Source organism: Streptomyces changchenzhani (assembly GCF_039766235.1).
GTDB lineage: Bacteria > Actinomycetota > Actinomycetes > Streptomycetales > Streptomycetaceae > Streptomyces.
In genome coordinates this window covers 1-57005 of record NZ_JBDHNH010000019.1, presented here as the reverse complement: position 1 = coordinate 57005, position 57005 = coordinate 1, and the positions used below count along the sequence as shown (strand labels likewise).

Genomic DNA, 57005 nt, shown 5'->3' with positions numbered 1-57005 from the left:
ACACCGCGCTGCTCACCGGCGACGGTCCCGACACCACCACCGCGCTGCTGCGGGCGGGCCGCGGCCTGCTGCTCGACCTGAGCGGTGACCAGGACAGCGGGGCGCCGGCGCGCGCGACCGCCGCACCGTGGGCGGACCGTGTCACCACGGTGACGGCGACCGCCCCGGCCGACAGCCCCTTCCGGGCCGGCGACCGCGTCCTGGTGCGCCCGGACGGCCACATCGTGCGGGCCGGGCCCGGCACCCGGGGCCTCGACACCGCACTTCGACGCTGGTTCGGCCCGCCGACGGCGGCCGGCGCAGCCGATACATCCATCGACAAGTGGAGGAACGACATGGGCAGGCTCATCGGCAGGACGGCACTCATCACGGGTTCCAGCCGTGGCATGGGCCGGGCGGCCGCGATACGGCTCGCACGGGAGGGCGCACTGGTCGCCGTCCACTACACGAGCAGCAAGGAAGCCGCCGACGAAGTCGTGGCCACGATCGAGAAGGACGGCGGCCGCGCCTTCGCCGTCCGCGCGGAGCTGGGTGTCCCCGGCGACGTACACGAACTCTTCCTCGGGCTGGAGGAGGGGCTGCGGGAGCGCACCGGCTCGACCGACCTGAACATCCTGGTCAACAATGCCGGTGTGATGGGCAATGTCACCCCCGAGGAGACCACGCCCGACAAGTTTGACCGGCTCTTCGCGGTCAACGCCAAGGCGCCGTTCTTCCTCATCCAGCGCGCCGAGAAGAACATGCCCAACGGCGGACGCATCATCAACATCTCCTCCGGGCTGACGCACTGCGCCAACCCGAACGAGATCGCGTACGCCATGACCAAGGGCGCCGTCGAGCAGCTCGCCCGGCACTTCGCCAAGCACCTCGGGCCGCGCAACATCACCGTCAACAGCGTGGCCCCCGGCATCACCCGCAACGGCAACCCGGTCTTCGACATCCCCGAGGCCGTCGAGCAGATGGCACAGCTGTCGGCCTTCGGCCGGGTCGGCGAACCGGAGGACGTCGCCGACGTGGTGGCCTTCCTCGCCTCCGACGACGCCCGCTGGATCACCGGCTCGTTCGTCGACGCCACCGGCGGCACGCTGCTGGGCTGAAGCTCCCGGCGGGCACCGTCCCCCCGACGCACAGGCTGGGCCGGCCGCACATCCCGCGGCCGGCCCTCCTGCCTGCCCCGGACCCTCCCCGGCGCGCCGCGCCCTTCCCCCTGTCGTGCCCCCGGACCCGGAATCAGGATCATGACGCCACTGAAGTCACCGCGCCCACCGAACCCACCGAACCCGCCGCAGTCACGGCAGTCACCGAACCCACCGCAGTCGCCGGGCCGGGCTGCGGCGCCCACGGCCTGGAGCCCGCGGCTGTGGGGCCTGCTGACCGTGCTGGCCGGCAATATGCTCATCGACGCGCTGGAGGTGTCGGCCCTGGTCGTGGCCATGCCCTCGATCGGCGCCGACTTGGACCTTCCGCTGACCGTCCTGCAATGGACCATGAGCGGGTTCGCCATCGGCTTCGGCGGTCTGCTGCTCTTCGGCGGCCGTGTCGTGACACTCCTGGGCCGGCGCCGGGTCTATCTGGCCGCGCTGGTCGCGTTCGCCGCCGCCTCCGTGGTGGCGGGCCTGACCAGCGACCCCGCGCTGCTGACGGCCACCCGGATCGTCAAGGGCTTCTGCGCGGCGCTCACCGCGCCCACCGGTCTTGCCATCATCAGCACCGCCTTCAAGGAGGGCCCCGACCGGACCCGCGCCATGTCCGTCTACACCCTCTTCGGCGCCAGCGGCTTCACCGCGGGGCTGCTGGTGTCCGGCCTGCTCACCGACGTGAGCTGGCGCTGGGCACTGGCGTTCCCGGCCCCCGTGGTCCTGGTCCTCTTTGTCCTCGGGCTGCGACTCGTGCCTGCCGACGAGCCGCCCTCGTACACCCCACGCAGATACGGCGCAGTCAGCGCACTCGCCCTGACGGGCTCCCTGTCGGCGCTCGTGTACGGGATCGTCTCGGTGTCCCAGTACGGCTGGTCGGACGCCAGGAGCATCGGTTCCCTCGTGCTCTGCGGCGCGTTGGCCGGTGCCTTAGTGAAGGCCGAACGAAGCTCGCCCGATCCGCTGCTGCGGGCCGGGCTGCTGAAGAACGGCCCGCTGATCCGGTCCGCACTCGGAGCGGCGGCGCTCAACGGTTCGTACCTGGGACTGCTCATCATCCTGACGTTCCAGCTCCAGGAGCTGTGGGGGTGGAGCCCTCTGCTGACCGCGGTGGCCCTGCTGCCCGCGAGCGCGCCCCTGGCCGTGACGGCGCTGATGTCCGGCCGGATGGTGAACCGGTTCGGCGCGCCCCGGCTCATCGCGCTCGGCGCGCTGACCCCGCTCGCCGGCTATGTCCTTTACCTGTGGCAGCGCGACCCGGTGTCGTACGCCGCCGATGTGCTGCCCGTACTGCTGCTGGTGGGGGCGGGTTTTGTCCTCGCCTTCGCCGCGCTGAACATGCAGGCGGTCTCCGGGGTACCCGCCGCCGAGCGGGGCCCGACCGGAGCGGTGTACCAGAGCGCCGTGCAACTCGGCGCCGTCCTGATGATCGCGCTGGTCGCCGCCCTGCTGTTCGCCCACCGGGCGCCGCCCGAAGCTTCCCCCGCCGCCGTACTGGAGGGCTACCGCCCCGCCGCCGCACTGGTGGCGGGGGTCGGCCTGCTCGGATTCCTCGCAGGCCTGGCCGGGGTGCTCCCACGCGCGGGAGCACCCCGGCGCCCTTCCGCGGAGCCGCGCAGCCCCGAGCCGTGCAGCCCCGAGCCGGAAACCGCTAACCGAAAGGAATGACGTGACCATCCAACAGGAGGCCCCGATATGGGACTTCGGCGACTGGGAGGAGGACGAGGCCGATGAGAGCCTGCTCGGCGCCGAGATACACATACCCGAGCGCGAGACGCTCGCCGGGCTCCCTGAGCGCGAACGCACCCGGATCGTCGAAGCGTTCGTCCGCCGGGAACTCGCCCGGGTGCTGGGCATGGCTCCCTACGAGGTCGAGACGTTCGGACTGACGATGAGCGCGCTGGGGGTCGGTTCCGTCGCCGGGCTGCAGATACAGAGCCGGCTCCAGTCGGCCCTGGACGTCGAGGTGAATCTGCAGATGCTGCTCCTCGCCAACAGCGCGGGCGAGCTCATCGACTGCCTGGCCGGACAGCTCGGGCCCGGCGACTCCCCCCACGCACGGCGAAGCCGACGACCGGCATGAGGGCCGCGAACGGGTTGGACGTGTGGCTGCTCCGGCTTCCCAAGCACGACCAGATCGCGCATCTGCTCGACCGGTCCGAGCTGGACGACCGGGAGCTGGAACGCGGGGCCGGTTTCCTGCGCCCCCGCGACTCGGTGCTCTACCTCTCGGCCCACATCGTGCTGCGCCGCATTCTCGGGGATTACCTGGGGCTGCGCCCGCGAGACGTGCGCTTCGTCCGGGAACCGTGCCCGGGTTGCGGAGAGCCGCACGGCCGGCCAGCGGTCGCCGACCCCGCAAGGCCGCTGCACTTCTCCCTGTCCCACGGCAGCGGCGTGGCGCTGGTGGCAGTGGCCCCGGCCACGGTCGGCGTCGACGTGGAGCGGACCCCGCACTCCGACACCGTGGAGATGTGCAGTCCGGCGCTGCACCCCGGCGAGCGGGCCGAGCTCGCGGCCGTCGCGCCCGATGCGCGCTGTGAGGCGTTCGGCCGGGTCTGGACCCGCAAGGAGGCCTACCTGAAAGGGCTCGGCACCGGGCTCAGCCGCGAACCCTCCCTGGACTACCTCGGCGTGGAGACCGAGCACTGGCCGCCGGGCTGGACGGTCCTCGACATCCCCGTCGGCCCCCGCCACCACGGTGCGGTCGCGCTGCGGGGCAACGTCAGCGAACCGGTCGCCGTCCATCGGCTGCCGGTCGACGTCCTCTTCGACGGCGCAGCCGTACCCCCCGGCAACCGCGGGGGCACGGTATCCGACGCCGCGCAGATCGTGAAGGAGACAGGTCTTGCAGCAGCAGCTCGATGAACTGAGCGACATCAAAACAGCGGTGCACCGGGGGCCGAGCGACAAGGCGACCGAGGCACAGCACGCCAAGGGCAAACTGACCGCGCGGGAAAGGATCGCGCTCCTGCTGGACGAAGGCTCCTTCAACGAGATCGAGCCGCTGCGCCGGCACCGCGCGACGGGCTTCGGACTGGAGGAGAAGAAGCCCTACACCGACGGTGTGGTGACCGGATGGGGCACGATCGGCGGCCGTACGGTCTTCGTCTACGCCCACGACTTCCGCATCTTCGGCGGCGCGCTCGGCGAAGCACACGCCGAGAAGATCCATAAGGTCATGGACCTCGCGGAAGCGGCCGGCGCGCCGCTGGTCTCCCTCAACGACGGGGCGGGTGCCCGCATCCAGGAGGGCGTCACCGCCCTGGCCGGCTACGGCGGCATCTTCCGGCGCAACACCCGGGCGTCCGGGGTCATCCCGCAGATCTCCGTGATGCTGGGGCCGTGCGCCGGGGGAGCGGCCTACTCGCCCGCGCTGACCGACTTCGTGTTCATGGTGCGCGGGACCTCGCAGATGTTCATCACGGGGCCGGACGTGGTCCGCGCCGTGACCGGCGAGGAAATCACCCAGAACGGCCTCGGTGGCGCCGATGTGCACGCCGGCACCTCGGGGGTGGCCCATTTCGCGTACGACGACGAGGAGAGCTGCCTGCAGGATGTCCGGTACCTGCTGTCGCTGCTGCCGTCGAACAACCGCGAACTGCCGCCGGTGGAGCGCGGATCGGACCCCGCGGATCGTTCCAATGACGCGTTGCTGGACATCGTTCCCACCGAGCCCGGCCGCACGTACGACATGCGCGCGGTGATCGAGGAGGTCGTCGACGACGGCGAGTACTTCGAGATTCATCCGTGCTGGGCGCCGAATATCGTGTGCGCGCTGGCCCGGCTGGACGGCAATGTCGTCGGCGTCGTGGCCAACAATCCGAGCGCCATGGCCGGCGTCCTCGATATCGAGGCGTCCGAGAAAGGCGCTCGGTTCGTACAGTTCTGTGATGCGTTCAATATTCCACTGGTCACGCTGGTGGACGTCCCGGGATTCCTTCCCGGCGTCGACCAGGAGCACAACGGAATTATTCGCAGAGGTGCCAAACTGCTTTATGCGTACTGCAATGCGACGGTGCCGCGGGTATCCGTGGTGGTGCGCAAGGCATATGGCGGTGCCTACATCGTGATGGATTCCAGATCGATCGGCGCCGACCTCTCGTTGGCCTGGCCGGGAAACGAGATCGCGGTGATGGGCGCGGAGGGCGCGGCCAATGTGATCTTCCGGCGTGAGATCGCGGCCTCCGACGACCCCGAGTCCGTACGGCAGCAGAAGATCAAGGAGTACAAGTCGGAGCTGATGCATCCGTACTACGCGGCCGAACGGGGACTGGTTGACGACATCATCGACCCGCGCCAGACCCGCACGAAGCTGATCAGCGCGCTGTCGATGCTGCGCACCAAGCACGCCGAACTGCCGTCAAGGAAGCACGGAAATCCCCCGCAATGACAGGGAGTCAGCGATGAGCGCGACCGATTCCGAGCGCTTCCTCCGCGTGGAGAAGGGCGCACCCGACGCCGAGGAACTGGCCGCGCTCACCGCGGTGCTGCTCGCCCGCGCGGCCGGGGTGTCGAGGGACGCATCCGCACCCGGGCGACGGGCCACAGCGGGCTGGCGACGACTTGAGCGGCGGGCCCGTTTCGCCGGGCCGCGGACCTGGCAATAGCACGGGAGTTCCCGCACTACAGGTCTTCGTCAAGTCGCTTGTTGTCTGTCCCGGCGTGAAGGAAGCTGACCGCGGGATTAACTTTCGTTCCCCGTTTGCTCAAAGCACATCGAGCTCAATCACATTGGAAGGTGCGGAATGCCTGAGACTCCCCTGAAGCTTGCCGTCATCATCGGCAGCGTACGTGGCGGGCGCTTTGGTACGACGGTCGCCAACTGGTTCGTCGGCCAGGCCGAGAAGCACGGAGACGTACAGGTCGACGTCATCGATCTGCTCGACTACCCCCTGCCGCTCCAGATGCCCGCGTTCGGTGAGGACCCCGACGCGGCGACCGCCGACGTACGGGCGCGGCTGTCCGCCAGACTGTTGGATGCCGAAGCGTTTGCCGTGGTGACGCCGGAGTACAACCACACTCTCCCGGCTTCGCTCAAGAACACGATCGACTGGTTCATGGAGGAGTGGACGGCGAAGCCCGTCGGTCTGATCTCCTACGGCGGTATGGGTGGCGGCCTGCGTGCCTCCGAGCACCTGCGTCAGGTGTTCGCCGAGGTCCACGCCACGACCGTGCGCGACATGATCAGCTTCCACAACGCGTGGGGCAGCTTCGAGAAGGACGGCGAGCCGATCAGCCCCGAGGGCAGTGAGGGCGCCGCCAAGAGCCTGCTCGACCAGCTTGTGTGGTGGGGCGACGCGCTGCGCGAGGCCCGCGCGAAGCACCCTTACGGACAGTAGGGACCGTTGCGCTGACGGCAGTTGACCCTGGCCAGGGGTGTGTGAAGTTCACCCACTCCTGGCCTTTTCCATGGGACGAAACAGATGGTGATCTTATGAAGGTGCTCTTCCTGACGGGTGGAAGCCCGTCCACCGTCTTCGGCCTGACGCCGTTGGCGACGGCCGTGCGCAACGCCGGCCACGAAGTGTTCATGGGGACGACGGGCGAGCTGACGCCCTACGTCACCGGCGTCGGACTGCCCGCCGTGACACTGAGTGAGCTCACCCGACAGGACTTCATGAGCAAGGGCCCGGCGGGCCTCCCCGAGGAGATGCCGGAGGACCCGGCGCAGCAGATGCGTCTGGTGGGCACGTGGTACGGCCGACTGGCCACCGCCTGCCTCGACGCGCTGGACGAGCTGGTGAAGGTGTGGCGGCCGGACGTCGTGGTGGGCGGCACCCTCGCCTACGCCGCGCCGGTCATCGCCGCGCGGATCGGGGTCCCCTACGTCCGTCATCTCTGGGACACGCTGGAGTGGTCCGGGTACGACGTGGGCGCGACCGGACAACTCGCCCCGGAACTAGCCGGACTGGGCATCGCCGGGCTGCCCGACCCTGATCTGTGGATCGACGTGTGCCCCCCTAGCCTGCAGTCCGGCGACACCCCGCAGGCCCAGCTGATGCGCTGGACGCCGGCCAATCTCCAGCGGCCGCTGGAGCCGTGGATGTATACACGCCCCCGGGGCGGCCGGGTGTGCGTCACCGGCGGCAGCCGGGTGACGAACGACGAGGCCTTCGACTTCCTCGGCGTGAACGGCTCCCGTCTGCACGGACTCGCGCAGACGGTGCAGGGCCTTGGCAAGGAACTGGTGATCGCGGCCCCCGAAGAGGTCGCCGCGAAGCTGCGCCAGGACCTCGGGGTGCGGGCGGGCTGGATCCCGCTGGACGTCCTCACGCCCACGTGTGACCTCCTCGTCCACAACGACGGCGGGCTGAGCAGCCTGACGGGCATGCACGCCGGCGTTCCCCAGCTGTGTGTCCCCAAGCTGGCCAGTGCGGTGGCTCCGGCCCTGCGTCTCGCGGAGTACGGCGCGGCCATCACGCTGCTGCCCGAGGACGACACCCCGGAGAACGTCGTCGAGGCTTGCCGCGCGCTGCTGTCCGACCCCTCCTATCGCCGTCGCGCCCAGGACCTGGTCCAGGAGATCGGCAGGTCGCCGCTGCCGCACGACATCGTTCCGATGCTCGAGAAGCTCGCGGCCCGATGAGCGCCGACACTGGCCGGGAAACACATCAGGACCACGCCGCACATCAAGGCGAGGCACCACGTCAACAGGAAGGCGGGCAAAAGGTGTTCGGGAAACTCGCGGTGACGCTGATCGAATGCCGGGACCTGGAGGCGATGACCGTCTTCTACCGGGATCGGATCGGCCTGGAGATACTCAACCAGGGTGACGACTGGATCTCGTTCCACACGGGCAGCGGCGGTGAGCTCATCATCGGCGGGAAGAACGGCGACTCCGGCGTACACCTCGGTTTTGTCGGGGCGGATCTGCCCCGGGCGCACGCGGCCCTGAGCGACCTGAGCCCGACCGACCTGCGGGAGCACGACACCGGCAGGAACTTCACGATCGCCGACCCGGAGGGCAACAGCCTGTCCTTCGTCGATCACGCGACGCGCCCGAGAGCCGAGGAACGGCGCCCATGAGCGAGACCACAGGCGGCACGGGCGCACCCAGGCCCCCCGGCAGTTCCCTTCCGTCACTCACCGGCATGCGGATGGTCGCCGCGCTGGCCGTGTTCTTCTATCACGCGGGCGAGCTCTCGCCGCTGCCGTCCGTGGCCGCGGCCGGCGCCTTCAAGTCGGTCTTCGGGCAGGGTGGTTGGTTCGGAGTCTCGTTCTTCTTCGTGCTCAGCGGCTTCGTTCTGACCTGGGCGGCGCGGCCCACCGACACAATGCCCCGCTTCTGGCGGCGACGTCTCGTCAAGGTCTTCCCGAACCACCTCGTGACCCTGGTGGCGGCCACGGTGTCCTCGGTGGTGCTCGGCCAAACGCTGGGTGTCTGGAAGACCGTGGCCAACATGTTCCTGCTGCAGTCGTGGGACTGGCACGTGGACATCTGGGGCGGCATCAACCCGGTGTCCTGGTCGCTGTCGTGCGAGCTCCTCTTCTACGCGTCCTTCCCGCTGGTGTTGCGCCTGGTGAACCGCATCAAGGCGTCCCGGCTGTGGCTGTGGACGCTCGGCACGACCGCGGTCATCGCGCTCGCCCCGACCGTCGCCACCCTCGTCGTCCCCTCGGGACCGCTGACCTTCGCGCCGATATCCGAGGGCGAACTGTGGTTCCTGTACGCCTTCCCGCCGATCCGCATGCTCGAATTCCTGCTCGGCATCCTGCTGGCCCGCACCGTCCAGCAAGGGCGCTGGATCCCGCTGGGCCTGCTGCCCGCCACCGCACTGCTGCTCGCGACGTACATCCTGTCCTCCCACGTCGGCTTCAGCCACGGCCTGGTCGCGGTCACCGCGCTGCCGATCGGCCTGCTGATCGCCGCCGCCGCGCACGCCGACATCAACGACGGCTGGTCGCCGGTGCGCGGCCCGGTGGCGGTGTGGATCGGCAAGATCTCCTTCGCCTTCTACCTCTGGCACTTCCTGGTGCTGCAGACGATGGACCACCTCTGGGGCGGTGCGGCGGCGGTACGTTCCGTCCTCGCCACCACCGCGTTCACCGCCCTCGCACTCGTCGTGTCGCTCCTGCTCTCGTGGGCGACGTTCAACCTGGTGGAAGAGCCCGTGATGCGGCGGTGGGGCTCACCGCGCACCCGCGGCGGCAGCACACCGGGCACTCCCACCCCCGGCGGTCCGACGGACCCCGCACGCGTCGGGACGCCGATCGCCCTGAAGGGATAGTTCCCATGCGAGTCCTGTTCACGATCATGCCGGCCCCGGCGCACCTGTATCCGATCCTGCCGGTCGCCCGTGCGTTGCAGAGCGCGGGTCACGAGGTGGCCGTGGCCAGCTACCCGGAGGCGGTCGGCGCCATCACCGGCGCCGGCCTCACGGCAATACCGGCGGGCGGTGAGCTGGACATCGCCGAACTGGTCAGGACCTACGGGGCCGACACCGATCTGCGTGACGTCATCGGTCCGTTGATGACCGACGCCTCCGAAGAGGTCCTGCAGGACCTCCTCCAGGCGTACGTGATGGGCCCCTACGGGCTGCACTACCCGCACCCCGCGGCGGGCCCCGCGGAGAAGGCGGACCGTTCGGCGATGGACCGGCTCACCGAGGTCGCCCGCGCCTGGCGGCCGGACCTGATGCTCTGGGACCCGCTGTGCTTCCACGCCCCCGTCGCCGCCCGCGCCTGCGGCGCGGCGCACGCCCGGCTGCTCTTCGGCATCGACTACTTCGGCTGGATCAGGGCGCGTTACCGGGAGCAGCTCGGCCCGGGGGAAGCGGGAACCGGGGCGGACCTGATGGCCGAGCGGATGCGGCCGACGCTGGAGCGGTACGGACTGGACTTCACCGAGGAGACCCTGACCGGCCACTGGACCATCGACCCCATGCCGGACCAGATGCGGCTGCCCACCGGACTGCGCCGGGTGCCGGTCCGCAGAGTGCCCGCCGCCCAGGCGTCCGTACTCCCCGACTGGCTGCTTGAGGAGCCCCGGCGCCCGAGGGTCTGCCTGACGCTGGGTGTGAGCACCCGGAGGTTCTTCGCGGGGGCGGCCGGAGTGATTCCCATCGACGACCTGCTGGACGCGATGGCGGACCTCGATGTGGAGGTCATCGCCACCCTGACGGCCAATCAGCTCGGCGAGGGCCGGCAAGTCCCCGACAACGTCCGGCTGTTCGACTTCGTACCACTGGACCAGCTGCTGCCCAGCTGCGCCGCGGTGGTCCATCACGGTGGTGGCGGCACCTTCGCGGCCGCCGTGGCATCCCGGGTCCCTCAGCTCATCGCCCCGAGGGCGCTGGGCGATTCGACGGAGCTGGCGGCGCATGTCGAGGCACGCGGCGCGGGGCTGACCATCGGCCTCGACGACTTCTCCGCCGACGCGTTCCGGGCGCAGCTCGTACGGCTGCTGACCGAATCCTCCTTCCAGCAGGGAGCCATGAGCCTGCACGAGGACATGCTGGCCGCCCCGAGCCCCCACGCCATCGTTTCGACCCTGGAACAACTGACCGCGCTCCACCGCGGATGAAGGAAGCAGCAACATGACAGAGAGCCGGCAGGCCGCCCTGCCCACACCGTCCGCGCCGTCGCGGCGCAGCATGTACCCCGTACTGATCGCCGTGCTCATCCCCCTGGTGCTCGGCGGGATCGACAGCATGATCGTCAACACCGCGCTGCCGACCATCGTCAGTGAGCTGGGCGGCCTCGACCTGATGACATGGGTGGTCGTCGCGTACACCCTGGCCATGGCCGCCACGACGCCCGTCTGGGGAAAGCTCGGCGACATGTACGGCCGCAAGGGCATCTTCATGGCCGCGGTTGTGATCTTCCTGCTCGGCTCGGCCCTCTCGGGCATGTCCCAGACCATGGAGCAGCTGATCGGCTTCCGCGCGGTCCAGGGCATCGGCGCGGGCGGCCTCATGGTCGGCGTGTTCTCGATCATCGCCGAACTGATCCCGGCCCGGGAGCGCGGCACCTACCAGGGCCTGATCAGCGCCGTGTTCTCGTCCGCGACGCTCGGCGGCCCGCTGGTCGGCGGCGCGGTGACCGAATACCTCGGCTGGCGCTGGGGCTTCTACATCAACCTGCCGCTCGGTGCGATCTCCCTCCTGATGATCGCGACCATGGTGAAGCTGCCCAAGAGGCGCTCCGAGGCCCGGATCGACTACGCGGGCTCGGTCCTGCTCGCGACCGGCATCGTGTCGCTGGTCCTGGTCACGAGCTGGGGCGGAACCCGCTACAGCTGGGGGTCCGCGCCCGTCCTTGGCCTCATCGCGCTGGGCGTCGTGGCCTTTGTGGTCTTCGTCTTCGTGGAGCGCCGGGCAGCCGAGCCGGTGCTGCCGCCGGCCGTCTTCCGCGACGCCAACTTCGCCCTCATCAGCGTGATCGGTCTGCTGATGGGCGTCGTCATGCTCGGCGCCCCCACCTTCCTGCCGATGTTCATGCAGGCGGTGCAGGGCGCCTCCGTCACCAACTCCGGTTTCCTGCTGGCGCCGTTGCTGCTGGCCATGATGGCGACCTCGGCCATCGCGGGCCGGATGACTTCGAAGAGCGGCAAATACAAGGGGCTGATCATCGCCGGCGCGGCGCTGGTGGCCCTGGCCAACTTGCTGTTCTCCCGGATGACCACGGACACCGGCTCGTTCCTCACTGCCGCGATCATGGTGATCCAGGGCGCGGGCATCGGCATCCTCACCCAGACCACCATGCTCGTGGCACAGAACAGTGTGCGCACGAAGGACCTCGGGGTCGCCTCGGCCACCACCACGCTCGCCCGGCTGGGCGGCGGCTCCGTCGGCGTCGCCCTCATGGGGGCGCTCTTCGCGAGCCGCATGAGCGAGAGCCTGGCCGCGAGCGGCGTCTCCGGCCAGTCGGGGATCAAGGGCGAAGTGAGCCATGAGGGGGCGCAGTTGGACGTGTCGGGACTCGCCGGGTTGCCCGAAGGAACGCGTGAGGCGTACGAGGGGGCCGTGGCGTCCGGCATCCAGCAGGTCTTCCTGCTCACCGCGGTCGTCAGCATCGCCACCCTGGCGCTGACCTGGTTCGTCAAGGAGGTTCCGCTTGCGGAGGAGAACGACCCCGCCCCCGCCGAGAGCGAAGCCCAGGTCGAGCGGTCCGCAGGGTGAGCGGGGGAGCGGCGCGGGCCGGGCGACCGCCCCCGGCCCGCGCCGCGGCCCCGGCCCGCGCCGCGGCCCCGGCCCGGGGCCCGGACCTGTCCGGCTCCACGATGGTGGTCCTGGGCGCCACCGGCTTCCTCGGGCAGCACATACGGGCCGCGTTCGAGGCGGCGGGAGCACGGGTGCTCGCCGTGTCCCGCAGGCCGCCCGCGAACCGGGAAACGCCGTACGCGGTGCTTGACCTCGACACCGCCTCCGTGGGCCAACTGCACGATCTGCTGGCCGAGTCGGCGCCGCACACGGTGGTGAACGCCGCCGGCCGGGTGTGGGGCGCGGACGAGGGGGAGATGGAGGCAGCGAATCTGCACTGGGTCGACCGCCTGGTGCGCTCCACCGCCGGGCTGGCGCGCCGGCCCCGGCTGATCCAGCTCGGCAGCGTGCACGAGTACGGCCCCGGTGACGCCGGAGCCGCCATCACCGAGGCCCGGCAGCCCGCGCCGGACACCGTGTACGGGCGTACGAAACTCCGCGGCGCGAACCTCGTCCTGGACGCCGCCCGCGAACAGCGAGTGGACGGAGTGGTGCTCCGTATCGCCAACGCACTGGGCCCCGGAGCGCCGCGGGCGAGCCTGTTCGGCAGCGTGGCCCACCAGTTGGCCGAGGCGGCGCGGAGCGAAACCCGCGGGACCCGGCCGGTCGTGCTGCGGTTGGCCCCGCTGCTTGACCACCGGGACTTCGTCGACGTGCGGGACGTGGCCGACGCCGTGGTCGCCGCGGCGCTGGCGCCCTCCTCGGCCCTGTCGGGCCGGGTCGTCAACATCGGCAGCGGGCTGGCGGTGCCGGTGCGCCGGCTCGTCGAGCGGCTGATCGACCTCAGCGGTCTGCCGGTCCGTATCACCCAGACCGACGACGCGGCCAAGGGCGCCGTGAGCACCGCCGCGCAGTGGCAGCAGCTGGACATTTCCCTCGCCCGCGAGCTGCTGGGCTGGCACCCCGGGCGCGGCCCGGACGAGTCGCTCGCCGCGCTGCTCGCCGCCTGAGCCGCCCCCGCACAGCCCCCGCACCGCTTCCCCGCGCCGATCGTCATCGTCGCTCACCTCACCATGGGAGAAAGTAAATGATCAACGTGTTTCAGCCCAGCCTGGGCGATGAGGAGCTTGAGGCGATAGCGAAGGTCTTCGCCGACAACTGGCTGGGTCACGGCCCGCGCACCAAGGAATTCGAGGCACAGTTCGCCGAGCACATCGGCGCCGAGCCGGAACAGGTGCTGTTCATCAACTCCGCCACCGCCGGGCTCTTCCTGGCCGGTGAACTCCTTGAACTGGGGCCGGGCGACGACGTGGTGATGCCGTCCGCCAGCTTCGTCGCCGCGGGCAACGCCATCGCGTCCACCGGCGCCCGGCTGGTCTTCTGCGACGTCGACGCCCGGACGCTCAACCCGACCGCCGACGACGTCGAGCGCGCCCTCACCCCCCGCACGAAGGCCGTGCTGGTGCTGCACTACGGCGGGATGCCGGGCGAGATAGCGGCCATCGCCGAGCTGTGCCGCGAACGCGGGGTGCCGTTGATCGAGGACGCCGCCTGCGCGGTCGCCTCCTCGGTGGACGGCACCGCCTGCGGCGCCTTCGGCGACGTCGCCATGTGGAGCTTCGACTCGATGAAGGTCCTGGTCACCGGCGACGGCGGCATGCTCTATGTGCGTGACCTCGAACTGGCCCGCAAGGCAAGGCAGTTGGCGTACCACGGGCTGGAGCAGTCGAGCGGCTACTCGGCCGCCAAGGTCTCCCACCGCTGGTGGGAGCTGAATGTGCAGAGCTTCGGCCGCCGGGTGATCGGCAACGACATCACCGCGGCTGTCGGAACGGTCCAGCTGCGCCGGCTCCCCGCGTTCATCGAGCGGCGCCGCGAGATCACCGAGACGTACGACCGCCTGCTCGCCGACGTCGACGGTGTCCGCGTGCCACCGCCGCTGCCCGCGGGGCACAAGTCGTCGTACTACTTCTACTGGGTGCAGATGGATCCGGCCATCCGCGACCAGGTGGCATCGGCCCTGCTGGACCGCGGTGTCTACACGACCTTCCGCTACCCGCCGCTGCACAAGGTGCCCGCGTACGGCTACGAAGGCGGTTCGCTGCCGGGGACCGAGGAGTCCGCGGAGAACACCCTGCTGCTGCCCCTGCACCAGGGCCTCGACGACGAGGACCTGAAGACGGTCGTCACCGCGCTGCGCGAGGCCGTCGAGCACTGGTCCGCGCAGATCAGGGACTGACCGGTGCGCTTCGTCGAATCGGCGGTGCCCGGCGCCTTCGTGGTCACCCCGGAGAAAATCACCGACGCACGCGGAAACTTCTACGAGGCCATGCGGGCCGATGAGTTCGAACAGGAGATCGGCCGGCCCTTCGTCCCGCGTCAGACCAACTACTCCGTATCGAAGCGCAATTCGCTGCGCGGCATCCACAGCGTGTCCATTCCGCCGGGCCAAGCGAAATATGTGACCTGTGTACGGGGCGTGTTGCGCGACATCGTCGTCGATCTGCGCGTGGGTTCCCCGACGTTCGGAGCATACGAAACGAATCTGCTGGACGCCGAATCCGGGCGTTCCGTCTACGTCCCGGAAGGCGTCGGCCACGGCTTTCTCGCCCTCACCGACGACGCGTGCATCTGCTATGTGCTGTCCAGCATGCATGTGCCGGGCACGCAGATCGATATCAACCCGCTCGACCCCGACCTCGCCCTTCCCTGGGGATTCACCGATCCGCCCCTGCTGTCCGAGAAGGACGCACGGGCACCGACTGCGGCCGAAGCGGCGGCAGCCGGAATTCTCGCCACCTGGCAGGAGGCACAGGCGCACGGCCGGGTTCCACATCGTACGGATACGAGGAGAGAATCAGCATGAAGGCTCTGGTGTTGTCGGGCGGGTCCGGTACCCGCTTGCGTCCGTTCAGTTATTCCATGCCGAAGCAGCTCATCCCGATCGCCAACAAGCCCGTTCTCGAGCATGTTCTCGAAGACATCAGGAACCTCGGCGTCACCGAGATCGGTGTCATCGTCGGCGGCTGGGCCGCGCAGATCGCCGAGGTGATCGGGGACGGTTCGCGCCTCGGCGTGAAGGTCACCTACATCCCGCAGGACAAGCCACTTGGCCTCGCCCACTGCGTCACACTGGCCCGCCCCTTCCTCGGCGACGACGACTTCGTGATGTACCTCGGTGACAACATGCTCCCCGAGGGCACCGCGCACATCGCGGACGAGTTCCGCGCCGGGCGGCCCGCCGCCCAGGTTGTTGTCCACAAGGTGTCCGACCCCCGGGCGTTCGGCGTCGCCGAGCTGGACGAGAACGGCCGCGTCGAGCGGCTGGTCGAGAAGCCCCGCGAGCCCAAGAGCGATCTCGCCCTGATCGGCGTGTACTTCTTCACCCCGGCCATTCACACCGCGGTCGCGGCCATCGAGCCCAGCGCCCGCGGCGAACTGGAGATCACCGACGCGATCCAGTGGCTGCTCACCAGCGGCGCCGAGGTCAAGGCCAGTGAGTACCACGGCTACTGGAAGGACACCGGCCGCGCCGAGGACGTCCTGGACTGCAACAGGCAGCTGCTGATGAGCCTGCGCCCCGAGATCGCGGGCGAGGTCGACGAAGCCAGCGAGCTGAACGGCCTGGTCCGCATCGAGCCCGGCGCGCGCGTGATCCGTACGCGCATCGAGGGCCCCGTCATCATCGGCGCCGGCACCGTCGTGGAGGACTGCCACATCGGCCCCGACACCTCCATCGGCGACGGCTGCACCCTGCGGGGCAGCCGGATCCGCGACTCCATCGTGCTGGCCGGCGCGACGATCTCGCACGTACCGGGCATCCACGGCTCGCTCATCGGCCGGGGCGCCACGGTCGACGCGGGCGTCGAGACGGACCCCTACCACCGTCTGGTGGTGGGCGACCACACCCGAATCGAGGTAGCAGCATGAGGTTCCTGGTCACTGGCGGCGCGGGATTCATCGGCTCGCACTACGTCCGCACCCTCCTGGAGGGGGGCTACGAGGGCTACGAAACGGCCCGGGTCACAGTCCTCGACAAGCTCACCTACGCCGGCAATCGGGACAACCTTCCCCGCTCCCACCCGCGCCTGGAGTTCGTCCAGGGCGACATCTGCGACCCGCAGCTGGTGCGCGAGCTGGCACCCGGCCACGACGCGATGGTCCACTTCGCCGCCGAGTCGCATGTCGACCGGTCGCTGGAGTCGGCCTCGGAGTTCGTGCGGACGAATGTCGGCGGCACCCAGAACCTGCTGGACGCCTGCCTGAGTTCGGGCATCGAGCGGGTCGTCCATGTCTCCACGGACGAGGTCTACGGCTCCATCGACGAGGGCTCCTGGACCGAGGAGTGGCCGCTGGCCCCCAATTCGCCGTACGCCGCGTCCAAGGCCGCGTCCGACCTGATCGCCCGCTCCTACTGGCGCACCCACGGCCTGGATCTGACGATCACCCGCTGCTCCAACAACTACGGCCCCTACCAGCACCCCGAGAAGCTGATCCCGCTCTTCGTCACCAACCTGCTGGAGGGCGTGCCGCTGCCGCTGTACGGCGACGGCCTCAACATCCGCGAATGGCTGCACGTCGACGACCACTGCAGGGCCATCCAACTGGCCCTCACCAAGGGCCGGGCGGGCGAGATCTACAATATCGGCGGCGGGAACGAACAGACCAACCTCGGTATCACCGAGCTGCTGCTCGATCTGGTCGGCGCCGACAGCTCCATGATCCGCAGGGTCGCCGACCGCAAGGGCCATGACCAGCGCTACGCCCTGGACGAGACCAAGATCCGCGAAGAGCTCGGCTATGCGCCGCGCGTCCCGTTCGCCCTGGGCCTGGCCGACACCGTCGCCTGGTACCAGAACAACCCGGACTGGTGGAAAGCCGTCAAGCACGGTCACGCCGACACAGCAGCCCAGAGCGCAGCCGAGAAAGTGGGAGTCTGAGATGAGTGAGTACAAGGCGCAGGTTCTGGACGCCACCCGCAAGTACCACCAGGACATCCAGCCGACCGGCGCCTTCGTGCCGGGCGTCACCGAGATCTGGCCGTCCGGCGCGGTCCTCGACGAGGAGGACCGGACGGCACTGGTGGAGGCCGCGCTGGACATGCGCATAGCCGCCGGCGTCAGCTCGCAGAAGTTCGAGTCGGCCTTCGCCCGCAAGCTGAAACGCCGCAAGGGCCACCTGGTCAACTCAGGTTCCTCCGCCAATCTGCTGGCGCTCACGGCGCTGACCTCACACACCCTGGGGGACCGGCGGCTGCGCCGCGGCGACGAGGTGATCACCGTCGCGGCCGGCTTCCCGACCACGGTCAACCCCATTGTGCAGAACGGCATGGTGCCCGTCTTCATCGACGTGGAGCTGGGCACGTACAACACCACCGCGGAGCGGGTGGCTCAGGCGATCGGCCCCAAGACCCGGGCCATCATGATCGCGCACGCTCTCGGCAACCCCTTCGAGGTCGCCGAGATCAAGCAGCTCGCCGACGACCACGACCTCTACTTCGTCGAGGACAACTGCGACGCGGTCGGCTCCACCTATCAGGGGCAACTCACCGGCACCTTCGGTGACTTCTCCACGGTGAGCTTCTACCCCGCGCACCATCTCACGATGGGTGAGGGCGGCATCGTCCTCACCAATGATCTCAAGCTGGCCCGCGTCGTGGAGTCACTGCGCGACTGGGGCCGGGACTGCTGGTGCGACCCCGGCAAGAACAACACCTGCTTCAAGCGGTTCGAGTACCAGATGGGCACCCTGCCCGAGGGATACGACCACAAGTACATTTTCTCGCACGTCGGTTACAACCTGAAGGCCACCGACCTCCAGGCGGCGCTCGGCCTGACCCAGCTCAACAAGGTCGACAGTTTCATCGCGGCCCGCAAGCGCAACTGGCGCCGACTGCGGGAGGGGCTCGACGGCGTACCGCACCTGATGCTCCCGGAGCCGACCCCCGGCAGCGACCCCAGCTGGTTCGGCTTCGTCATCACCGTCGACGCCGAGGCCCCGTTCCACCGCTCGGAGCTGGTCGCGTTCCTGGAGGACCGCAAGATCGGCACCCGCAGGATGTTCGCCGGCAACCTCACCCGCCACCCCGCCTACATCGATCAGCCGCACCGGGTCATCGGCGATCTCGCCAACAGTGACGTCATCACCGAGCACACCTTCTGGGTGGGCGTATATCCCGGACTGACCGACGAGATGCTCGACTACATCATCTCCTCCGTCAAGGACTTCGTCGGAGGACGTCGATGACCATGGCCACCGAGCGCACACCGCTGCGCCCGCGCGAGGACAGTGCCCTGCCCGGCCGCATCGCCGTATCGGCCGCCACGACGGCGGGCGCATGGCTGCCCACCGCAGACTTCGCCGGCTGGCTTGACGGACGTCGCCGGGCCCACCGCTTCCGGGTGAACCGCATCCCGTTCGCCGAGCTGGACGGCTGGTCCTTCGACGGGACCACCGGCAATCTGGGCCACCGCAGCGGCCGGTTCTTCACCGTCGAGGGGCTGCGCGTCACCACGGAGGACGGGCCGGTCCGCGAGTGGCACCAGCCCATCATCAAGCAGCCCGAAGTCGGCATCCTGGGCATCCTGGTGAAGGAGTTCGACGGCGTCCTGCACTTCCTCATGCAGGCCAAGATGGAGCCGGGCAACCCCAATCTGCTCCAGCTCTCGCCGACCGTCCAGGCGACCCGCAGCAACTACACGAAGGTGCACAAGGGCGCGGACGTCAAGTACATCGGCTACTTCATGCGGCCCGACCGGGGCTCGGTCATCGCCGACGTGCTCCAGTCCGAGCACGGCTCGTGGTTCTACCACAAGTCCAACCGCAACATGATCGTGGAGGCGGTCGGCGACGTCACCGTCGACGACGACTTCTGCTGGCTGACGCTGGGTCAGATCGGTGAGCTGCTGCACCGCGACAATGTCGTCAACATGGACTCCCGGACCGTACTGGCCTGCGCGCCCTTCCCGGGCGACGAGCCGGGCGCGCTGCACTCGGACACCGACCTGCTCTCGTGGTTCACCGCCGAGCGGGCCAGTCACGATGTGGTCGCCGAGCGGATACCGCTGGACGAGGTGCCCGGCTGGAAGCGCGGCGAGTCGACCATCGAGCACGAGGAGGGACGCTACTTCGACGTCGTGGCGGTCTCGGTGCAGGCGGACAGCCGGGAAGTGACCGGCTGGACCCAGCCGCTGTTCGAGCCGAAGGGGCTCGGCGTGACGGCCTTCCTGACCCGGCGGATCGGCGGCGTACCGCACGTCCTGGCGCACGCCCGGGTCGAGGGCGGCTTCCTCGACACCGTCGAGTTCGGCCCCACCGTCCAGTACACACCGGAGAATTACGCCCACCGGTCCGGCGCGGACCGGCCGCTCTTCCTCGACCTGGTGATGGCCGCCGACCCGACCCGGATCCGCTACGAGGCCGTGCACTCGGAGGAGGGCGGCCGGTTCCTGAACGCGGAAAGCCGCTACCTCCTCGTCGAGGCCGACGAGGAGCAGGCACCCCTCGACCCGCCCGCCGGCTACTGCTGGGTCACCCCCGGTCAGCTCACCTCGCTGGTCAGGCACGGCCACTACGTCAATGTGCAGGCCCGCACCCTGCTCGCCTGCCTCAACGCGACGACGGTGCGCACCTGATGGGGCCCGTGCGCATCGGCGTCCTGGGATGCGCCGACATCGCACGGCGCCGCATGCTCCCCGCCATGGCCGCCGCGGACGGCATCGAGATCACCGCGGTCGCGGCCCGTGACCTGGCGCGGGCCGAAGAGACCGCGCGGCCGTACGGCTGCCGCGCGGTCCAGGGGTACGAAGCGCTGCTCGCCCTGCCCGACGTCGACGCGGTGTACGTGCCACTGCCCGCCTCGCTGCACGCCCAGTGGGCCGGGGCCGCGCTGCGGGCGGGAAAGCACGTACTCGCGGAGAAGCCGCTCAGCTGCCACCGGGCGCAGACAGCCGGCCTCGTCGAGCTGGCCCGAGCCGGCGGCCTCGCGCTGATGGAGAACGTCATGTTCGTCCACCACCCCCAGCACGCGGCGGTCCGCGAGCTGGTCGCCGACGGGGCCATCGGTGAACTCCGGTCGTTCAGAGCCGAGTTCACTGTGCCGCGCATGCCCGACGGCGACATCCGCTACCGTCCGGAGCTGGGCGGCGGCGCCCTGTGGGACACCGGTGTCTACCCGGTCCGGGCCGCCGTGCACTTCCTCGGCGCCGGGCTGCGGGTCGTCGGCGCGCGTCTCACCGCGGCCGACGGCATCGAGGTGGACACCGCGGGCGCCGCCCTGCTGGAAACCCCGGAAGGTGTCACCGCGCAGCTCACCTTCGGGCTCGACCACGGCTACCGCTCCGCCTACGAACTGGTCGGCAGCAAGGGCCGGATCAGCGTGGACCGCGCCTTCACGCCGCCCGCGGACCACCGGCCCGTGCTCCGCGTCGAAGGCCCCACCGGGGCCCGGGAGGTCTCCCTGGACGCGCACGACCAGGTCCGGGCGACGGTGCTGGCATTCGCGAGCGCCGTACGCGCCCGCGAAGTGCACGCCGGGCAGGAGTCCTTGCTCACGGCCGAACTGCTGGACCGGATCCGTATCTGATCACCACCACCGCCATGGAGGAGCCAGATGAACGACGACGCCCACGACACATGCGACCAGAGCAGCTGCGCGCCACCCATTCTGCTGCTTGCGGGGGAGGTCGAGGACGAGGCCATCGGACCGCACATATTCCGTGGCACCGACTGACCGGCCGGCCAGTCGACCGGCCACGACCGACCGAATGAACGGGGAGCCCACCGCATGACAGGCCCGATCCAGACCTCATCCCCAGGAGTGCGCCCGATCACCCTGGACGCCGGCGGTATACCGCTGTCCGCCCTGCTGGCCGAGCCGACGGACGGCGGTACGCCCCCGCGGGCGGTCGTGGTCGCCGTGCACGGCGGGGGGATGCGCGCCGGCTACTTCGACGGCCAGGCCCATCCCAGCCTCTCGCTGATGGCCCTCGGCGCCCGACTCGGCTATACGGTCCTGGCGTTGGACCGCCCCGGCTACGGGGAGTCCGCAGTCGCACTGCCCGAGGGGCAGACCCCGGCCGAGCAGTCCATGACCGTGCACGCGGCGCTGAAGGACTTCACCTCCCGGTACGCGACGGGGGAGGGGATCCTCCTCCTCGCGCATTCCTACGGCGGCAAACTGGCGCTGACCGTCGCCGCCGACTGCGCCCCGTCCGAGCTGATCGGGCTGGACATCTCTGGCTGCGGTCTGCGCTACGCCGTCGAACCCGAGCAACTGCCCGGCTCCCGCAGCCGGGGCCAGTGGGCCAGGAACTGGGGCCCCCTGTGCCTCTACCCACCGAATACGTTCCGGGCGAGCGCCCAGCTGATCGCGCCCATGCCCGCCCGGGAGCGCAGCCAGGCCGCCCACTGGCCGGAGCACTTCCCGGACGTCGCCTCCCGCGTCCGGGTACCGGTCCGGCTGACGTTCGCCGAGCACGAGTGCTGGTGGCAGGACGACGACACCGCCGTCCAGGAGATCACCTCCCACTTCGGCGCCCCGCGCGTCACCGTGGACCGCCAGTGGGGCGCCGGACACAACATCAGCCTCGGCTGGGCGGCACGCTCGTACCACCTGAGGGCTCTGGCGTTCCTGGAGGAGTGCCTGGCGCAGCGCGACGCGAGGCGTGATCCGGTCCGGTGAACAAGACTCTCTCCCGTACGTTCCGGTCCCTGGCCGTCCGCAATTTCCGGCTGTTCGCGGTCGGCCAGGTGATGTCCGTCGGGGGCACCTGGATGATGGTGGTGGCCCAGGACTGGCTCGTACTGTCCATGACCGGCGATTCCGCCACCGCGCTGGGCCTGGTGACGGCGCTTCAGTTCACCCCGCTGTTGCTGCTGACCCTGTACGGCGGACGGCTGGCCGACCGCTACGACAAGCGGCGGCTGCTGACCATCGCCAATCTGGTCTCGGGAGCGCTCGCCGCGGTACTCGCCGTGGTGGTGCTCACCGGGGCGGTGCAGCTGTGGCACGTCTATCTGTTCGCGCTCGGCCTCGGCACCGTCAACGCCGTCGAGGTGCCGACCCGGATGGCGTTCGTGAGCGAGCTCGTCGGCGCAGACCTGCTGCCCAACGCGTCCGCGCTCAGCGCCGCGTACTTCAACACCTCCCGCGTCGTCGGCCCGGCCCTCGCAGGCGTCCTCATCAGCCAGTTCGGCAGCGGACCCGTGATGCTGCTGAACGCGGTGAGCTATCTGGCGACGGTGCTGGCCCTGCGCATGATGCGGCCCGCCGAACTCCACCGGATCGCCGCCGGGAGCAGGGCGGGCGCCGGGGTCGCGGACGGCCTGCGCTACATGCGGTCCCGTCCCGATCTGATGCTTCCGATGGTGCTTGTCGGTGTCGTCGGCCTGTTCGGCTTCAACTTCCAGCTCACCCTGCCTCTCATCGCGAAGACCGTCTACCACGCCGACGCCTCCGCCTTCGGGCTGCTCGCCACCGCCCTGGGCATCGGATCACTCGTCGCGGCCTTCGTCACCACCGCCCGCCGCGGCCGCCCGTCGGCCCTCACGGTGATCGGCGCCGCGCTCGCGTTCGGCCTGCTGGAGACGCTGACGGGATTCGCGCCCGACCTCGCCTCGGCGGTGGTGATGCTCGTCCTCACCGGCTTCGCCACGATGTACTTCGCGCAGGCGGCGAACCACCGCATTCAGCTCGGTACGGACCCGCAGTACCGCGGCCGGGTCATGGCCCTCTACACCCTGATTTTCCAGGGCTCCACCCCACTCGGCGCCCTCTTCGTCAGCCTGCTCAGCGAACGCCTCGGCGCCCGATCGGGCCTTTACGTCGGCGGCCTGATCTCGCTCGCCGCTGCGGCCGTCGCGCTTGCCGTCGTTCGCACCAGGCGGGAAGAGCCGGGGGAGGGGAGTCCCTGTGCGCGGTCGCCCAGGGCACGGTCCTCACGGCCGGGGCGCCGTAGGGATGTTCATGGCCGCCGCGGCGAATCCGTCCGGGTCCTCGGCCCACGGCAGATGGCCCGCCCCGGCGAGCGTCACCCGTGACACCCGGGGGAGCACCCGCTCCAGGGAGTCCACCGGGGTACGGGGACGCATATCGTCGGCGCCGTCCACGAGGGTCACGGGCACGTCCAGACCGGCGCACAGCAGGTGCAGGCGGGGGACGTCCTGGGCCCTGGCCCCGTCCTGCGCACGCACCGTCATGAGGAGGGGATCTCCGCCATCCGTACCGGGCGTCGCTCACGGCGGGACAGCTCGCAGGCCTCCGCGATGCGCAGCGCGTGCAGCGCCTCCGTGCCGTCGCAGGGGTTCGGGATCTCGCCGAGTACGAGCTGCACGAAGGCGTCGAGCTCCGCCTCGTAGGCCGGCGCGAACCGCTCCAGGAAGCCCGGCCAGGGCCGCTCGGCGGCCGGCGGCCCCTTGGGCTCCGTCGAGGTGATCGGCGTGCGGTCGTCGAGGCCCACCGAGACCTGGTCGAGCTCGCCGGCCAGCTCCATCCGTACGTCGTAGCCCGCCGCGTTGCAGCGGGTGGCGGTGGCCGTGGCGAGGGTGCCGTCGTCGAGGGTGAGGACCGCGGCGGCGGTGTCGACGTCGCCCGCCTCGCGGAACATCGCCGGCCCGGCGTCGGACCCGACGGCGTACACCTCGACGACCTCACGGCCGGTGACCCAGCGCATCATGTCGAAGTCGTGGACCAGACAGTCCCGGTAGAGGCCGCCGGACAGCGGCAGATATGCGGCGGGCGGCGGCGCCGGGTCGGATGTCATCGCCCGTACGGTGTGCAGCCGCCCGAGGCCGCCGGAGCGTACGAGCTCGCGCGCGGCGGTGTATCCCGCGTCGAAGCGACGCATGAAACCGAGCTGCAGCGCGTTGCCCGCGGCCTCCACCTCGCGCAGTGCGCCCAGCGTCCCCGCCAGGTTCAGGGCGATCGGCTTCTCGCAGAAGGTGGGCAGACCCGCCCGTGCGGCCCGGCCGATCAGCTCGGCGTGGGCGGCGGTGGCGGAGGCGATCACCACGGCGTCCACGCCCCAGGCGAAGATCTCGTCGACCGACGGCGCGGCTGTGACGCCGAGCTGGTCGGCGACCGCCACCGCCCGCGCCGCGTCGGCGTCCGCGACGAGCAGGGCGCCCACCTCGCGGTGGCGGCTGAGCACTCCAGCGTGGAAGGAGCCGATACGTCCCGTGCCGATGAGTCCGATGCGCATGCCCCAAAGTGACCCGCTGATCACCACCCTGTCAAGCCTTTGTCCTGACAATCGGACTTCAGGACTACCAGTGGTCATTACCGGGGGATACGCTCACTGGCGTGTCGAAACACGCGGCGAATCCCACCGTCTCCCTGCAACTCGGCGTGGACCGCAACAGCCCGGTCCCGCTCTATTTCCAGCTGTCCCAGCAGCTGGAGGCGGCCATCGAGAAGGGCCGGATCGCCCCGGGGAGCCTCCTCGGCAACGAGATAGAGCTGGCCGGGCGCCTGGGCCTGTCCCGCCCCACCGTCCGCCAGGCCATCCAGTCGCTCGTCGACAAGGGCCTCCTGGTCCGCCGTCGCGGCGTCGGCACCCAGGTCGTACACAGCCAGGTCAAGCGACCCCTCGAACTGAGCAGCCTGTACGACGACCTGGAGGCCGCCGGCCAGCGCCCCGCCACCCGGGTCCTGCGCAACACCGTCGAACCCGCCACCGCCGAGGTCGCCGCCGCGCTCGGCGTGGCCGAGGGCAGCGACGTCCATCTCGTCGAGCGGCTGCGCCTGGCGCACAACGAACCGATGGCGCGGCTGCGCAACCACCTGCCCATGGGGCTGCTCCCGCTCGACACCGAGCACCTCGAAGCCACCGGCCTGTACCGGATGATGCGCTCCGCCGGCATCACGCTGCACAGCGCCCGCCAGTCGGTCGGCGCGTGCGCCGCCGGGCCGCAGGAGGCGCGGCAGCTGGCCGAGGCGGAAGGGGCGCCGCTGCTCACGATGCAGCGGACGACTTTCGACGACACCGGCCGGACGGTCGAGTTCGGCTCGCACCTCTACCGGGCCTCGCGCTACGCCTTCGAGTTCCAGCTGCTCGTCAGGCCGTAACGAGCCGAATCCAGGCAGGCCCGCGTAAGAATGTTCGGACAAAGTCTTGACGTGGCCGCGGGTACGCCGCTAGAACTCCCACCAGCCGCAACGGGGCGGCCGGGAGACAAGGCGGAACCCATGATGCGTACCCACCGCAAGGCAGCAGCCCTCCTCGCCGTGTGCGCGCTCGCACTCGCCGGGTGCAGCGGCTCGGGCGGCAAGGACTCGGACGACACCGGCAAGAACGACGACGGGGGCGGCGGCAAGACCGTCACCACCAAGCGCCTGAAGATCGCCATGGTGACGCACTCCGGGGAGGGCGACACGTTCTGGGACATCGTCCAGAGCGGCGCCAAGCAGGCCGCGTCCAAGGACAACGTCGACTTCCTGTACGCCTCCAACAAGGAGGGCAAGGAACAGGCCCAGCACATCGAGTCCTACATCGACAAGAAGGTCGACGGGATCGTCGTGACCCTGGCCAAGCCCGAGGCGGTCGCCGCCGCGGTCAAGAAGGCCGTCGCGGCCGGCATACCCGTCGTCACCATCAACTCGGGCGGCGAGCACTCCAAGGCCACCGGCGCGCTCAGCCACATCGGCCAGGAGGAGTCCGTGGCCGGTGAGGCGGTCGGCGAGGAACTCAACAAGCGCGGCAAGAAGAAGGCGCTCTGCGTCATCCACGAGCAGGGCAACGTCTCACTCGAAGCGCGCTGCGCCGGAGTGAAGAAGACCTTCGAAGGCACCGTCGAGAACCTCAACATCGAGGGTACGAACATGCCCGCATCGACGTCCTCCATCGAGGCGAAGCTGGAGAGCGGCAAGGACATCGACACCGTCGTGACCCTCGGAGCGCCCTTCGCGGCGGCCACCGTCAAGGCGAAGACCGGCGCCAGCAGCAAGGCCGAGGTCAACACGTTCGACCTCAACGCCGAAGTGGTCAAGCAGCTCAAGGCCAAGGAGATCGGCTTCGCCGTCGACCAGCAGCCCTACCTCCAGGGCTACCTCGCCGTCGACGAGCTGTGGCTCTACAAGACCAACGGCAACGTTCTCGGCGGCGGCCGGCCCGTCCTGACCGGACCGGCCGTGGTCACCGGCAAGGACGTACCTGCGCTGGAGAAGTACACGGCCCGTGGTACCCGATGAGCGCGCGCCGCGCGCAGCCGGGACCTGCTGGGCGAGGTCGGCGCAAGCTCGTAGATACTTGGGCGGCCGGGGACGGTCTGAATGATCCCCGGACGCACCGAGGAGTACGAGAAGGGCACGGCGTCGTGGCAAGGGTTCGGACAGGGGTACGCGCAATGGGCGCGGTGCTGGCGGCGGTGCTCGGAGCTTCGCTGGCGGGCTGCAGCAGCACGGGCGGCAAGCGCGCCGAAGAGCGGGCCTCGCAGCAGGCCGCCCAGGGCAAGGCCGCGGTGGACACACCCCGCTGGACCATCGGCATGGTCACCCACTCGGGCGATGGCGACAGCTTCTGGGACATCGTCCAGAAGGGCGCCGAGCAGGCGGCGGCCAAGGACAACGTCAAGTTCCTGTACGCGCACAACGACGAGGGCCAGCAGCAGGCCCAGCTGATCGACTCCTACGTCGACAAGAAGGTCGACGGGCTGATCGTCTCGCTCGCCAAGCCCGAGGCCGTGCGGGCCGCGGTTGCCAGGGCCACCAGGGCCGGCATCCCGGTGATCACGGTCAACTCGGGCACGGCGGAGTCCAAGGAATTCGGCGCGCTCACCCACATCGGGCAGGACGAGACCATCGCGGGCGAGGCCGTCGGCGATGAACTCGGCAAGCGCGGCCGCAAGAAGGCGCTGTGTGTCCTGCACGAGCAGGGCAACGTCGGCCACGAGCAGCGCTGCGCCGGCGCCAAGAAGACCTTCGACGGCGACCTGCAGAACATCTACGTCGACGGCACGAACATGCCCGACGTACAGGCGTCCATCGAGGCGAAGCTCCAGTCGACGAAGGGCATCGACGCCGTCGTGACCCTCGGCGCACCCTTCGCGGGCGCCGCCGTCCAGGCCAAGAAGCAGGCGGAGAGCGAGGCCGAGATCGACACCTTCGACCTCAACGCGAAGGTCGTCACCGCGCTCAAGGACAACACGCTCGGCTTCGCCGTCGACCAGCAGCCGTACCTCCAGGGCTACCAGGCCGTGGACCTGCTGTGGCTCTACAAGTACAACGACAACGTCCTCGGCGGCGGCAAGCCGGTCCTCACCGGCCCCCAGATCATCACCAAGAAGGACGCCCCCGCGCTGGAGGCCTACACGAAGCGGGGGACGCGATGACCGCGATCGCACCGGCGCCCGTGCCCGACAGCGGCACGACCGCCGACGAGCGGCTGATCAAGGCCTCACCGCTGCGCAAGCTGCTCGGCCGCCCCGAACTCGGCTCGGTGGTCGGCGCCGTGGCCGTCTTCCTGTTCTTCTCGGTCGCCGCGGACAGCTTCCTGCGGATGTCCAGCTTCGGTACGGTCCTGTACGCGGCATCGGTGATCGGCATCATGGCCGTCCCGGTGGCGCTGCTGATGATCGGCGGCGAGTTCGACCTGTCGGCCGGCGTCATGGTGACCAGCTCCGCACTGGTCTCCTCGATGTTCAGCTACCAGATGACGGCCAACGTCTGGGTCGGCATTTTCGTCTCGCTCCTAGTGACGCTCGCCATCGGCGTCTTCAACGGCTTCATGCTGACCCGCACCAACCTGCCGAGCTTCATCATCACGCTCGGTACGTTCCTGATGCTGACCGGCCTGAACCTGGGCCTCACCAAGCTGATCAGCGGCACGGTCTCCACCAAGAGCATCAGCGACATGGAGGGCTTCGAGTCCGCCAAGCAGGTCTTCGCCTCGCAGACCACCGTCGGCGGCGTCAACCTCAAGGTCACCGTCCTGTGGTGGGCCGTACTGATCGCCGTCGCCACCTGGATCCTGCTGCGCACCCGCTCCGGCAACTGGATCTTCGCGGTGGGCGGCGAGAAGGGCGCGGCGCGCGCGGTCGGCGTCCCGGTCAACAAGACGAAGATCGGGCTCTACATGGGCGTGGCGGTCGGCGCCTGGATCTCGGGCCAGCACCTGCTGTTCTCCTTCGACGTCGTCCAGTCGGGCGAAGGCGTCGGAAACGAGCTGACGTACATCATCGCGGCCGTCATCGGCGGCTGTCTGATCACCGGCGGTTACGGCTCGGCGATCGGCGCCGCGGTCGGCGCCTTCATCTTCGGCATGACCAGCAAGGGCATCGTGTACGCCGAGTGGAACCCCGACTGGTTCAAGTTCTTCCTCGGAGCGATGCTCCTTCTGGCCACCCTGCTCAACGCATGGGTACGCAAGCGCGCGGAGGCGACGAAATGACGGTGGCCCTCGTCGAGCTCGACGACGTCAGCAAGTTCTACGGAAACATCAAGGCCCTGGAGGGCGTCTCACTCGAAGTGCACGCGGGCGAGATCACCTGCGTCCTCGGCGACAACGGCGCGGGCAAGTCCACCCTCATCAAGATCATCGCGGGGCTGCACCAGCACGACGCGGGCACCTTCTCGCTGGAGGGCCACGAGACGCACCTGAGCTCCCCGCGCGAGGCACTGGACCAGGGCATCGCCACCGTCTACCAGGACCTCGCCGTCGTCCCCCTGATGCCCGTCTGGCGGAACTTCTTCCTCGGCTCGGAGCCCACCAAGGGCGTGGGCCCCTTCAAGCGCCTCGACACCGCCTTCATGCGGGAGACCACCCGCACCGAGATGCTGCGCATGGGCATCGACCTGCGCGACGTCGACCAGCCCATCGGCACCCTCTCGGGCGGCGAGCGCCAGTGCGTGGCCATCGCCCGCGCCGTCTACTTCGGCGCGAAGGTCCTGGTCCTCGACGAGCCGACCGCCGCCCTCGGCGTCAAGCAGTCGGGCGTCGTCCTGAAGTACATCGCCGCCGCGCGCGACGCGGGCCTTGGCGTCGTCCTGATCACCCACAACCCGCACCACGCCTACCTGGTCGGCGACCGCTTCGTACTCCTCAAGCGCGGCATCATGGCCGGCAGCCACACGCGTGAGCAGATCACTCTGGACGAGCTCACCCGCCAGATGGCGGGCGGCAGCGAGCTGGAGGAGCTCAGCCACGAGCTGGAGCGCGCCCCCGCCCCGACCCACCTCGGCGGCCACCCGAGGGACACCGTCCCCAAGGACGCCCCCGCGAAGGACGTCCCCGCGAAGGACGACTGAGCCCGTTCCCGGCCCCGGCCGGGGCGGCGAAAGCCCCCCCGAGGGGGCAGAGGGTGGGGTGCCTCACCCCCTCGCGCAAGGTCGCCAAGCACAAGGGGTGGCAGAATCGGCCCTGGCGGGCGCCGTTCGCCGCCGGCGACGGCCGGCCCCCGAGACCACCCAGGGACGAACCGAGCCGTGCGAGTACACGCCCCCACCCGCGCCCCCGTCGGCAGGACGGTGACCTCCCGATGAGCACCTACCGGGACATCACACACCGCGGCTCCGCCCGCGCCACCGTCCTGCGCACGGTCGGGACCCGTGAGCGGCGTTCCCACCTCACCGCGCCCCGGGTGCCCACCGTCGGGATCGACATCGGCGGCACGAAGGTGATGGCTGGCGTCGTTGACGCCGACGGCGTCATCCTGGAGAAGATCCGCACCGAGACGCCGGACAAGTCCAAGAGCCCCAAGGTCGTCGAGGACACCATCGTCGAGCTGGTCCTCGACCTCTCCGACCGCCACGATGTGCACGCGGTGGGCATCGGCGCGGCCGGCTGGGTCGACGCCGACCGCTCCAAGGTGCTCTTCGCCCCGCACCTCGCCTGGCGCAACGAACCGCTGCGCGACGCGATCACGGCCCGGCTGGCCGTGCCCGTACTGGTCGACAACGACGCCAACACCGCCGCCTGGGCCGAATGGCGCTTCGGCGCCGGCCGCGGCGAGGACCACCTCGTCATGATCACGCTCGGTACCGGTATCGGCGGCGCGATCCTGGAGGACGGCCAGGTCAAGCGCGGCAAGTACGGCGTCGCCGGCGAGTTCGGCCATATGCAGGTGGTGCCCGGCGGCCATCGCTGCCCGTGCGGAAACCGCGGCTGCTGGGAGCAGTACAGCTCGGGCAACGCCCTGGTCCGCGAGGCCCGTGAGCTCGCCGCCGCGGACTCCCCGGTCGCGCACGGCCTCATCGAGCGCGTCGGCGGCAACGTCAACGAGATCACCGGACCGCTCATCACCGAGCTGGCCCGCGAGGGCGACGCCATGTGCATCGAACTCCTCCAGGACATCGGCCAGTGGCTCGGCGTCGGCATCGCCAACCTCGCCGCCGCCCTCGACCCCTCCTGCTTCGTCATCGGCGGCGGCGTCAGCGCCGCCGACGACCTGCTGATCGGCCCGGCCCGCGACGCCTTCCGCCGCCACCTCACGGGCCGCGGCTACCGCCCCGAGGCCCGGATCGCCAAGGCCCAGCTCGGCCCCGAGGCCGGCATGGTCGGCGCCGCCGACCTCGCCCGCCTCGTCGCCCGCCGGTTCCGCCGGACCAGTCGGCGCCGCGTGGAGCGCTACGAACGCTACGAGCGCTACGCGCAGGCCATCCGCACCACCACCCAGGGATCCCCGTAATGCCCCCCGCCGTGCCGCCCCCCGAGGAGGGCGGCAAACGCCCCGAGAGCCGCCGCCACGTCGTCACCCGGCGCTGGCTGACGGCGATCACCATCGTGCTGCTCATCGGGGTCCCCGCGGGCTATCTGCTGATCTCCGCCGAGCAGAGCCGTGACAGCGGCCGCGACAAGGCGAAGGCGGCATCGGCGACCGGCCTCACGGAGGGTTTCCCGTCCCGCGTGCAGCGCCGCATCTACGACATCCCGGTCCCGAACGCGGCCACCGACGTCGCGTACTACGAGACGAACAACTGGAAGACCAGCAGGCTGTACGTCCAGTTCCGCACGGTCCCCGCGGACCTGGACTGGTTCCTGAGCGACCTGGGAATCAGCCGCTCGGCCCTCAAGGCCGGTCATGTCTCGATCAGTGAGCGCGACGCCGGGATCGCGGGCTGGGACCTCAAAACGGGCGACGACTGGGCAGGCACCACGGTCGCCGAGAAGGACCCGCTGCCCACCGTCGACATCACCGTGGACGAGAGCAACCCTGCCCGGCCACTGGTCTACGCCGTCTCGGCCGCCACCCCCTGACCACGGACCGGCCTGACCCGCCGGGCGGCGGAGGAGGAGGTCATCCCCAGGCACCCGTCGGGCGCACAGACATGTTTGTTTCTCCCGATTGACCATCCCAAGCAGGCCGCCGCCGTCAGGCCTGCCATGCCTCGTGGATCGGCCGCCCGTAGGGGGAGTGTCAAACTTAAGGCTCTGTCTCACTTTCGGTGGTAACGGTGGGTGAGGTCAGCCCAGCAGGATGCGGTGGCGGAGGAGTTGGAAGCCCGCTCGCCCGTACATTTGCCGCTTGATCAGCTTGGTCTTGTTGTTCACGCCCTCGGTGCCTCCGTTATGAAACGGGAGCGTGAGAGCGGCGACGACCGCGTCGTGGTCTCGTTCGAGGCCGCGGACGAAGGCATGCAGGTGAGGCAGGTCGGCTGCGCGGGCATCGGTGGCCCAGCGGCTGAGGGCGGCGGTGTTGCCCGGCTTGGGCACCAGGATCGAGGCGAAGGTGCGGACATGGTCAGCGAGCCGGGTCATCTCCGGGCAGGCCGCGGTGAGCCGGTCCAGGAGGTTCTGCTGCTCGGCCTTGAGGCCTTCGGGCCTGCTCAGAAGCATCCGGGCGAGGCGGCGGGGCGAGATGTGGCTTCGCTCGGCGTCCGCGCGGCCTTGGTGGATGTACTTGTGCAGGAGGTTGAGGCAGCCGGTGAATCCGAGGGCTTTGATCTCTTCGAAGAGGTGCTGGACGGGGACGGCAGGGTCTTCGGCCCGGCGTTTGCGCAGGTGTTCGCGGTAGGGATCGACAAGACTGGTGCGGTACTTGGGGACACGGAGCATGCGTTCGGGCCGGTCTGCCCGGGCGTAACGCTTGACGGTATTGAGGGCCAGTTCCAGACGCCGGGCGCATTCGAGCAGACCTACACCCTTGTCGAGAAGGGCGTGGACCTGGTGCCAGCGTTCGAGGGTGGTCTGTGCGCGGGGCCCGTCGGACAGGGGTGCGTCCAGCACGGTGGCCCAGCAGCTGCTGTGTGCTTTGACCTCACTGAGGGTGACTTCGCACAGGTTGTGCCACAGGTGCCAGCGGTCGGAGACTTGAATGGCATCGGGCAGAGCGCGGCGGATAGCTTCGGCATAGGTGGCCGAGCCGTCGCGGCACACGATCTCGGCGCCCGGATGGGTCCGCAGCCAAGCCTCCAGGGTGTCGGCCGTACGGTCGGGCAGCACGTCGATCCGCTCGTGAGTTTCGGCGTCGATGATCACGGTCGCGTAGCGGTGACGCCGGCGCAGGGCGAAGTCATCGACACCGATCACACGGGGCACCCGCGATCTGGGCAGCGGAATGCGCAGGAGGGTGCGCAGAGCGGTGTGACGCGACAGGCGCATAGCCAGCGCCGTCAGCAGACGCGCACCCGCCCGGCCCGCTAACTCCTTCACCACAGACCTGACTTGCCTGGTCAGACGGGCAGTGCGGCGCTGGTATCGCTCCAGCACCCCGGGCACCTGCTCGCGGAAGGTGTGGCGGCAGCCGCGCGTGGGACACACCAGGCGCCGCACCCGCACACGCACCACCACTCGCCGCCCGTCCACCGACACATCGGCCACCGTCCGCAGGTGATAGCCGTGCACGCGGCCGGACGCCGCCCCGCAGCCCGGGCACGGCACCGAGTCGCGCGGTGTCTGCGCCCGCACCACAATCCGCTCACCTTCATCGACCACGTCCTCGATGACCAGCGGGGCCAGACCCGAAAACACCATGGCTACAAGCTCGTTGACGTCACGCATGCCATGCCAACGACCCGCCAGCACACTGAGTCACCACCGAAAGTGAGCCAGATCCGTTAGTTTTACACTCCCTGGTTACGGCGGCCCAGGAGGCCGGCCAAGCCATCGACGAGGCCGCCGCAGAGGCCGGCCAAGATGACGAGCCGACGCCCGCCCCTGCCCCTAGGGCCTGTTGCGAAAGTGCTGGTCACAGCCACTCATTGATGGCTGCGACGAGGATGGTGGCTTCGTAGCGGACGGCGAGTTTGTCGTATCTCGTGGCGACGGCCCGGTGACGTTTGAGGCGGTTGATCCCGCACTCGACTGCGTGGCGTTCGCGGTAGTCGGCCTTGTCGAACTTCGGCGGTCGGCCGCCACGGGAACCAAGCTTCCTGCGGTTGCGGATCTGGTCCTTCTTCTCCGGGATCGTGCAGCGGATCCCGCGTCTGCGCAGGTAGGCGCGATTCTTCCGGGAGCCGTACGCCTTGTCGGCGCGGACTTTGGCGGGCCGTTTGCGGGGACGCCCCAGCCCCTTGCGGGGTACCCGGATGCGCTCAAGTACCGGTTCGAACTGCGGGGAATCGCCGCGCTGCCCGGCCGTGATCACGATGGACATGGGTTTTTGCCCCTGCTCGACCGCGAGGTGAATCTTGGTGGTCAGCCCACCGCGTGAGCGCCCGAGCCCGTGGTCGTCCGGCTCGGTCTCGACACCTCCGGGCGGCTCCTTCTGGAGATCCCCCTTTTCACCGCACCGGCGGCGTGCTGATGGGCTCGGCACACCGTTGAGTCGACACTCACATCCCAGGTGATCAGGTCCTTCGCGTCGGCCTGGGCCTGCAGTTCGGTGAAGATCCGCTTCCAGGTGCCGTCCCGCTGCCAGCGCCGGAACAGATCGTAGACCCGGTCCCACGGCCCGTACCGCTCGGGCACATCCCGCCACGGCGTGCCGGCCCGGGTCCGCCACCGTATGCCGTTGATCAGCTGCCGCCTGGGCCATATCGGCGGTCGGCCGGACTTACTGCCCTTCGGCAAGAGCGGTTCCAGCCGTACCCACTGTTCGTCTGTCAGATCTCCACGCGCCACACCGTGATCGTTTCACAGTCAAGATCCACTTTCGCAACAGGCCCTAGGGGCCGACCCGGCGGCGACACGGGCAGCGATGACGAGGAGGAGCGTTGTGACTCCGAGCCGAAGTCGTCCCGGTTCCAGTACGACGAGCTGGACGGCGAGGGCCGTGCCCAAGGCGCGACGGCGCTGATCTGCCCGAGCGACCTCAAGGCCCCGCTCACGGATAGAGACACGGGCGCGGTGAACGTGTACGGATTCCCGGACCCCGCGCAGAACACCCCCAAGTCGGGGAAAGGGAATATCTTTGACCGCACGCATATCGTCGGCGACAAGGTGGGCGGCGACTGGGTCAACGAGAACCTGTTCACGGGGTTCTCCCGCATGAACAAGAGCGGCATGCGGCGCTGCGAGATCAAGATGGAAAGGCAGCTCGCAGCACAGAACTGGGTGCAATACACCGCTAAGGTCAACTACAGCCACACCGAGGGAATACCGGACAGTATTACCATGTCCGCCCGCACCGAGAATGGAGTATTGTTCGACAACGTGACGGTCAAGAACATCACGGAATGGCAGACGACATGCTGAGGATCGAGGAGCTGGAGGCAGCGCTCCCGTCGATGACGCAGTGGCGTGTGACAGTCGGGCGCAGCGTGGACTGGACCGCCCTCGAGGCGGACCTCGGGACGGCGCTGCCCTCGGACTTCCGCTCCCTGACGGAGGCGTATCTGATCCTGGTCATCGACGACTTCCTGAAGGTGTCCGTTCCCCGGCCCGGCGCCGAGGCGTCATGGGCGTCCGAGTCCAGGGAGGACGAGATCCTTCAGGATCTGTACGAGATGGGCGACACCCAGGACTACGTTCCCTACCCGCAGCCGGGAGGCCTAATCAGCTGGGCCGAGTCCTATTCGGGGGACTGCTTCTACTGGAGGACGAGCCCCGCGGACCCGGACGCATGGCCGGTGGTCGTCCGCGGCGACAACGGCGACTGGTCGGAGTTCCCGGTCGGCGCCGTGGAATTCCTGGTCGGCGTGTATCGGCGCACCATCCATGTGCCGGGCATGCCGAAGGACTTCCCGAGTGATGACCCCCAAGTGCTGGGGCTTAACGGCTGAGCCGTCCCCTTGGCACGCGACCGCCCCCTGGCATATCCAGGGGGCGGTCGTCGTTCGGGGGTGCGGCTGATTTGACCGCATCGCCCGCAGGGGCAGGGACTTTCCCAGAGACTGGGCCGCCACCGATGGAGGCCATCGAACGCACTATGGCCTGGCTTGCTGGCTGCCGCCGCTTCCATCGCCGCTACGAAGAGAAAGTAGACCACTTCCTTGCCTTCGCCGCCGCCTTCAGGCACAAGGTCGCGGACGGAGAACGTGACGCGGTCACGGCTGGGCGACATCATCCAGCCGCCGGCAGGTACCGAGGGTAAGGGGGATGCTCTCGTCGCGGCCATCGCGGATGACTCCGGTGCGATGGTCGTGACGAACGACAACTTCGTGGCGCCGCGGTGGCGAGGGTAGGGGCCACGCTAGGAGGGGAGCCTCAGCCGAGACCCTTGGCCATCCCCGCTGTGGAGCGAGAGGAGCCGGGTGCCGCGGCCGTTGCCTATAGTCAGCCGCGGCGCTGCCCCGGCGGAGCGATTGCGGTCATCCTCCTGGATGACGTGGCCGCCGCGAGCCGCTCAGCCGAGGGTCGGACGCTGTGACGCTCAAATGACGCTCCAGGCGGGCGATAGCCTGTGCAGACGCTCCTGTAAGGCGGTCTGACCTGGTATTTTTCCCGTCCGCGCTCATCGTGACGTCTTTCCGATGACGCATCACGTCGACTGCGTCGCGATCCTCGAACCGGGCGTGAAGGGCCTGAACTGCTGTTTTGCCCGTGCTTATGATGTGCGCTTTGGGCGCTACGGGGCGGTATCTTGACGCTCGCTCTGATGGAGCGTCAGCCGGGATCCTGGCATCGGAATCGGTGCGCTACGACATCGAGCCCCTCACCGACCACTACGGCCTCGGCCACGGGACCGTCTGCCGCCGCCTGAGTGGACGTTAGGTCCGTTTCTGGTAGCGGCCCCGTCCGGGTTGGGTGAGGAAGCCTTGGCGGGCGAGGCGGCCGAGGCGGCTGCGGGTGATGTTGACGGTCGCCTCGTCGGTGGGCATGCCGAGGAGTTCGTGCAGCTCACGGGCTCTGAATGCCTGGTCGGGGTGTTGGGTAAAAGCGTTCACGATGGCCTGGTTGGCGGCGTTCGTCTCGGGCGGTTCGGGCTCGGTGCGGGCCGGTGCGAGTTCGGCGATGACCTTGCGGGTGGTGGCCAGGTCCGTGAGTCGTGCTTCGGTCTCAGCCAGCCGGTGGTCAAGTGCTCGATCTGGTCACGCAGTTCACCGGCCCGGGCGGAGGTCTCGTCGTGCTGGGCCTGGAGGTCTGCCAGGAGCTCGATGACGTTCACGCGGCCAGCTTGAGGGTGTCGCGCCAGGTGGGGGCGGGTGTGGTGAGGCGGCGGCCATGTTCGCGATAGAGGCCCAGGAGACGCGTGAGGTGGAGGTGTCGGGGCGGTGGTCGTACTCGCAGGCCAGGCGGCGGTGCAGCATCAACGTGCCGTTGACCTGCTCCACGATCCACCGCTTGGGCTGCGGGACGAAGCCTGCGGCCTGGTCTTCGGGGTTGCGGCGCACAACCTCGACGTCGATGTCCAGCAGGGCGCCATGGATGAGGACCTCGTCCTTGAAGCCCCGGTCCACCAGGGCCTTCTCCAGGCGCATCCCGCACCGCTCGGCCGCCTGGTCGAGCAGGGCGGTGCCGGCCGTGTTGTCGTGAGCGGAGGCGGCCAGAACGACGACGCCGATGATCAGCCCCAGGACGTCCACGGCCAGTCCCCGCTTGCGGCCTGACACCTTCTTGTTGGCGTCCAGTCCCGTCGTGGTCTTGGGGACACCGGCGGCTGCGCGGACGGACTGGGTGTCGATGATCACGAGGGACGGGTCCTCTAACCGGCGGGCTCTCTCGCACTTGGCAGCGCAGGAGTTCCTGGATCCGCTGGTCCAGGCCGTCCTGCCGCCACAGGCCGAAGTAGTAGAACACCGCCGACCAGGTCGGCAGGTCATGGGGCAGATTGCGCCACTGGCAGCCCGTCCGGTTCTGATAGAAGATCGCGTTCACGACCTCCCGCAGATCACAGAACCCGGCATCGCCGGTCGCGGACCGCCTCACCCGCTCCAGCTTCCAGGCCGTGATCATCGGCTCGATCAACGCCCACTGCTCGTCCGATAAGTCGCTCGGATACGCCTCTCGCCCCCTGTCCCGCATCTCAGCATGTCCATGCACATTTTGCGAGCCCGCTCGACGGTCAGTACCACGAACGAGCGATCACTAACCGAGAGAGAATGGACTTAACGACCCCTTAGCGGGCTGGAATCGACCCGGCCGACGGCTGCCACTCTCGCCTGATCAACCCGTACACCCACGAGTCAGATACCTCGCCGTTCACGACGCAGTCTTCCCGCAACGTCCCTTCACGCACGAATCCGATCTTCTCCAGAACCCGGGCAGATGCCAAGTTGCGCGTATCGGCCTCGGCCTGAACCCGATTCAGGTCCAGCGTGTCGAATGCCCACTGCAGCAAGGCGTGCGCGGCCTCTGTCGCGAAGCCGTGGCCCCACATCGCATCGCCGAGGCAGTAGCCCAACGACGCGCTGCGGTAGTCCGCATCCCATTCGGTCAGACCGCACCAGCCGACGAAGGCCCCGTCAGAAGCACGGTCGATGGCCACCCGCGCCCCGGTGTCTTCATCCGCCATCTTCCGGCAAATCGCGATGAAGCGCGCAGCGCGGGCCCGTTCGTTCCACGGCGGGGAGTCCCAGTAGCGCATCACGTAGGTGCTGCTGTGCAGCGCGAAGAGGGGGTCCGCGTCGGCGTCGGTGAAGGGTCGCAGTCGCAGGCGAGCGGTGTGCAGTATGGGGGTGGCCAAAGTCATGCGCACCATCTTGCGTCCTCATGAGGCGGGCAGACACTGAATATCCGATCCCGGTCCGGTCCTCACGACCAAGGCACCGCCTACCAGCAGATCGCGCACGTCTCTTCAACCAGCACCCCGACCAGGCATTCAGGGCCCGCGAACGGCACGACTACTTGGCCTGCCCACCGACGCCCCAGACATGAACGTCACCCGCAGCCGCCGCGGACGCCTCGCCCGCCAAGGCTTCCTCACCCAACCCGGACAAGGCCACTACCAGAAACGGACTTAACGCCCTCTGAGCACTCTCCAGCGTCCCTGACTGCGCGGCGTCCCCTTCTCCTTCGTCCGCGTCGTCCGCGCGGGCAACCTGTCCAAACGCCAGTCGGTGACCGGTCCCACTTCTCCCGATTCGGCGGCACCTGCCCGCTATGGAACGCCTACGAGGCGTTCGCCGCTCCCGGACGCGTCCACGTACACATCGCCGAAATACCGGACGGGCAGGGCTTCTTGTGGACCGCCCGGGCCGTCACCCGCCACCGCGCCGGCTGGGGTGAGCCCGGCTAGACCTTCGTCATCGGCCTCGGCTGCGAGATCCGCCACGCCCGCCGGCTCGTCTACTGCGACGGCCTCGACCGCGGCCGCACCGCGGCCGCACCGCGGCCGCCACCCCCCATCGAGATGGGCTGCCGCGTCTGCGAACGCCTCGAGTGCCCACAGCGGGCGCCACCGCCGCTCGGGCACCACCTGCGCATCGACCCGAACGCCGGCACGTTGGGCCCTGCCCACTGGCGCAGACAGCGTGGAGAAGCCGCACCGGTCATGAAGCAACCTGAACCAAGATGTCGGCCTCTGCGCCGCATAGCGATCGGCCGGAGTCAGATCCGGGGTGTCCCAGGAGTCGGGACTGAGCATCCTCGGTATTTCTGCGTGGGGGTGCTGCGACGGGCGGGAGGATGGGTGGGTGCTGTCCCGGGTCTGGGGTCTGACTCATGACATGTTTGACCGAAGTGTCCTGGTCACGCAGTGTCGGCTGTTGGCTGGGGATGGTGCGTTGTCGGTGCCGGGCTGGCGGGGTGTGTCCCGATAGGGGCCTGTCGATTGTTGTGGCGTCCTCACGATTCTGACCGCCCGACGCGGCCCGGTGCCGGCAACGCGACGCGCCATCGGACCGGAAAGGGGAACGGGCATGTCCAGATCGACCATGTCGAGTACGTCGCCTGCTCCGCAGACGCGTCGTCGTCGCCCGGTGGGGGAGGTGGTTTTGGGAGTGGATACGCACCGGGATACGCATGTGGCTGCGGTGCTATCCGTGCTGGGGACCGTGCTTGCCACCGGCGAGTTCCCGGCCACCGCGGCGGGATACCGCGATCTGCTGAAGTGGGCCAGGAAGTGTGGGCCAGGAAGTTGGGTGTGGTGGGGCGTGCCGGGGTGGAGGGGACCGGCTCCTACGGGGCGTCCTTGTCGCGATATCTGCTGGGCCAGGGCATCGATGTGTTTGACGTGAATCGGATGGACCGGGCGGATCGCCGTCGGCGCGGCAAATCGGATCCGCTCGATGCCCAGAACGCGGCGCGAGCCGTGCTGAGTGGGCGGGCGCGTGCTCGGGCCAAAGCGGGCGACGGGCCGGTGCAGATCGCGAGAATGTACAAACTTACGAAGGGGGCGGCCGTCAAAGCCCGTACCCAGGCCATCAACCAGCTCAAGGCCGTCCTCGTTACTGCTGACCCCGCCTTGCGGGAAGGACTGGCCAAACTGGGCCGACGCGAGCGGTCACGAGGAGGCCAGCGAGGAGTCGGTGCTGCAGGCAACTCGGATCACGCTGGGTCTGCTGGCTCACCGGATCGGCCAGCTCTCCGAGCAGATCCGGCATGTGGACGATCGTTTGGCCCGGCTCGTGGAATGCCATGCCCCGCAACTGCTCGACGTGGTGGGGATCGGTCCGGACACGGCCGTCGCCTTGCTGATTACGGTGGGGGACAACCCGGAACGCCTGGACAGTGAGGCGTCCTTTGCTGCGCTGTGCGGGGTCAGTCCTCTTGAGCGTTCCTCGGGACGCCGGCAGTACCGTCGCCTCAACCGTGGTGGCGACCGTCAGGCAAATGCCGCGCTCCATCGCATCGTGTTCACCCGTCTGCGGGTCGATCCGCGCACTCAGGACTACTACGAGCGTCGGATCAAGGAGGGGAAGACCCGTCGCGAAATCATCCGTTGCCTCAAGCGCTATGCGGCCCGGGAGGTCTTCCACCTGGTCAGACCGTTACAGTCAGGACCCCGCTCATAGGGGCTGTCGTGACAGATGAGAGGGTCGGACGAGTGAGCGAGACACCGAAGAACACCCTCCAATACCGCTTTGACGGGCCAGAAGACGCCCCGGTCCTGATCTTGGGTCCCTCACTGGGTACCACATGGCACATGTCGTAGAAACCGTCTGCGGGCGTCCAGCTGGTCCAGGGCATTCCTATAAACTCAGTTCAGGCGCCCTGCGGTCAGTGGAGTCCGCCTAGTCGGTGACACCGACGTGACACGAGGAACCCCCGCCGGTGTGCTCGGGCGGGGTTCGTGCGTGGCGGGTTGTGAGGGTGTGCAGTGTCAGGTGTGGGCTCTGCTGTACTCCGGCTTGCGGCTTTCGAGGGCGCGGAGCAAGGATGCGGTGACGACTCGCTGGCTGCGGCCGATGCGGAGCACACGGCACGGAAACCTCTCCTGGCGAACCAGGTCGTACCCCTTTGCTCGTGAGATTCCAAACGCCTTTGATGCCGAGGCGCAATGGCTGCGCGCTCGGTCAACGGCCCGTGTGGCAGGGCTGATGCGTTCTCAGCTGGCGAGATGAGCTGATCGCCTGTGTACGTGGCGGTTCGGGTGGTTGGCCCGGTTGGGGAACGAGAAACGCGACCCCCGATGATCAAGGTCCTTGAAGCCTTTGATCATGAACAGGGGTCGCGTTCGCGTGCCATCCTCCCTGATCGGTGTCCTGCATCGCCACCGCAAGGACGCCGGCCTGCCCTGCCCACTGCCTGACGGTCCTGAACTCTCCTCGCTGGCCGACGTCTTGGACCGGCTGCCCGATCCCCGGCGTGTTCGCGGCCGCCGCTACCAGTTGGGCGCACTGCTCGGGTTGTGTCTGCTGGCGGTCCTGGGTGGCGCCACCACGCTGGCCGGCATCGCACGGTTCGCCATCGACAGTCCTTGCGAGGTCCGGGCACGGCTCGGACTGACCCGTCTCCCGCGCGCCACGACGCTTGGCCGTCTGCTGGCCCGGATCGACGGCGACGCGCTCGATGATGCCGTCGGTGCCTGGCTGGAACGCTTCTCACGCGACCCCGTCGAGAACGCCGGCCCGGAGCTGGCCGGGCTGGCGGTCGACGGCAAGGCAGTGCGGGGCAGTCGCGACGGGACCCAGTCGGCCGTTCATCTGCTCGCCGCCGTCCTGCACGAGGGCCAGGCGGCCATCGCCCAGCGACAGATCGCCGCCAAGAGTCGAGTAGCCGGGGGGAGTTTCACCCCCCCGGCTCTCGCAGAACCGTGCGTAAAGATCTCTCTTTACACGGCTCTTGCCGTTCTGATCACCAGGCTGAGGACGCTGCGGTGGTCACCTTCCAGTGCGCGAACATACGGGGGTATCGCTGGGCGATGTCCCGCATCTTCGAAAGGGCCTTGCGCAGCGCCGCGAGCCGCTTGTACTTCTTGCGGATCCATCGCACCAGGTAGGCGTTGATGCGCTGTAGGAGGGGGGTCAGGGCCGATTGGTAGAAGCGGCCGTAGTAGTTGACCCAACCCGCCACGATCGGGTTGATCCGTCGGGCGAGTTCCACGAAGGAGAGATCGGACCGTCGGTGAAGACGCCAGCTGCGCACTTCCCCGCTGATCCGTTTCAAGGCGTCCTTGCTGATTGCAGGCTCGAAGGACAGGAAACGCCTGCCCCACTTGTCCTGCGACTTGCGCGCGCGGAACGTGTACCCGAGGAAGGTGAACTCCATGTGCTCATAGGAGCCCTGGCGTTGCCCGTCCCGGCAGTAGACGATCCTGGTCTTGTCGGGGTGCAGTTGCAGCCCGACCTTCTCCATCCTGTCCGTGAGCGCGGCCAGCACTTCGCGGGCCTGACGCTCAGTGACGCAGTGCACGACGGCGTCGTCTGCATACCGTTCGAACGTGACGGTGGGATGCTCCCGGGCCAGCCACATGTCGAACGCGTAGTGCATGAACAGGTTCGCGAGCACGGGCGAGACCGCTGATCCCTGTGGGGTTCCACGGTCCCGCTGTTGCAAGGTCCCGTCGGGCAGTTGAAGCGGCGCTTGGAGCCATCGCTTCACATATAAAATCACCCAGACGGCATCGGTGTGCGCTTCCACTGCCTTGACGATGAGGTCCCATCGGACGCTGTCGAAGAACTTCTGGATGTCAAGCTCGATCACCCAGTCCTTCTTCCAGCAGCGTCGTCGGCAGGACTCCACCGCATCCAGCGCCGAGCGCCCCGGCCGGTAGCCGTAGGAATCCTCATGAAAGACGGGCTCGGCCCGGTCCATGAGGTGCCTGGCGGCTACGGTCTGGGCAACTCTGTCGGCCACCGTGGGCACGCCCAAGATCCTTGAGCCGCCGCGGGGCGACGACTTGGGGATCTCCACCGCACGTACCGGCGGCGGGAAATACGTCCCGGACGACATACGATTCCAGATCTTGTACAGATTGTTCTTCAGATCCTTGTCGAAGTCCTCAAGGGACTGCCCATCCACACCGGGCGCACCCTTGTTCGCCTTAACTCCCTTGTATGCCTCCCAGACTTCCCGCTTCGAGATCTCAAACGGCTTGCCTGTTGACTTCAACGTGTCCATATAGTTCCTCCCGGAGAGCGTCCGGTTGTCTAGATACACAACGTCACGAATAGCCCGACCCCTTCGCTCCACCTCTATTACAGAGGCTTCATCACTACTACGAGCCGGTCCGCCGGCGCGCCTCGTATCGGTACTCGATCCCTCGCGGTTTCAGCCGCTTGGGACACTCCCTCTCGCCACCCCTACCAGGGCAGACAGTGCCGAGGAGCGCCTTCTCCTGTTCCGTACGGAAGCGGCAGATCAGGCTCACGTCGTCTTCATGCCGGACACCGCCTGGCCAATAAGCGGGCACCCGCCAGGCTCATCCCGGAACCCGTTGTACGTCCCGGTTCTGATGTCGTCTAAGAATCTTTCGACACTTCAGCAACGATTCACTTGCGTTCGTCTTCCTGATCCCCACCTGACGCCTCTTACGACGCCTTTTCCTCAATCGCTCACCACGACAGTCATTAGCTAGCGCAGCATGAGGCGGTTTGAAGCCTCCCCCGCAGGGCGGCTCCGAAGGGCCAAACACCTTCATCTCCCGTACAGCACTACTTCAAGGCAGCTTTCCTACAACCAGCTCCTCTACGTATTCAGGACACACGCAACGAAATCCCCGCGTTCGCCCCGCTGCTGGAACGGCTCGACCTGCGCCGTTACATCGTCACCGCCGATGCGATGCACACCCAGACCGGCCACGCGGAGCAGATCCGAGAGCGAGGCGGCCACTACATCCTGATCGTGAAGGGCAACCAGAAGAACCTCCGGCGCCAGATGCGCCGGCTGCCCTGGCGCGACATCCCGCTCCAGCACCGCGTCCGCGAGAACGGGCACGGACGCCGCGAGATCCGCCGGCTGAAGGTCTGCACCGTGAAGCCCGGACTGTTCTTCCCTCACGCTGTCCAGGGAATCGAGGTCAAACGCCGCCGCACCAGCCGCACCACCGGCAAGACCACGATCACAACGGTCTACGCCGTCACCAGCCTCGCTCCCGAGCAGGCCGACCCGGACAGGCTCGCCGAGCTCGTCCGCGGACACTGGCAGGTCGAGGCCCTGCACCACGTCAGGGACGTGACGTTTACCGAGGACGCCTCCCGCGTCCGTACCGGCACCGCACCACGCGCCATGGCCACCTTCCGCAACCTCGCCATCGGCCTCATCCGGCAGAAGGGAGGAGCGAACATCGCCGCCGCGACCGACCACTACCGGTCACGACCCGACCACGCACTCCAACTACTCGATCTCGAAATCTGAGAACGCATCAGCCCTGGCCCGTGTGGGTGCTCACTTCATTGCCGCAATATTCTTGAAAATGTTCACAACTACCGCCAAATCCTTGACATCTCAACATCGTAGGCTCATATCCATCCACTCCCTGCACTCTGGCAACTTCCTGGCAGAAAGGCTTGAGTCGCCGAACCTGCGGGACGACACGCTCAGCGCGATGGCTAAATCTCTGGCAAGTTCTCTGGAATTGCAGAAGAAGTCGACCCAAGTTGAGTCTGCCGAGAATCAGAAATAGGGCAAGCTATTCAACGAAGTGGCGGCGCTCCGTCTGGGCTGACTGGCTGTTGTTCTTTCGAGTGTGACCGGCTGGTTTCCGCAGGTCAGGCATAGGCGCCCGGGTGGTGCGGCAGAACTTTTCCAGCATGTTGCTGCCGAGAGGGAGGATGCTGCCGATGCCGTCGGTGATGGGACTGTTGGAAGCCGAAGAACGCGCCGCCCGGCAGCGGGTGGAGGTGCTGCGTGAGCAGACGGACCGGCTGCTGGCTGAGTTGCACGAGTCCGAGACCGACTGGCAGGAGCTGGTCATCGCCCAGCAGCGGGTCGGCCGGGTCCTGGCCGGGCAGCATCAGGACGACGCTGGCGGGCAGGCGGCGGGAGAGCTGGAAGCTCCGGTGGCGGGCCGCGAGTCGGGCTCTGCAGCCGTCGTTGCCGCGCGCCCCGGATCGATCCTGCCGCCGTGGAGTCCTGGTGCCGATCCTGGAGCGCTCGCGGTGGACTACCAGCGCATCCTTGCCGTTCTGGCCGACGCCCGGCGCCGCAGCGAGGAGCCGATGGCCTGTAGGCAGATCGCCACGGCGATGGGCGTCGAGCTGACGCCGTCGAAGATCGAGGGAGTGGTGCGCTCCCGGGCCCGCCGCCTGGCTGAGCGCGGCTGGCTGACCCAGACCTCGGCGGGGAAGTTCACCCTGGCCGACGGGCCAGCCGGCGCCGCATCAGCATGACCATCGACCAGTAGATCATCGCCTCGGACGAGTCGGGGCGCCGCTCGTAGTCGCGGCCCAGGCGGCGGGTGCGGCACAGCCACGCGTTGGTGCGTTCCACTACCCAGCGGCGCGGCAGGATCTGGAAGCCTTCCGCGTCGTCACTGCGCTTGACGATCTGAAGTGTCAGGCCGAGTACGGCCACGCACCACGACACGAGGAAGCCGGTGTATCCGCCGTCGGCCTGAGGTTCCCCCGAGATGCGGAGGGCGATGACAGCGGGTCAGATGGTTCTCATGAGAGGAACTCTGACCATGGCCGCTCCGAGGAAATATCCGCTGGAGTTGCGTGAGCGTGCGGTGCGGATGTATCGCACCGCCGAGCCGAAGCCCCAGATCAAGCGCCTGGCCATTGAGCTGGGGGTCCACCCGGAGGCACTGCGCGGCTGGATCCGCCAGGCCGAGGCCGACCGCGGCGAGCGCGACGACCGGCTGACCACCGAGGAGAAGGACGAGCTGGGCCAGCTGCGGCGGGAGGTGAAGGAACTGCGCCGGGCGAACGAGATCCTGCGCACGGCCTCGGCTTTTTTCGCCCAGGAACTCGACACGACCCGGCGCAGGTACTGACGTTCCTCAGCGAACGCAGTGACCTCGGTGTCGAGCCCGTACTCCGGGAACTGCACGTCCCCTCGTCCACCTACTACCGCTGGCGCCGGCAGGAGAAGGAGCCGTGTGAACGCCGCCGCCGTGACGCGGAGTTGACGACCAAGATCGAGGAGATCCATGCCGACTCCGGCGGGATCTACGGCTCGCCCCGCGTGCATGCCGTGCTCAAGCGCGAGGGCGTGGCCATCGGCCGCAAGCGGGTCGAGCGATTGATGCGCGAGGCCGATCTGGCGGGCCTCAGCCCACGCCGCACGGGCAAGGGCTTCACCCGCCGCGACCCGACGGCCACGCTCGCCCCGGACCTGGTGCAGCGGGACTTCACCGCTCCCGTGCCGAACCGGCTGTGGGTCACCGACCTCACCATGATCCCCACGGGTGAGGGACCGCTGTGGCTCTCCGCGATCCGCGACGCCTTCTCCCGCCGGGTGGTGGCCTGGGAGACCTCCGCCCGCGCGGACGCCGACCTGGTCCTGTCCTGCCTCGAGTACGCCCTGGCCAGCCGCGAGCCCGTGCCCGGCACCTTGATCCATCACGCCGACCACGGCTGTCAATACACGTCCATCAAGCTCACAACACGGCTGGTACGTGCGGGTATTGAGGGGTCGATGGGGTCCGTGGGCGACAGCTACGACAACGCCCTCGCGGAGAATCTGTGGATGCTGATCAAGACCGAGTGCGTGCGCGGACGCGTCTTCGTCACCCGGGCCGAGGCCAACCTCGCGCTGTTCGAGTACATCGACGGCTTCTACAACAGCCGACGCATCCAGAAACGCCTCGGCTACCTCAGTCCCATCGAGTTCGAGGAGAAGCACTACGCCAACCAGGCGACGACCGAACAAGCGAACCTGAAACCACGTCAACCCATCCTGACCAGCTGATCAGCACCTCCCGCACACCGGGGGAACCTCAGCCCAGATGAGCCGGATGCGGTGGTGGCGTGCGCCGGCACGTTCGATCAGGTGCTGGCCGGCGTCGCGGTCCCCGACATCGGCGCGGGTGACGGTGACGGCCAGCAGCATGCCGATGGTGTCGGTCAGCAGGTGGCGTTTGCGGCCGACCGTCTTCTTGTTGCCGTCGTAGCCGGAGGTGGCCACCGGGATGGTGGGGGTGGAGCGGATGGTCTGCGAATCGATGATGGCGGCGGTCGGCTCGGGGTCGCGGCCGGCGTCCTCGCGTACCTGCGCGCGCAGCCGGTCGTGCAGTTCGATGGTCCATCCGCGGTCCCGCCAGCGGCGGAAGAAGGCGTAGACGCGGTCCCAGGGCGGGAAGTCGAGAGGCATCGCACGCCACTTGATGCCGCCGTCCAGGAGGTAGAAGACGGCGTCGAGCATCTGGCGGTGGCAGTAGGACTCCGGGCGTCCGCGCCGGCTCTCCAGCCAGGCCGGGACCGGCATGGCCGCGCGCACGATCGCCCATTCGGTGTCGGTCGTATCGGATGGATAGCGCGCTGCCCGGTCAGGGTGGTCGCCGGCGTTCCCGAATCGGTGAGCCAGGCAATCGCACCGCGACACGCCGGAGTTGGACGTCGCGGCGGCGGGCGCGACAGACTGGAGCACCAGGGTCTCCTCCTGCTCGTTGGACTTCGACATCCCCGAGCTGTGCAGGAGGCCCTGCTTTCATGCGCGGACCGCTAAATGATCACGCGAAGGTGGATCCGGCTGGCACTCCCGTTCGACCGTCAAGCATCACGGCCGAATGAGCAACAGCCAGTGAGGCCCGGCGCCGCCAACAGAAGAGCCCCTCGCGTCCACAGGTCACCAGGCGCAAGATCACTGTTCACGCGCGGAAGCACGCCAGGAGAACGCAGTTGAGGTGTGCTGCTGGGGGCCGGGCCTTTCCCGTTTCATGAGCACCTGAACGACGCGCCGCGGATCACCATGTATCGGTGGCAGGGACCGGAGGCGTGGGGCGGTTGGTGCTGACCCCGAAAAGATGAACGGACCCACCGCGCAGATGGCTTCCCAACCCTCTGCTCCGAGTCCGCTGAGCTGCTGTTCCGCCTCTTGACTCGTGGTGTCGTCACCGAACAGTGCGACGATCTTGTACTCCCAAGCCATGTCGCCAGTCCCCTTGCCTCACAGTCGCCAAGTGCGGCGACGCAGGTCACGGAGCGGCCGAGCGACGGCTGGTTCGGGATATGACGTCGCGCTGCCTGGGCGCGCCCTGGCCTGTGGATCGGGTGCCCGGGTCTACGGCAGCGTATGGATCGCGTGCTGCTGGTCGCGAAGTCGCGAGCCCAAGCCTGCGCTCACGCGGCTGCGATGTGTCGCGCGAACAGCTCCCGCAGTCGCTCCGAATCCTGGGGAGCATCCAGGCCACGTTTTGGCAGGATCAGCACGCCTGTTCCCCACACGTCCGGCGTGAGGAGCACGAACACCCGCCGGTCCTCGACGCAGCGCCCGTAGAACTTCCAGCCGGTGTCATTCGTATGCCGCTCGGAAATCGTCCGGATTCCGGAGTCGTCGACCGTGACCTGGTGCTCGCCCAGATGCCGGGCGTAGCCGAGCAGAGCCAGAGCCATCAACCAGCGGACCGCGACCAGGGAAAGACAGGCGATCAGAACAAGTCTCCATGCCCCCACGCCCACGGCGTCAACGCCTCTGGTCACCACGTTGGCTGCGGTCACCAGGACGAGGAAGGCGACCAGTCCCCACAGAATGCGATAGCACCAGCGTCCGACCTGGCTGTGTCTCATCTGAATCTTGAGTCCATCGGATATCTCCTGCCATGTCACCACGTACGTCAAGTGCACCGAAGCGTCAACGGTCATGCGCCCTCCCTGGATCTGATGAGCAGGGACTGTAGCGGCAGATGATCAATGGTGGCGGACAGAGAAGCAGAGGCCGGCGCCGCCGGCGAGCAGATGGCTTGCGACGGCTTCGTTCGCAAGGACGTTCAGTCGGCGACCCGTTGTCCTCGGCAGCAACCGGCCGGGGGACGGAACCGATCGGTGGCCGCGCCCGCCGAGTGGATTCAGGCCAGTGAGATCTCGGCCTGCAGCAGTGCGCCCGAACGGGCGGGAGCCGCCGCAGTGACGTTTGGGGCCGCGGGTGCGCTTGGTGGGAGAGGGGACGGTTGGCGTTCCCCGCTGGGTGCTCTTCGGAGGCCCGGCCGCGAACGGGACTTGGGGTTGCGGTGGGATCGAGCGGGGAGGGCAAGCGACTTCTTTCTGCCGGAGAGATGCGGACAGGGGTTGCAGAGTTCATACGAAGAGTCACGGAGCGGAAGCGGTTACCGCTGGACTACTCGGTGGCGAGCCTTCGGGTAGTGGACCGCGTCGTCGATGGGCTTCGTGCTGCTGGACCGGAACAGGGGGCCGTGGCACGCGAACTGTTCTGGCTGGGGGCGTACGTGGGCGAGGTCTTCGTCCGACGAGCCGGTGCGGAGTGGGTGGACTTCGACCCGGGGCATCAGGAGATTTTCGGGCAGTTGGTGGGCGTTCGGATGCCCGACGGGCGGGCGTGGAACCCGATCGGAAAGGTGGCCAACCGTTTCGCTGCCGGGCCGGAGGAGTCCGTGCAGCAGATGTACTTCCTGCTGCACGGCCGCGTGCTGGTGCTGACGAAGGCCGGCCGGTGAGTTGAGCGGAAACTGACACTGCGCGGGAGTGCCGGTGAAGTGCGGGTTCTGCTTGCTGTGACATTTCTGTGTGTCAGGACGCAGGAGGAGGAGGTGGTTAGTTGGGCGATCGAAGAGGCACGTGTGATCAGGGGTGGGGACCAGCGGCGTCCGCAGGCGTGCGACCTGGAGCTCGGGAGGGCCGTATCGCTTGCGCAGCAGGGGGACGAGGGTGCCTTCGAGAAGGCGTACCACCTCGTCCATCCGGGACTCCTCGGATATCTGAGGGGGTTGGTTGGGGCTGCTGCGGAGGACGTCGCCTCGGACGCCTGGCTGGAGATCGCCCGGGATCTGGGGAGATTTCGGGGTGACGGCGTGGGGTTCCGCGGCTGGACGGCGACCATCGCGCGGCACAGGGCGTTGGATCACCTGCGCAGGCAGAAGCGGAGACCTCGCACGTCGCTGATCGAACAGGAAGTGCTGAACCTGCCCGGACGGACTGACACGGCGGATGCCGCGCTGGAGTCGATGTCGACGCGGTGGGCGATGGCTCAGATCGCCAAGCTTCCGTCGGATCAGGCGGAGGCGGTGCTGTTGCGTGCGGTGGTCGGGCTGGACGGGCCCGCCGCGGCCCGCGTACTGGGCAAGCGCCCCGGTGCCGTGCGGACGGCCGCCCACCGGGGGCTGAAACGGCTGGCCGAGCAGTTGACCCCCGCGAACAGGGCGCAGAGCACGGCAGGCGCGGTGCCGGACCCACTGAAGGATGAGACATGAGACGCAAAGGGCGGGCGACGGACACGGCGTTCTTCACGCCTGAGATCGAGAAGTTCGCCGACGCCGTCCGGGGTGGTGCCGAGCCCCAGGGCGCCGAACGGGCGCTCGCGGCCTTCCGTCAGGCACACAGTGCGGCCGAGGCCGTCGGCTCGCAGCGCCCCCGCAAGCGCGATGACTGGCGCCCGGTCCAAGCCCGGTCCTCCGCCCGGATCTCGCTGAAGGCGGCCCTCGGGGCGACTGTCGCCGGTATGACGCTCGGCGGGGTGGCGTGGGCGGCCAGCACTGGGGTCTTCCCGCATCCGTTCTCCCCCTCCGCCCCCCCTGCCCTCAAGCCGGCGCCCTCCTCGGCCGTCGAGGCCCCGCGTACTCCTGCTGGGCCCCCCCTCAGCGGCGCGTCGGAGCCGTCTGCCCGGACTCTTCCGTCACCCAGCGCCTCGGCGTCTGCGGCAGCGCGCGATGCGCTGCCGGCAAAGCACGCGGCACTGTGCCGTGCGTGGGACAAGGGCAACCGCCCGCACCACGGTGCCGCCTTCCGCCGACTGGCAGAGGCCGTGGGCGGAGTGGAAGCTGTGGACGCCTACTGCGCCAAGTCGTCCGGACACGACGCGAGGGTTCACCCGGAACCTGCCAGGCGGGCTGGAACAGCCGCCCCCGGCCGGTCGGAAGCGCCGCCGAAGGCTTCACCTTCGAGAGGCCGGAGCGAGGAGCCCGCTCACGGACGAGAAAAACGTTCCTGAGCAGGCCGAAGGAACCCGCTGGGGACGAACAGCGGGCGTCGCCACCGCTCACACCCATGCGGACAATCCTCGTGCGGTCCGTCGGTCTGCCAGTGCGCAGATGCCGCCGACGCCGCAGACGACGCCCAGTACCGCGGCCAGCCCGAGCAGCGCAGGGATGGTACCGCTCGCGAGGGGGCGGCCCCGGACCGCAGAGGTGGGCACGGTGCCCGAGTCTTCGCTCAAGAAATACCGCGAGTCGTTGGAGTTCCCTCGGTTGTCCCCCAGGAGGAACATCCGGCCGGGAGGCACGGTGACATCGAAGGCCGGGGTGCTGAGCCCGTCTTCCGCCCGCTTCACATACGGCTCTTCGGCGGGTCTGCCGTTGACGGTCAGGGAGCCGTCGGCGAACACGAGGTGATCGCCTCCGAGCCCGATGACGCGCTGGAGGACCGGGAGTCCCTCGTATCTGTTCGACACCTCGTAGAGCACGACATCGCCGCGCCGGACCGCTGCGCCACCGACCATCTCGATCGGAATCCGGTCGCCTTCGCCGAATGTGGGCTCCATGGCTCCACCGACTGTCACCGTGGTGTAAGAGGTCTGGAGGGACACGACTGCTCCCGCAGCCGTAACCAGTCCAAGGATCACCAGGAGAGTTCCCGCGATCAGCGGGCATCTGGTAGTAGGTCCGCGCCTGTTCTGCATCGTCTCTTTCCGTCACTCGTCCACGCGTCGAAGGGCCAGGGCCCCAGAGCGAGGCGGTGAAGTAATGGCTGGTGTCAGCCGATGGCGATGCGCGGATGTGCTCCCGGCTGGATCCAGGCCATGATCCTGTCCATCGAGGCGCGCGGGACCGACACGCACCCAGCCGTTGCCCCGCTGCCGTTGACGTGGAGGAAGATCCCGGCGCCACGGCCGGGCGTGGCCGGCCAGCGGTTGAAGTCGATCACCAGCGCCTTGGCGTACTGGGTCGGGTAGTTGATCAGGTGCTCGCTGCCCCGGTCCCCGGTCTCGACGAGCGGGAAGTCGGCTCCCGCCGCGGTGCGCATGGAGTTGTAGTAGGCCGACTCGGGGTCCTGCACCCACCAGTGCGAGGAGTTGATCCGGGTGTAAGGCATCTTTGTGCCGCCGTACTTCACACCGAATCCCTCCGTGATGGTGTAGGTGCCCGTGGGTGTGGTGGAGGTGTTCTGCCTGCGTGTCGCACCGTCGGTGACGCCGTTCGCCCCGACGCGTCCGTTCGCGGAGATGACCGATTTCCAGCCCGAACCTCCCTTCGCCCAGGCCGTCACCGTGGCGTACGACCCGCTCGCCTTCACTGTGATGACCTGGGTGGAGTTGCCCAAGATGACGGCAACAGGGAACGCGGGAGTCGGTGCCGCCTGCTCGCCGGTGGCGCCTGCGGCCGTCCTCGTGGGCTGTGAGACGGCGGCGGGCGATGACGGAGCGGTCGACGCCTTCCCGGAGCTGGAGCTGGAGCTGGCAGGAGAGGCGGATGCTGACGTGGAGGGCGACGGTGTCGCCGTGGCGGAGGCTTCTGCGGAGGCGCCGGGTGAGGTCGACTTGGCGTCGGTGCCCTTCGCCGCGACCACGGATCCCGGAGCGGCGGCATCGGCCGACTCGGCCTGTTCCTGCTGGCCACATGAGGTGACGAGGAGCATCGCACTCGTTGCGGCGAACGAGACCGAGATTCGACGGCGTGTGCGCTGCACTACGCGTTCCTTCGTGTGGGATGAGGGCGGCGGGGTGTGGCGTGTGGGGCAGGACCGGATATGGCAGGCTCGACTGGCTGCGATCCGAGGTGTGAGGGGCCCCGTGGTGGTTCATCGAGCGAGAGCGGCGCCGATACTCCGGCCGGTACCAGCCGCGAGGGCGGTGGGCCCGTACGAGGCGCCCGCACCGCCGGTCACGGTCATCACCGTGCCGTCGCCGGAGTTCTCGCCCTCGGCGCCGAACGCCGGATCGGCCGTGCCGTCTCCGTTCAGATCGGCCAGGACCACAGCCGACCCGAACCGGTCGCCGGTCTCGGCAGCTCCCGGTACTCCGCCCGAGCCCTGCACGAAGGCGACCGCGCTGGCCGTCGTGAGCCCGCCGGCGGAGCCATTCAGCAGGAATGCGCGCCCCGCCCCGCCCGGCGCGCCGGGTGTCGACCAGCCAGTGGCGCGAGTGGATCCACTGGAGCCTTTCCAGCGTTTTGACATGACCGCCTCGGAATTCGTTTACCGTGTGCTCACGGAAGCCGAGTTCTCCGTATTCAGTGTCGCGGCGACGATCGAGAGGCCCTATTACCGGGCTTACTGACCCGCCGGGCATCGACTTACCGGACTCCGAGACGACGGCCCGCCAGGTTCCTCTGGCGGGCCGTCAGTTGTGCGCCGGTTGCGCAGCCACCTCGCCATCTCAATACGGCCGCGAGTTCATGCCGCCAGGGCAAGATCGCCGATATCCGCAGGTGGAAGCGTCGGCGCCCCGGCTGATCCGGGCAGCGACATGCAACAGCCACTGCACAAGACCCTTGCCTTTGCCCTCGTCATTCGCTCCGAGGAGCCCAAACGGTTCGAACATCCACCGATCGTCGGAGTTTCCCCACACGGACCTGAGCAAAGGACTCGTGATTGGCGAGCACCGACTCCGTATCCCCTTGCGCCTCCAGCACCAGAACATGGTCGCTGAAGGCGGCCCAAGCTGCGAAGCGTCGGCGCAGTTCCTTGAAATCAGTCGGCAGAGGGGTACCCAGGGCCCTTTCGGTGCCAGACCAGTCGAGTTCGCCGGGTTCAGCGCTCCAACCAGTCACCGTCACCAGGCAATCGAACCATTCCATGTGCACCCCTCCACACGACGTACGAACCGACTACGCCTTCGCCATGGTCTGTTTCAAATTGCCCGGACGGCAATTCGAACCCAGGTCGAAATATAGAACCTCCTGGCAACGCCAAGCGGAATGCAATTGTTTGGGATTCGCCCTGGTCACGCCACTCAATCCATCGGGAAGAAGTCCGGCTCCGGGAACAGCCTCGCGATCGAGAACGGCTCGAACTCCGGATCTGTCAATACGCGGCAGATGAACTCGGAAGTGGACATGCGCACCTGTTGCAAGGGATAGGGGTTGCCCCGCGTGACGATGGGCCAGCTCGCCGGATCTTCTTCTGCGGACGCCAGCCAGAAGTAGCTGCACTCCATCTCGCCGAACGCCCAAGGAATGAGACCGCGCCGATCAGGGCGGTACATCTGGTAGGGCTTGAGGACGGGGTCAGGTCCGTCCTCCGGGCTGTCGCCGAGATATGCCTTCCAGATGTGAAGCAGATCGAACTGCCCCGTACTGTCGACAGAAAGAACTCGCATGAATTCCGAGAACTCGCCTCGGCCGAATACCTCCGCGAGTTTCTTGTAATCCTCGGGGAGTGACGTACCCAGCGCTTCCTCAATCCCATCCCAGGGGAGATCCAAATTCAGGGGTTCCCAGCCCGTGACCGCGATAATTCGCTCGACCCACACAGTTTTCACATTCCGATCGGGGATTCAGGCCAAGGGGCGCGCCGGCCTCCGGCGCGCCCCCAAAAGCACTCTAGGGAGTATTGTAGATGGGCGCGGAGTCTCCGGCACCGCTCGAACTCTGCCAGGTTATGTCAAAGCTCTCTGGCATCGGATCGGAGGCACTCGGGTAGTTCACCATGACTTGGTAGTGGACGGTGTGTCCCGCCTTGATCTGGGCGGCTACCGCATCCTCCACCAGGGCTGATGCGTTCTCAGATTTCGAGATCGAGTAGTTGGAGTGCGTGGTCGGGTCGTGACCGGTAGTGGTCGGTCGCGGCGGCGATGTTCGCTCCTCCCTTCTGCCGGATGAGGCCGATGGCGAGGTTGCGGAAGGTGGCCATGGCGCGTGGTGCGGTGCCGGTACGGACGCGGGAGGCGTCCTCGGTAAACGTCACGTCCCTGACGTGGTGCAGGGCCTCGACCTGCCAGTGTCCGCGGACGAGCTCGGCGAGCCTGTCCGGGTCGGCCTGCTCGGGAGCGAGGCTGGTGACGGCGTAGACCGTTGTGATCGTGGTCTTGCCGGTGGTGCGGCTGGTGCGGCGGCGTTTGACCTCGATTCCCTGGACAGCGTGAGGGAAGAACAGTCCGGGCTTCACGGTGCAGACCTTCAGCCGGCGGATCTCGCGGCGTCCGTGCCCGTTCTCGCGGACGCGGTGCTGGAGCGGGATGTCGCGCCAGGGCAGCCGGCGCATCTGGCGCCGGAGGTTCTTCTGGTTGCCCTTCACGATCAGGATGTAGTGGCCGCCTCGCTCTCGGATCTGCTCCGCGTGGCCGGTCTGGGTGTGCATCGCATCGGCGGTGACGATGTAACGGCGCAGGTCGAGCCGTTCCAGCAGCGGGGCGAACGCGGGGATTTCGTTGCGTGTGTCCTGAATACGTAGAGGAGCTGGTTGTAGGAAAGCTGCCTTGAAGTAGTGCTGTACGGGAGATGAAGGTGTTTGGCCCTTCGGAGCCGCCCTGCGGGGGAGGCTTCAAACCGCCTCATGCTGCGCTAGCTAATGACTGTCGTGGTGAGCGATTGAGGAAAAGGCGTCGTAAGAGGCGTCAGGTGGGGATCAGGAAGACGAACGCAAGTGAATCGTTGCTGAAGTGTCGAAAGATTCTTAGACGACATCAGAACCGGGACGTACAACGGGTTCCGGGATGAGCCTGGCGGGTGCCCGCTTATTGGCCAGGCGGTGTCCGGCATGAAGACGACGTGAGCCTGATCTGCCGCTTCCGTACGGAACAGGAGAAGGCGCTCCTCGGCACTGTCTGCCCTGGTAGGGGTGGCGAGAGGGAGTGTCCCAAGCGGCTGAAACCGCGAGGGATCGAGTACCGATACGAGGCGCGCCGGCGGACCGGCTCGTAGTAGTGATGAAGCCTCTGTAATAGAGGTGGAGCGAAGGGGTCGGGCTATTCGTGACGTTGTGTATCTAGACAACCGGACGCTCTCCGGGAGGAACTATATGGACACGTTGAAGTCAACAGGCAAGCCGTTTGAGATCTCGAAGCGGGAAGTCTGGGAGGCATACAAGGGAGTTAAGGCGAACAAGGGTGCGCCCGGTGTGGATGGGCAGTCCCTTGAGGACTTCGACAAGGATCTGAAGAACAATCTGTACAAGATCTGGAATCGTATGTCGTCCGGGACGTATTTCCCGCCGCCGGTACGTGCGGTGGAGATCCCCAAGTCGTCGCCCCGCGGCGGCTCAAGGATCTTGGGCGTGCCCACGGTGGCCGACAGAGTTGCCCAGACCGTAGCCGCCAGGCACCTCATGGACCGGGCCGAGCCCGTCTTTCATGAGGATTCCTACGGCTACCGGCCGGGGCGCTCGGCGCTGGATGCGGTGGAGTCCTGCCGACGACGCTGCTGGAAGAAGGACTGGGTGATCGAGCTTGACATCCAGAAGTTCTTCGACAGCGTCCGATGGGACCTCATCGTCAAGGCAGTGGAAGCGCACACCGATGCCGTCTGGGTGATTTTATATGTGAAGCGATGGCTCCAAGCGCCGCTTCAACTGCCCGACGGGACCTTGCAACAGCGGGACCGTGGAACCCCACAGGGATCAGCGGTCTCGCCCGTGCTCGCGAACCTGTTCATGCACTACGCGTTCGACATGTGGCTGGCCCGGGAGCATCCCACCGTCACGTTCGAACGGTATGCAGACGACGCCGTCGTGCACTGCGTCACTGAGCGTCAGGCCCGCGAAGTGCTGGCCGCGCTCACGGACAGGATGGAGAAGGTCGGGCTGCAACTGCACCCCGACAAGACCAGGATCGTCTACTGCCGGGACGGGCAACGCCAGGGCTCCTATGAGCACATGGAGTTCACCTTCCTCGGGTACACGTTCCGCGCGCGCAAGTCGCAGGACAAGTGGGGCAGGCGTTTCCTGTCCTTCGAGCCTGCAATCAGCAAGGACGCCTTGAAACGGATCAGCGGGGAAGTGCGCAGCTGGCGTCTTCACCGACGGTCCGATCTCTCCTTCGTGGAACTCGCCCGACGGATCAACCCGATCGTGGCGGGTTGGGTCAACTACTACGGCCGCTTCTAC

52 protein-coding genes and 7 pseudogenes (1 of these 59 running past the window's edge) are annotated in these 57005 nt (G+C 68.2%); 43 read left to right on the top strand and 16 right to left on the bottom strand.

The window, feature by feature from the left end; genetic code table 11:
• The 22 genes from ABCR94_RS36735 to ABCR94_RS36630 form a co-directional block, all read left to right on the top strand.
• Positions 1–1097, top strand: partial view of an SDR family oxidoreductase gene (locus ABCR94_RS36735; protein ID WP_347125616.1) — the 3' portion only. It extends 1198 nt beyond the left edge of the window; 1097 of the gene's 2295 nt are visible here — the last part of the coding sequence; its start codon lies beyond the left edge, outside the window; the stop codon is at positions 1095–1097.
• Between the two features lie 141 nt (positions 1098–1238).
• Entirely contained in the window at positions 1239–2804 is a 1566-nt protein-coding gene (locus ABCR94_RS36730) for an MFS transporter (protein ID WP_347125615.1), read from the top strand.
• Position 2805: 1 nt separating this feature from the next.
• A complete protein-coding gene (locus ABCR94_RS36725; RefSeq protein WP_347125614.1) occupies positions 2806–3219 on the top strand; it encodes an acyl carrier protein in 414 nt (137 codons plus the stop codon).
• Positions 3216–4004, top strand: coding sequence for a 4'-phosphopantetheinyl transferase family protein (locus ABCR94_RS36720; protein WP_347125613.1), 789 nt, complete (start codon positions 3216–3218; stop codon positions 4002–4004). The genes ABCR94_RS36725 and ABCR94_RS36720 overlap by 4 nt, the downstream gene beginning before the upstream one ends.
• Positions 3985–5529 (top strand): acyl-CoA carboxylase subunit beta, encoded by a 1545-nt coding sequence (locus tag ABCR94_RS36715; RefSeq protein ID WP_347125611.1) that lies wholly within the window; start codon positions 3985–3987, stop codon positions 5527–5529. The genes ABCR94_RS36720 and ABCR94_RS36715 overlap by 20 nt, the downstream gene beginning before the upstream one ends.
• Positions 5530–5542: 13 nt before the next feature.
• Positions 5543–5746, top strand: coding sequence for an acyl-CoA carboxylase epsilon subunit (locus ABCR94_RS36710; RefSeq protein ID WP_347125610.1), 204 nt, complete (start codon positions 5543–5545; stop codon positions 5744–5746).
• A gap of 138 nt (positions 5747–5884) precedes the next feature.
• Positions 5885–6478 (top strand): NADPH-dependent FMN reductase, encoded by a 594-nt coding sequence (locus ABCR94_RS36705; protein WP_347125609.1) that lies wholly within the window; start codon positions 5885–5887, stop codon positions 6476–6478.
• Positions 6479–6573: 95 nt separating this feature from the next.
• Positions 6574–7725 (top strand): glycosyltransferase, encoded by a 1152-nt coding sequence (locus tag ABCR94_RS36700; protein ID WP_347125608.1) that lies wholly within the window; start codon positions 6574–6576, stop codon positions 7723–7725.
• Positions 7722–8165, top strand: coding sequence for a VOC family protein (locus ABCR94_RS36695; protein ID WP_347125607.1), 444 nt, complete (start codon positions 7722–7724; stop codon positions 8163–8165). Before ABCR94_RS36700 ends, ABCR94_RS36695 begins: the two co-directional genes overlap by 4 nt.
• A complete protein-coding gene (locus tag ABCR94_RS36690; RefSeq protein WP_347125605.1) occupies positions 8162–9367 on the top strand; it encodes an acyltransferase family protein in 1206 nt (401 codons plus the stop codon). Before ABCR94_RS36695 ends, ABCR94_RS36690 begins: the two co-directional genes overlap by 4 nt.
• A gap of 5 nt (positions 9368–9372) precedes the next feature.
• Complete coding sequence (locus ABCR94_RS36685; RefSeq protein ID WP_347125603.1) at positions 9373–10662, top strand: activator-dependent family glycosyltransferase; 1290 nt, start codon at positions 9373–9375, stop codon at positions 10660–10662.
• Positions 10663–10675: 13 nt separating this feature from the next.
• The gene (locus ABCR94_RS36680) at positions 10676–12259 is read left to right on the top strand and encodes an MDR family MFS transporter (RefSeq protein ID WP_347125602.1); all 1584 of its coding nucleotides are present in this window, start codon (positions 10676–10678) and stop codon (positions 12257–12259) included.
• Positions 12256–13290 carry an NAD-dependent epimerase/dehydratase family protein gene (locus tag ABCR94_RS36675; RefSeq protein ID WP_347125599.1) on the top strand — a complete coding sequence of 345 codons (1035 nt, stop codon included), beginning with the start codon at positions 12256–12258 and terminating at the stop codon, positions 13288–13290. Before ABCR94_RS36680 ends, ABCR94_RS36675 begins: the two co-directional genes overlap by 4 nt.
• Positions 13291–13367: 77 nt before the next feature.
• Positions 13368–14519, top strand: a complete 1152-nt coding sequence (locus ABCR94_RS36670; RefSeq protein WP_347125598.1) for a DegT/DnrJ/EryC1/StrS family aminotransferase — start codon at positions 13368–13370, stop codon at positions 14517–14519.
• A gap of 3 nt (positions 14520–14522) precedes the next feature.
• Positions 14523–15146: a dTDP-4-dehydrorhamnose 3,5-epimerase family protein gene (locus tag ABCR94_RS36665; protein WP_347125597.1), complete on the top strand. Its 624-nt coding sequence runs from the start codon at positions 14523–14525 to the stop codon at positions 15144–15146.
• Positions 15143–16210, top strand: a complete 1068-nt coding sequence (locus ABCR94_RS36660; RefSeq protein ID WP_347125595.1) for a glucose-1-phosphate thymidylyltransferase — start codon at positions 15143–15145, stop codon at positions 16208–16210. The genes ABCR94_RS36665 and ABCR94_RS36660 overlap by 4 nt, the downstream gene beginning before the upstream one ends.
• A complete protein-coding gene (gene rfbB / locus ABCR94_RS36655) occupies positions 16207–17220 on the top strand; it encodes a dTDP-glucose 4,6-dehydratase (RefSeq protein ID WP_347125593.1) in 1014 nt (337 codons plus the stop codon). Before ABCR94_RS36660 ends, rfbB begins: the two co-directional genes overlap by 4 nt.
• A gap of 1 nt (position 17221) precedes the next feature.
• Positions 17222–18526, top strand: a complete 1305-nt coding sequence (gene rfbH / locus ABCR94_RS36650; RefSeq protein WP_347125591.1) for a lipopolysaccharide biosynthesis protein RfbH — start codon at positions 17222–17224, stop codon at positions 18524–18526.
• Positions 18523–19914: an NDP-hexose 2,3-dehydratase family protein gene (locus ABCR94_RS36645; RefSeq protein WP_347125590.1), complete on the top strand. Its 1392-nt coding sequence runs from the start codon at positions 18523–18525 to the stop codon at positions 19912–19914. The genes rfbH and ABCR94_RS36645 overlap by 4 nt, the downstream gene beginning before the upstream one ends.
• On the top strand, positions 19914–20864 hold the full coding sequence (locus tag ABCR94_RS36640) for a Gfo/Idh/MocA family protein (protein ID WP_347125588.1): 951 nt from the start codon (positions 19914–19916) through the stop codon (positions 20862–20864). The genes ABCR94_RS36645 and ABCR94_RS36640 overlap by 1 nt, the downstream gene beginning before the upstream one ends.
• Before the next feature lie 201 nt (positions 20865–21065).
• Positions 21066–21962 carry an alpha/beta hydrolase gene (locus tag ABCR94_RS36635; RefSeq protein ID WP_347125586.1) on the top strand — a complete coding sequence of 299 codons (897 nt, stop codon included), beginning with the start codon at positions 21066–21068 and terminating at the stop codon, positions 21960–21962.
• Positions 21959–23320, top strand: coding sequence for an MFS transporter (locus ABCR94_RS36630; RefSeq protein ID WP_347125584.1), 1362 nt, complete (start codon positions 21959–21961; stop codon positions 23318–23320). The genes ABCR94_RS36635 and ABCR94_RS36630 overlap by 4 nt, the downstream gene beginning before the upstream one ends.
• Positions 23321–23475: 155 nt before the next feature.
• Here the strand turns inward: ABCR94_RS36630 and ABCR94_RS36625 are convergent, their stop codons facing one another.
• Positions 23476–24480: a Gfo/Idh/MocA family protein gene (locus ABCR94_RS36625; RefSeq protein WP_347125582.1), complete on the bottom strand. Its 1005-nt coding sequence runs from the start codon at positions 24478–24480 to the stop codon at positions 23476–23478.
• Positions 24481–24626: 146 nt separating this feature from the next.
• On the opposite strand from ABCR94_RS36625, the gene ABCR94_RS36620 reads away from it, so the two are divergent.
• The 7 genes from ABCR94_RS36620 (at position 24627) to ABCR94_RS36590 (ending at position 31470) form a co-directional block, all read left to right on the top strand.
• The gene (locus ABCR94_RS36620) at positions 24627–25346 is read left to right on the top strand and encodes a GntR family transcriptional regulator (protein ID WP_347125693.1); all 720 of its coding nucleotides are present in this window, start codon (positions 24627–24629) and stop codon (positions 25344–25346) included.
• A 123-nt stretch (positions 25347–25469) separates the two neighbouring features.
• Positions 25470–26468 carry a sugar ABC transporter substrate-binding protein gene (locus tag ABCR94_RS36615; RefSeq protein ID WP_347125692.1) on the top strand — a complete coding sequence of 333 codons (999 nt, stop codon included), beginning with the start codon at positions 25470–25472 and terminating at the stop codon, positions 26466–26468.
• A gap of 125 nt (positions 26469–26593) precedes the next feature.
• Positions 26594–27607, top strand: a complete 1014-nt coding sequence (locus tag ABCR94_RS36610; RefSeq protein WP_521978640.1) for a substrate-binding domain-containing protein — start codon at positions 26594–26596, stop codon at positions 27605–27607.
• Positions 27604–28665: an ABC transporter permease gene (locus tag ABCR94_RS36605; RefSeq protein ID WP_347125578.1), complete on the top strand. Its 1062-nt coding sequence runs from the start codon at positions 27604–27606 to the stop codon at positions 28663–28665. The genes ABCR94_RS36610 and ABCR94_RS36605 overlap by 4 nt, the downstream gene beginning before the upstream one ends.
• Positions 28632–29522 (top strand): ATP-binding cassette domain-containing protein, encoded by an 891-nt coding sequence (locus ABCR94_RS36600; RefSeq protein ID WP_347125577.1) that lies wholly within the window; start codon positions 28632–28634, stop codon positions 29520–29522. Before ABCR94_RS36605 ends, ABCR94_RS36600 begins: the two co-directional genes overlap by 34 nt.
• Before the next feature lie 230 nt (positions 29523–29752).
• Positions 29753–30901 (top strand): ROK family glucokinase, encoded by a 1149-nt coding sequence (locus ABCR94_RS36595; protein WP_347125576.1) that lies wholly within the window; start codon positions 29753–29755, stop codon positions 30899–30901.
• Positions 30901–31470: a hypothetical protein gene (locus ABCR94_RS36590; RefSeq protein WP_347125575.1), complete on the top strand. Its 570-nt coding sequence runs from the start codon at positions 30901–30903 to the stop codon at positions 31468–31470. Before ABCR94_RS36595 ends, ABCR94_RS36590 begins: the two co-directional genes overlap by 1 nt.
• A gap of 207 nt (positions 31471–31677) precedes the next feature.
• On the opposite strand, the gene ABCR94_RS36585 is transcribed toward ABCR94_RS36590, so the two are convergent.
• Together ABCR94_RS36585 and ABCR94_RS36580 are read right to left on the bottom strand one after the other, a co-directional pair.
• Positions 31678–33213, bottom strand: a complete 1536-nt coding sequence (locus ABCR94_RS36585) for an ISL3 family transposase (protein WP_347119465.1) — start codon at positions 33211–33213, stop codon at positions 31678–31680.
• A gap of 187 nt (positions 33214–33400) precedes the next feature.
• A protein-coding gene (locus ABCR94_RS36580; protein WP_347117187.1) for an IS5 family transposase occupies positions 33401–34275 on the bottom strand; the annotation gives its coding sequence in 2 pieces (ribosomal slippage) (positions 33401–33937 and positions 33940–34275; 873 coding nt in all).
• Between the two features lie 3 nt (positions 34276–34278).
• Here ABCR94_RS36580 and ABCR94_RS36575 point away from each other — a divergent pair.
• The 3 genes and pseudogenes from ABCR94_RS36575 to ABCR94_RS36565 form a co-directional block, all read left to right on the top strand.
• Positions 34279–34848 carry a DNA/RNA non-specific endonuclease gene (locus tag ABCR94_RS36575; protein WP_347125574.1) on the top strand — a complete coding sequence of 190 codons (570 nt, stop codon included), beginning with the start codon at positions 34279–34281 and terminating at the stop codon, positions 34846–34848.
• Positions 34830–35375 carry a hypothetical protein gene (locus tag ABCR94_RS36570; RefSeq protein WP_347125573.1) on the top strand — a complete coding sequence of 182 codons (546 nt, stop codon included), beginning with the start codon at positions 34830–34832 and terminating at the stop codon, positions 35373–35375. Before ABCR94_RS36575 ends, ABCR94_RS36570 begins: the two co-directional genes overlap by 19 nt.
• 76 nt (positions 35376–35451) lie before the next feature.
• Positions 35452–35686 (top strand): annotated as a pseudogene (locus ABCR94_RS36565) (hypothetical protein); the annotation flags it as partial.
• Positions 35687–36302: 616 nt separating this feature from the next.
• Here the strand turns inward: ABCR94_RS36565 and ABCR94_RS36560 are convergent.
• The 3 genes and pseudogenes from ABCR94_RS36560 to ABCR94_RS36550 all read right to left on the bottom strand — a co-directional run bounded on the left by ABCR94_RS36560 (position 36303) and on the right by ABCR94_RS36550 (position 38224).
• Positions 36303–36479 (bottom strand): hypothetical protein, encoded by a 177-nt coding sequence (locus tag ABCR94_RS36560; protein WP_347125571.1) that lies wholly within the window; start codon positions 36477–36479, stop codon positions 36303–36305.
• 217 nt (positions 36480–36696) lie between these two features.
• A pseudogene (locus tag ABCR94_RS36555) lies at positions 36697–37557 on the bottom strand (IS5 family transposase).
• Positions 37558–37651: 94 nt separating this feature from the next.
• Positions 37652–38224, bottom strand: coding sequence for a GNAT family N-acetyltransferase (locus tag ABCR94_RS36550; protein ID WP_347125569.1), 573 nt, complete (start codon positions 38222–38224; stop codon positions 37652–37654).
• 277 nt (positions 38225–38501) lie between these two features.
• Here ABCR94_RS36550 and ABCR94_RS36545 point away from each other — a divergent pair.
• From ABCR94_RS36545 to ABCR94_RS39330, 4 genes and pseudogenes are all read left to right on the top strand, one after another.
• Positions 38502–38986: pseudogene (locus ABCR94_RS36545) on the top strand (short-chain fatty acyl-CoA regulator family protein); the annotation flags it as partial.
• Between the two features lie 243 nt (positions 38987–39229).
• A pseudogene (locus ABCR94_RS36540) lies at positions 39230–39865 on the top strand (hypothetical protein); the annotation flags it as partial.
• A gap of 136 nt (positions 39866–40001) precedes the next feature.
• Complete coding sequence (locus ABCR94_RS36535) at positions 40002–40487, top strand: transposase (RefSeq protein ID WP_347125568.1); 486 nt, start codon at positions 40002–40004, stop codon at positions 40485–40487.
• A 645-nt stretch (positions 40488–41132) separates the two neighbouring features.
• A pseudogene (locus ABCR94_RS39330) lies at positions 41133–41495 on the top strand (transposase family protein); the annotation flags it as partial.
• Between the two features lie 274 nt (positions 41496–41769).
• Here the strand turns inward: ABCR94_RS39330 and ltrA (ABCR94_RS36525) are convergent.
• On the bottom strand, positions 41770–43035 hold the full coding sequence (gene ltrA, locus ABCR94_RS36525; RefSeq protein ID WP_347117696.1) for a group II intron reverse transcriptase/maturase: 1266 nt from the start codon (positions 43033–43035) through the stop codon (positions 41770–41772).
• 519 nt (positions 43036–43554) lie between these two features.
• On the opposite strand from ltrA (ABCR94_RS36525), the pseudogene ABCR94_RS36520 reads away from it, so the two are divergent.
• Positions 43555–44271: pseudogene (locus ABCR94_RS36520) on the top strand (ISAs1 family transposase); the annotation flags it as partial.
• 425 nt (positions 44272–44696) lie between these two features.
• The gene (locus tag ABCR94_RS36515; RefSeq protein ID WP_347119408.1) at positions 44697–45245 is read left to right on the top strand and encodes a hypothetical protein; all 549 of its coding nucleotides are present in this window, start codon (positions 44697–44699) and stop codon (positions 45243–45245) included.
• Here ABCR94_RS36515 and ABCR94_RS36510 read toward each other — a convergent pair.
• The gene (locus ABCR94_RS36510) at positions 45205–45429 is read right to left on the bottom strand and encodes a transposase (protein WP_521978638.1); all 225 of its coding nucleotides are present in this window, start codon (positions 45427–45429) and stop codon (positions 45205–45207) included. The genes ABCR94_RS36515 and ABCR94_RS36510 overlap by 41 nt on opposite strands.
• 91 nt (positions 45430–45520) lie before the next feature.
• Here ABCR94_RS36510 and ABCR94_RS36505 point away from each other — a divergent pair, with 91 nt between their 5' ends.
• Positions 45521–45850, top strand: a complete 330-nt coding sequence (locus ABCR94_RS36505) for a transposase (protein ID WP_347116874.1) — start codon at positions 45521–45523, stop codon at positions 45848–45850.
• On the top strand, positions 45847–46767 hold the full coding sequence (locus ABCR94_RS36500; protein ID WP_347119122.1) for an IS3 family transposase: 921 nt from the start codon (positions 45847–45849) through the stop codon (positions 46765–46767). Before ABCR94_RS36505 ends, ABCR94_RS36500 begins: the two co-directional genes overlap by 4 nt.
• Here ABCR94_RS36500 and ABCR94_RS36495 read toward each other — a convergent pair whose 3' ends face one another.
• Together ABCR94_RS36495 and ABCR94_RS36490 are read right to left on the bottom strand one after the other, a co-directional pair.
• Complete coding sequence (locus ABCR94_RS36495) at positions 46768–47478, bottom strand: IS5 family transposase (protein WP_347125566.1); 711 nt, start codon at positions 47476–47478, stop codon at positions 46768–46770.
• A 659-nt stretch (positions 47479–48137) separates the two neighbouring features.
• On the bottom strand, positions 48138–48659 hold the full coding sequence (locus ABCR94_RS36490; protein ID WP_347122218.1) for a YcxB family protein: 522 nt from the start codon (positions 48657–48659) through the stop codon (positions 48138–48140).
• A 548-nt stretch (positions 48660–49207) separates the two neighbouring features.
• Here ABCR94_RS36490 and ABCR94_RS36485 point away from each other — a divergent pair.
• Together ABCR94_RS36485 and ABCR94_RS36480 are read left to right on the top strand one after the other, a co-directional pair.
• Positions 49208–49468 carry a hypothetical protein gene (locus ABCR94_RS36485; protein WP_347125564.1) on the top strand — a complete coding sequence of 87 codons (261 nt, stop codon included), beginning with the start codon at positions 49208–49210 and terminating at the stop codon, positions 49466–49468.
• A 123-nt stretch (positions 49469–49591) separates the two neighbouring features.
• On the top strand, positions 49592–50221 hold the full coding sequence (locus ABCR94_RS36480) for an RNA polymerase sigma factor (RefSeq protein ID WP_347125562.1): 630 nt from the start codon (positions 49592–49594) through the stop codon (positions 50219–50221).
• 785 nt (positions 50222–51006) lie between these two features.
• Here ABCR94_RS36480 and lepB read toward each other — a convergent pair.
• From lepB to ABCR94_RS36450, 6 genes and pseudogenes are all read right to left on the bottom strand, one after another.
• Positions 51007–51645: a signal peptidase I gene (gene lepB / locus ABCR94_RS36475; RefSeq protein ID WP_347125561.1), complete on the bottom strand. Its 639-nt coding sequence runs from the start codon at positions 51643–51645 to the stop codon at positions 51007–51009.
• Between the two features lie 74 nt (positions 51646–51719).
• Positions 51720–52652, bottom strand: a complete 933-nt coding sequence (locus tag ABCR94_RS36470; protein ID WP_347125559.1) for a L,D-transpeptidase family protein — start codon at positions 52650–52652, stop codon at positions 51720–51722.
• 111 nt (positions 52653–52763) lie between these two features.
• Positions 52764–53141: an FG-GAP repeat protein gene (locus ABCR94_RS36465; protein ID WP_347125558.1), complete on the bottom strand. Its 378-nt coding sequence runs from the start codon at positions 53139–53141 to the stop codon at positions 52764–52766.
• Positions 53142–53470: 329 nt separating this feature from the next.
• Positions 53471–53761: a hypothetical protein gene (locus tag ABCR94_RS36460; RefSeq protein WP_347125556.1), complete on the bottom strand. Its 291-nt coding sequence runs from the start codon at positions 53759–53761 to the stop codon at positions 53471–53473.
• Between the two features lie 155 nt (positions 53762–53916).
• Positions 53917–54435, bottom strand: a complete 519-nt coding sequence (locus tag ABCR94_RS36455) for a hypothetical protein (protein WP_347125554.1) — start codon at positions 54433–54435, stop codon at positions 53917–53919.
• 251 nt (positions 54436–54686) lie between these two features.
• Positions 54687–55403, bottom strand: a pseudogene (locus ABCR94_RS36450) (ISAs1 family transposase); the annotation flags it as partial.
• Between the two features lie 519 nt (positions 55404–55922).
• Between ABCR94_RS36450 and ltrA (ABCR94_RS36445) the strand changes: the two are divergent.
• Positions 55923–57005 (top strand): group II intron reverse transcriptase/maturase (ltrA, locus tag ABCR94_RS36445; protein WP_347125552.1); only part of this gene is annotated, 1083 nt, incomplete at its 3' end.

Coding starts and splice junctions, on each gene's coding strand:
- ABCR94_RS36730 (WP_347125615.1), top strand. CDS start 1,239: ATGACGCCACTGAAGTCACCGCGCCCACCGAACCCACCGAACCCGCCG.
- ABCR94_RS36720 (WP_347125613.1), top strand. CDS start 3,216: ATGAGGGCCGCGAACGGGTTGGACGTGTGGCTGCTCCGGCTTCCCAAG.
- ABCR94_RS36710 (WP_347125610.1), top strand. CDS start 5,543: ATGAGCGCGACCGATTCCGAGCGCTTCCTCCGCGTGGAGAAGGGCGCA.
- ABCR94_RS36705 (WP_347125609.1), top strand. CDS start 5,885: ATGCCTGAGACTCCCCTGAAGCTTGCCGTCATCATCGGCAGCGTACGT.
- ABCR94_RS36700 (WP_347125608.1), top strand. CDS start 6,574: ATGAAGGTGCTCTTCCTGACGGGTGGAAGCCCGTCCACCGTCTTCGGC.
- ABCR94_RS36695 (WP_347125607.1), top strand. CDS start 7,722: ATGAGCGCCGACACTGGCCGGGAAACACATCAGGACCACGCCGCACAT.
- ABCR94_RS36690 (WP_347125605.1), top strand. CDS start 8,162: ATGAGCGAGACCACAGGCGGCACGGGCGCACCCAGGCCCCCCGGCAGT.
- ABCR94_RS36685 (WP_347125603.1), top strand. CDS start 9,373: ATGCGAGTCCTGTTCACGATCATGCCGGCCCCGGCGCACCTGTATCCG.
- ABCR94_RS36680 (WP_347125602.1), top strand. CDS start 10,676: ATGACAGAGAGCCGGCAGGCCGCCCTGCCCACACCGTCCGCGCCGTCG.
- ABCR94_RS36670 (WP_347125598.1), top strand. CDS start 13,368: ATGATCAACGTGTTTCAGCCCAGCCTGGGCGATGAGGAGCTTGAGGCG.
- ABCR94_RS36660 (WP_347125595.1), top strand. CDS start 15,143: ATGAAGGCTCTGGTGTTGTCGGGCGGGTCCGGTACCCGCTTGCGTCCG.
- rfbB (WP_347125593.1), top strand. CDS start 16,207: ATGAGGTTCCTGGTCACTGGCGGCGCGGGATTCATCGGCTCGCACTAC.
- rfbH (WP_347125591.1), top strand. CDS start 17,222: ATGAGTGAGTACAAGGCGCAGGTTCTGGACGCCACCCGCAAGTACCAC.
- ABCR94_RS36645 (WP_347125590.1), top strand. CDS start 18,523: ATGACCATGGCCACCGAGCGCACACCGCTGCGCCCGCGCGAGGACAGT.
- ABCR94_RS36640 (WP_347125588.1), top strand. CDS start 19,914: ATGGGGCCCGTGCGCATCGGCGTCCTGGGATGCGCCGACATCGCACGG.
- ABCR94_RS36635 (WP_347125586.1), top strand. CDS start 21,066: ATGACAGGCCCGATCCAGACCTCATCCCCAGGAGTGCGCCCGATCACC.
- ABCR94_RS36625 (WP_347125582.1), bottom strand. CDS start 24,480: ATGCGCATCGGACTCATCGGCACGGGACGTATCGGCTCCTTCCACGCT.
- ABCR94_RS36615 (WP_347125692.1), top strand. CDS start 25,470: ATGCGTACCCACCGCAAGGCAGCAGCCCTCCTCGCCGTGTGCGCGCTC.
- ABCR94_RS36605 (WP_347125578.1), top strand. CDS start 27,604: ATGACCGCGATCGCACCGGCGCCCGTGCCCGACAGCGGCACGACCGCC.
- ABCR94_RS36600 (WP_347125577.1), top strand. CDS start 28,632: ATGGGTACGCAAGCGCGCGGAGGCGACGAAATGACGGTGGCCCTCGTC.
- ABCR94_RS36595 (WP_347125576.1), top strand. CDS start 29,753: ATGAGCACCTACCGGGACATCACACACCGCGGCTCCGCCCGCGCCACC.
- ABCR94_RS36590 (WP_347125575.1), top strand. CDS start 30,901: ATGCCCCCCGCCGTGCCGCCCCCCGAGGAGGGCGGCAAACGCCCCGAG.
- ABCR94_RS36585 (WP_347119465.1), bottom strand. CDS start 33,213: ATGCGTGACGTCAACGAGCTTGTAGCCATGGTGTTTTCGGGTCTGGCC.
- ABCR94_RS36570 (WP_347125573.1), top strand. CDS start 34,830: ATGGCAGACGACATGCTGAGGATCGAGGAGCTGGAGGCAGCGCTCCCG.
- ABCR94_RS36550 (WP_347125569.1), bottom strand. CDS start 38,224: ATGACTTTGGCCACCCCCATACTGCACACCGCTCGCCTGCGACTGCGA.
- ltrA (WP_347117696.1), bottom strand. CDS start 43,035: ATGGACACGTTGAAGTCAACAGGCAAGCCGTTTGAGATCTCGAAGCGG.
- ABCR94_RS36515 (WP_347119408.1), top strand. CDS start 44,697: ATGCCGTCGGTGATGGGACTGTTGGAAGCCGAAGAACGCGCCGCCCGG.
- ABCR94_RS36505 (WP_347116874.1), top strand. CDS start 45,521: ATGAGAGGAACTCTGACCATGGCCGCTCCGAGGAAATATCCGCTGGAG.
- ABCR94_RS36495 (WP_347125566.1), bottom strand. CDS start 47,478: ATGTCGAAGTCCAACGAGCAGGAGGAGACCCTGGTGCTCCAGTCTGTC.
- ABCR94_RS36490 (WP_347122218.1), bottom strand. CDS start 48,659: ATGACCGTTGACGCTTCGGTGCACTTGACGTACGTGGTGACATGGCAG.
- lepB (WP_347125561.1), bottom strand. CDS start 51,645: ATGCAGAACAGGCGCGGACCTACTACCAGATGCCCGCTGATCGCGGGA.
- ABCR94_RS36465 (WP_347125558.1), bottom strand. CDS start 53,141: ATGTCAAAACGCTGGAAAGGCTCCAGTGGATCCACTCGCGCCACTGGC.
- ABCR94_RS36460 (WP_347125556.1), bottom strand. CDS start 53,761: ATGGAATGGTTCGATTGCCTGGTGACGGTGACTGGTTGGAGCGCTGAA.